Genomic DNA, 55,217 nt, shown 5'->3' with positions numbered 1-55,217 from the left:
TCAATTTTAGTGACAGCAGCACTTTTCTTGATACCAACAGTAAAATGAATTGTTGCTGCGAAGTTTGGTTTTGCTACATGCATTGAATTCCCCTTGTTATCGACTTATGCAGCGCCATAGCTGCTTGAAAGTGGCATTTGTATGATGCTTGCGATCAGTGAACCACTCTCTATATAAAACGCCTTCAGCCACACCTATGTTTCCTTGATTTCCCGCTAACCATGCTCGGTGCATTTCAGTTTTGGCAATCGCTCGCCTAAACTTTCGCGATAGAAAAAGCTGTTCATATCCAATGAAATAGAATTGTTCGCAGATCAACTTATATGTATAAGGCACACTTCATTTTCTCCTTTGGCCGAACTCTCTTTATTCACATTTATCTAAAATGCAAAGTTCTTCACGGTTATTCTGGTATAGGTTTAGCGTCAGTTCGTCGCCATGCTCTAAATGGAACGAGAAAGCTCTACTCGTGTTGTAAACCCCATCATCACTTAGAAGTAATACTGTTCTATTGAATAAAGAATACTTAGTAACAACGGTAACGGGTTTGCTTTGCACCAATTCATTAGGACTTGTTGCTATGCCGTACACAACCATACTGAGCATCATAATAGGCACCGTCAGAATACCAATCGCTAGTGTTATGCCCGTTTTCTTATCCATTGAATTCTGCTCTGAATTAACCATTTTCACCTCAATATCCATGTTGTATTTACTGCTTCAGCATTAACGATTCAATTTCCTTTATTTCCTCATTTGATACTGAATGCTCAATGAAAATACCGAGTGAACGACATGCCGCTTTTACATCCAAAATGACTACACGATTCGGTAACATTTCTCGTTCATTGCACCAGTCAGCTATCTTTTGTAACTCTATACTTTTAAACATTTCATCAGCCTTCTATGCATCGATGTTTGGTTCTGTCTTAGTCACGCAGGCTATCAATAAACTCGAACAGAATTTGGCATCCGTTCTTCTTAGGGCATTCTTTAGAGACTATCGATTCCTGCAGAGCTAAATACTCATGTTTATCGTCACCTAATCCAAAATACCCTTCTAAGCCCAATACTCGACCACCGATGTATTGCGACATCCTTTGTATGTAGTCCATCTCCACCGTCGTATATTCAAGAATAATCTTGTCATCTCGGTCAAAAAAATAGTGAATCGACGTCACGATGCTAGGTTCTCCGGCAACATTTGAAACCAACTGTTCATGAGTAATTGGAGCCCACTGAGAATCACACATTCCTGCAACTGTTCCATAGCAAGCGACTGAATTCGACGGGAGCTTTAGCGTCGTTTTACTATCTGAATTATCAGCGAATGTCATCGAAGCGACCGTCATCAAACTCAACAACACAATCGTCTTTTTCATTAACTGCCTCGGCTACTCTAAGAAAGATTTAGACTCTGGCTGTCAGTTATACACGTCTAATCACTTGAATTTACGAATTAGCGAGGCCATTTATGCCCCTTATTTGACAATGGAACTCGATTCCATCACATCATGAGGCATCGTCTTAAACGAGAGGAGGTCACTTTTTTCTATTCAAATCGAGGGAAACACTGAAAATCGTTCCACTAATTTCATTTCGGCATGACTGTCTATGCCATATTTCTGATATTGGGTTGTCTTGATGAATAGAATTGGAAAACGTTATGGAAATGAATACTAAGTGTGTCCCTGTCAGAACCGCAGCGTGCTTAATTGTCGCCTTCGCGTGTTTGGCCGTTTATATGCTCACACCCAGCCGTACCGATTACTTAGATGCACGAGTAAACTTGCTGTTTTCTCAATGCAGCTCAAGTCTTTTGGAAGATGAGTTCAAAATGGAACCATGTGAAGATCTCTATCGAACCTACGCAAATATATCGCGCAGTACTGCTTATCACTACATATCGGATAACGTGATGTTCAAGCTTCATGGCGAGATTTCGAAGCTGGGCTACTCATTGGACATCAACCAGATCACCGATGGTTTCATGCAAAAGCTCCCTTCAGGCAAATACCACACGACACGACGTAATAACATAATCGATGCATTGATTAGCACTCCAACAGAGTCCGTCGATTTTGATTATGATGGAGGAATCGACGCCTCACTTTAGTAATTTAGGGAAGCCCGAAATCAAATCGTTTGATTGTTGCGATTTAACCCACTCCTTTTTAAAATTTTGGGTTTCCCTACCACCTCCCCCACTCAATTATCTAAATTCCCTGCAAAAAGTTGTATCAACTATGTCCTAGTATCCGATGGGCATGACGATGTTAAAGTTTAATTTATACCACCCTGTGATTAACCTCATCCTCTCCTGCGATGGCGTTATTGACGAACTCGATCTAGAAACCAACGTTGTCAGTGATACAGCGACACGGGTACTCATCGAAACATGCTTCCAATTGCACGCAGATAAGCAATCAGTCGATTTAAACACGATCAAAGCGCGAGTGTACGCGGCCTACGGGCAAGAGGGAGTTGACGCAATCACTACCGTTGCAATGGAGTCACTAGCGCAACCAGCAAACATAAATGCTCTTTCTGACTACGTTTCGCAAATTAACGACACCAACAACAAACGAACACTTCAGGTTGAGCTTCAAAAGCTATTAACACAATGTTCGTCGAACAAGATGACAGATGAAATCATATGTTCCATGCACTCTGTTATTGAGTCTTATGACGAAGTAGAAAAGAATAATGAGAGTGGTCCAATTTCATTGAAAGATGCCTTTGTCGCAACGCTGGACAACATGGAACGTAGAAACAAAGGCGAATTTAATGTATTTAAATCTGGGTTCGCATGTTTTGAAGCGCTTGGTGGATTTCGACCTGCAGATTTCATCATACTTGCAGGCCGTCCATCTCACGGAAAAACGACCCTTCTCTTAAACGTTATAAAAAACTCAAGTTATCAGAACGAAGCACCATTTCTATTTTTCTCCATTGAAATGAGCTCAGACTCAATTGGTGAAAATTTGTTATCCAACTTAGCAAGCGTACCTCTTAGCAACATTCGAAACGCCAGCATGAGTGATACTCAATGGTCTGATTGTTCTTCTGCGCTAGGTAGATCCAGTGATTACAATATTGAGATTGACGACGATTCAATGACCGTCGAGGAGCTGTGTCGTCGCGCACGTCGCTTTTATCGACAGCATAATGGAAAGATTTCAGGGATTGGTGTTGATTACATCCAGCTGCTTACCAGTGAAAAATACAAAACTGACAATAGAAACTTGGAAGTCTCTGAAATATCACGACAGCTCAAAGGGCTCGGGAAAGAATTAGGAGTACCAGTAATCGCACTATCCCAACTGTCTAGGGATATTGAGAAGCGTGCTGATAAACGTCCAGTGAACTCCGACTTAAGAGAGTCAGGCTCTCTGGAGCAAGACGCCGATATCATCTGCTTCATTTATCGACCGGAAATGTATGATCCTCAAAATGAACCTGGTATCGCTCATTTGATTATTAGCAAAGCTCGTAAAGCCGCTATAGGTTCTGCAAAAACGACCTTCATTGGTAAATACGCGCAGATTAAAGATTCTTTCAATTACACGCAAAGCGCACCACCAGCTGCGACTCCAATTGCTGATCAATACCAAGGTACAGACCACAAAAAGCAGAATACCGAAACTAACGGTACTCTGCCGAACAATAATGCCAATGGGAGTGGGATAGAGTTCATTAACTAAGCCAGCGCACGTTCCCACGACTTAGAAAGTGACTTGTGTGCGCCGAGCTTTTGTAAGGCGCTTGTCTTGACTTGAGTGTATCGTGATGACGAAAAGCCTAAAGATACAACCAAATCATTACGATTGAGTGTACCGGCTACCAACCCCATCTCATTCATTATCACAATTTTCTCATTCGAATTGAGCGTCTTCAATTGAGCGATTAAGTGTTGTCTCAATTTATGATGAGTCATGTCCGACACCACGTTGTCACTAAAAGCACTTGTAACACCGTATCGATTATCATTAGAACCTTGTTCAAAATCGTAAACGGGTTTTGGTAGGTACGATGAAGCACTAGAATCCGGAGTGAGCTTGTTATTGGTTTTCTCAGAATTAATTTCAATCGCTTTTGAATAAGCTCCCGCGATATCTCTATCGGACACTTTCACCATCAGGGTGTGGTGAAGCTCTTTTCGAGACACCACGGTTTTAACACGAGCACTCGCATAAGTATCAAAACTGGCCACTCCCGTATGCTTATAACAACGAGCAGCACGTATTGTTTCTAGCGCAGCCTCTTGTACTCGATCTGACAAATAATCAATATCGTAGTTATGGCGGCGTAACAACTTACGGAAGCTGTTTAATGACTTCAAGGTAACGTTCTGAATGGCGGTATCCAAATCTTTCAACAGATTTGGTTTAGGGCAACCACGATCCACCATTTCGTAAACCACAAACGCTGTCACTCGCAATTCATTGACGACGGCTGTGTCTGTTAACTGAGACTCAAGAAGCTCTACGGGTGTTTGTCTGTTCGACACAACATGGCCAACATAATTGGTGCAGGTAGCGTCATTGGCTATTTCCGTGAGCATCTGCCTCCAGTTTGGTGTGGTGTGTGTGATTTCTTCAAACACTTTCGCCGTTGTCGACGCCAAGGTTTCAAGTACTTCTGACTGTGATGCTTTTACAGAATTAAAACTTTCTGTAATGAGGGAATTCATTCTACTGATCGGGTCCATGATAACGCTCCATACAATTTTTACATAAAGGGGTTGGGTAACTTCATTATGGTTTTCCCCGATCATCGCGTCAATTTTCTCCCCCCGTTTCAATCTATCGCCCAAAAAAGTTCTCTTAATTGAAAAACGAACGGTGTACATCGCGCAAAATGTTATGACCACTCAAATTGAGGAATCTTACAATGACACCTTTGTTCAAGAAGACAGCGACGACTTTATTCACATTATTGGCAATTGGTTCAACGGCCACAACATCGGCTTCCGAGGTTGAAATGTCACAGCAACAATTCAACTCGATGCTTATGAAAGCGTTCGAATCAAATCCCGAACTCTTAATTGCAGGAGTGGAATCCGTGAGGACATACCAAACAATGAAACACAAACAAATGTTTTCAAAATCTTTGTATTATGATGAAGATACGCCGGTTCTTAATGAAGCTGGAGAGATCACTGTGGTGGAGTTTTTTGACTACGCATGTGGAGTATGTAAAAGGGGTGCAACGGAGTTGGCTCCCCTTTTAGGTAAAGACAAACGCATCCGATTCGTGTATAAAGATGTGTCGATTTTAGGTGCTAATTCCACTGAATTAGCAAAGATAGCCATTGCTGTAAATCAGATCTCTCCCAATGCGTATCCAGCATTCCACAAAGAGCTTCTTTCAATGCAGCAGTCCGTCCCGCAAAAGGCATATGAGCTTGCTGAACTGATGGGATTAGACAGCTCGATCATCAAAAAGGCAGCGAATTCGTCACAAGTTAGTGCTATTTTAAATAAAAATAATAAACTTTTTAGAGATCTGAAACTTACTGGAACTCCGACTTTTTATATTGGTGAAAAAAAGTTCGGGGGGTTAATCAGTCGTCAACAGATGCTTGAAGAAGTGAACCTTCAATATAGCCAACTAGTAAATCAGACTAATAGGCAGGCAGTTAGTAAGTAGGAAGCATCGTGCATTGGTGTGGAGGTATTTACTCGTATGGCCCTGCAAAGTCACTCCAAGGAGGGAGTGGAGCAGACTAACTATAAGTAGTAAGGCATAACTACGAAATCACCACACATACTCCCCCGTTCTTCGGGGGTTTTTTTTACTTATAGTGCCACAAGCCAACCACCAGCGGCTCCACCAAGTTCAAAGTTAAGCCAGCCGGTTTGCATATAAACTATACAAAACCACACACCATTATTATAATTACTTCAGTTCTCAAAATCTTCTAAGTTCTCTGCCACTATCCGGTAGTTCCCTTATTAGTCGGGTGATATGTCCCGTTGATCATACCAGTCCTCGACTGAATTTATTGAAAATGTATTTTTCACTGATCCCTCATCGCGTGTAGCAACCGTCACACAGCACACCTAAGCAGATTGTCTCAGTCTTCTTTGGCGTGCTGTGTGGTGACAGGTACGTGTGGTGAAAAGTCGGATAACCTGGGGATAGGCTTCGACTTAACAATAATAAAAGTTGCCCTGCATTGGAGCGGGGCCTTTTTTTTTCCTAAAAAGACACTTTACCCTTGGCATTTTCAGTTTCCTAACTTGAACAACTCTTTTATTTTCATTTTCATTCATTGAAATGGTCGTTGATGTATACATAAGAAATCACCAAGAGATCAAAACAAAGGTTATCTACCATGAGAAAAGTCACGTTGTACTTACTTCCGCGAGGGAACGCACTTCATAGCGGCCCCGACTTCTATAAGTTCATCGATTCAACGTACAAAAAAGGAATTGGAACTCCCTTCTGAACTGATTCAAAAAGGGGTGATTCTAGCGTTCGGTGATGGCGGAGATTCGTACCATGTGTATATCCAAGAAATTCACTATCAAGTGAATGAAGCAATAACTGAGGTGCTGTGTAGCTACTGCAACAATGATTTTCATGAAATGGGTATCTTCGGTAAAAAAGAATTCTTCGATGCCTTTCTAACGCGGCTGGTGGCTGATAAATGGGTGATTTCAGCTGACGAACCAGAGTAGTGCAGATTGCTTCTCTTGAACGAAAAAAAGAACCCGATCAATAAGGATTCTTTTTTAATGCCAATAGATGTCAATTTGGAACTGCGCTTGATTCTAGAGAAAAGCAATACATGAAGATCTGTGGCCATGTGTTCTAACTTCTAATATTATCTACACTCTATATTAATAACTATTAATATCTATTATTAGTATTGGAACTATTGGATCTATAATAACTATGAAGTGTCGTAAGCAATTGTTTATAAAGAACTTTTAGCGGTTTCAGTTACACATTACCCGTATGTTTGATCTCATTTTCCGAACATATGATCATCTTACCCGAACTTATGATCTTTCTATCCGATTCTTTGATCTGTATATCCTTGTTTATTGATCATTTAGCTCTCTTCAAACACACACTTTATCCGTGTTTTCACCATGTTGACACTGAATAGATTTTTAGCACAGTTTTGAGCTGTGCATAAGTTAATTAAGCCTCTGTTTTTATTAGTAATTATCATCAACAGATAGGCTGTTAATTTCGTTAAGGAAGCTTTCAATTGATTGAGCCATTTCCACACGTTGTTCTTCTTCTTTTTCACGACGCTTGATAGCTACGTTTATCTTGCTTGCTCTGTCTTGTTCGCCTATTGACGTATAACAGTGTGAAAGGTTCTTTAGCTCATCAGTAGTGAGCTCACTTCCCCCGACACGCTTCATTTCTAATGAAGAGATTATCCGCTTTATATCTTCAATGTTGAGCTTTTGAACTGGGCCTTTCTTCTCAACCCAACGGTACAAGAATTTGATCTTTGATATCTTACGACCTTCACGGTAGACCTCATAGCCATGGGTTCTGCCATCTTCAGAGTCGTAGAACATGATCTCTTGATTTGTTTCTGAGTCTTCTTCTATACCTTTAATGCTGGCTTTGATGCAACGATCAATAAATACGCTGTTATTGGAAAAAGAACGTTTTCCTGATTTGATCTTCCCTGCAGGGTCATGGAGTCCAAATAAGCCCTTTAAGTCTTCAATATCAAAGGTTTGTAGGTAAGTCCCACCGCCTTTGAAACGACTAAGTATTTCATAGAGACGTTTGGCATACTCTTTTTTAAGGCTAAGAAAGCTCTGTGTAGTAATAAGAGCGTAGCTATTATTATACTCGATGTAGGCATCTTTGAGCTCTTCATTCGGCTTCATTGTCAGGCGTCTATCTTTGTATGTCACTCGTTTGAAAATTGAGATGAAGTCGAACTCTTGGATATCCTTGGTATCATCTTCAACTAACACACCAATATTTTTCTTAGTCAGTCTATCTGCAACAGGTCGGAGTGTCTTTGCTAGTTCCTTTGGATCAATGTTTAGCCATCGCGAAAGCTGAGTTGATGTGAATTGATAGGTTGGCGTGTTATTATTCTCCCAATCTTCAGGCTTCATGTGCGCTATCATTAAGGCAAACAGGTCTGCCTCACGCTGTGTGAGGTCTTGCTGGGAGAATACAAGCTTATGCGCTTTTTTAAACTGTTTTGGAAGTGTATGCTTCTTCGAGGTATTGACCATATCCATGCCTAATCTCAACTGTATTTTCTACTATCTGGATAGTATAACACTTTATCCGTGTTAGCATCACAGCTTTTCCGTTATTAACTCTAGAAATCCGTGTATTTCTACAAAAACTCTCCGCATGCATTGAAAGTTCGCTGGTGGCATCTTCGTCATCGGTTATAACGCTTTCAACTTCTTGATTATTAATCGCACATTCATACCTTTAAACACGTCCAATAACGATAGTATCAATGTCTAAACCAAACTATTTATCTCGTATGTGATCAGTTTATCCGTGTAACACTACAGATATTCCGTGTACGTTTACACTGTAAGATATCACTTCATTGAATTCGCTATGATATTGTTTTATATAGTTTTATATGTAGGGTAGTTGCCATAACTATAGGTTTTATACTCACGCTCATAGATTCTATTTGGTTGAAATGCATCCAATCATAGTGAATTCTTGATCTATTTATCCGTGTTTTGTGCCAAGACACACCTAAGCCCTGTTCATTTAGATCAGTTTGTCCGTGTCACATGACAGGCGTGGGGGCAAATACCGGTCTTTAATGATCAGTTTATCCGTGTAGTATTACTCTTAATCCGTGTTTATACAGCTGACATGACAATTCTACTGCTTTCAATGATCAGTTTATCCGCGTATTAATACATTTAATCCGTGTTTTTTAACGACGAACCTAATCAAGAGGTTTGATGATCAGTTTATCCGTGTAAATGTACATATTATCCGTGTTTCGCTAACTTGGTGAGTGTCTAGTTTGTGATAAAACCGTTCTTCTCCCAGTTCTCCGTAACAGTCATCAATACATTACATATTTTCCGTTTAAGCTAACAAACAGGAAGTACTGTTGTTTTGATGGTTTTATGCTCGGTAAATGTACACTCTTCACGCTATTTGGTCTTATCTTGCTTATGTTTCCTATTCATAACCCCCTTGTTGATCATTTTATCCGTGTATACACATGCTTTTTCGATTAATCACACATTATATCCGTGTTTTTAGTGGTTATTAGATATGGTCACACATATTTTCCGTGCTTCCATCACATATAACCCGTAACTTATTACAGGTTTTCCGTGTTGTTTTGTTTTTCACACACAAAATCCGCGTTTCACACGGGTTTTATGTGATATTGATCCTATCCAATGTACTTTCTTAACCAGTATCCATAGCTGAACCACAGGTTGGACTTATCTCAATGCAACCCAACTCGCCAATGCGACACATCCAAGTGTTGTGACAGCCTCAAAGAAGCCGTTACTGGCTGGCGTCAGTGGCACTCGATATCGAGTGCTTATCGGCCAAAAGAAATTGACTCCCGATTTCGTACAGGCATCTCCTACCAGGTGAGCTATATAGCCAAAAGTCAGAGAATATGCCCAAGGAAACTCATACGTCGCACACAAGAACCACAGCCCAAACGCAGCAAGTAAACTGTGTAACGCTCCTCGATGCCCAAGAATGCCTTCAATCGGTATACTCAAGAACGGTACAATGCGCCCTACCCTGCTATGTCTCGTGTCAATGTCAGGCAGTAATGCTCCTAACATTGCGAAACCCATACCTGCAAATGACATCCAATAGAATGTGTCTTGCATGGTATTCATGCAGATGTAATAGGCGCTTGCTGTTGTGATTTGATGATTGATTGCCTTCATGCAGCACCACCCTACTCACCCGCGTTGCCGTTCGTTGCTTTATCCACGCGACGCTCTAAGTCTTTAAAGGCAATGTCGCTTGAGGCTCGCACATCACGGAATAAATCATCATTACCATCGTTGTTCGAATCGTATGGCATGAATGACAGCAAATAGACGCGGTACTGAGTACCTTCTCGAATAACTTCAGTATCCGATACGTCGTAATCAGACAGTTGTGCATTGGCCACCAGCTTATCGATCGTTTTTTCAGTCAACGATACGACTTTGCTTTCCGTTGTTGCCGAATTGGTTGTTTCCGATGTGTAGGCACGTTCACTACCAGACACGATTTGGCGATATTTTTTAGCCAGTTCAAATTCAGCGTTAATCTTTGCTTTTGTTACCGCCATGTCTAAGTCAGAACTCATTCCTGTTCCGGCTGCAAAAAAGCCCTCACCGTTCGACTTGGGTGGTTTCATGTACCAAGATGGAATGTTACTCAGCGTTTCATCCACGCGGTCAACCGTTGCGTCATGTTTCGCTTTCTCTACTTCCAGTTTGGACATTTCGTTAGAAGCACACCCTACCGTCATGATTGATAGAATGATTGCGGCTAGAGTTTTCGTTTGAGTCATTTTCATTGGTCTAGTCTCTTTTTAATGAATTAACGCTTTTGTTATACATACGCGAACTCATAGTTGAGAAAAAATATTGAAGTAACGTTATCGCCACGGGAGCCGTTGCGATGATTGCCCCTACACTCATCAAGTTTGCCATCTCTTCTAGATAGACATTGACACTGCTCAGAACGGAAGTGGTGTGTGAAGCTGCATAGATTAGACCGACATAGGTAAACACCCCAATCCACAGAGAGCCTGTGATTGCGATCTTGATGTCAGTCAGTGATGGAAGCATGTGCAATGTAATTGAAGATAAAACCCAAATAAGAACCCATTGTTGCCACCCAGCTTTGTTCATGAACAACGCTAGGTCTATCGAGCTGTTATTAAAAAGATACGGTGTCACTTGTGGGGAGAGAAAATACAGTGCGATGATGCCCGAAAAGATTGGGCCAATACTGACCATTACTTTACGTATTGAGCCTGAGATTGAAGTTGGATATTCGTAGTTAACGTAACCGAGAACGGGATTGTCTTGAGTCGGCATTTGAAAAAGCTTTACTTCGGTCACCTTAAACCCAACCAACTTACACATCAGGTAATGTCCAAGTTCATGTAGAGGTACGCCAACTATTCCCGTGATAAACACGAGTGCTCTGCTCTGTTGGAAACGTTCCATAAGATACTTGAGTACCCAGATGGCGACTGCAATAGTTAGGAAGTGGATCATAAAGTTACCGATAAACGTAAAGACGGTAATAAGGTAACGGTTTCTATCTGCCCTTTTTTCAATTAAGGAAGCTATTTTGACGCGTTAATTGACAACCCCTTTATTGCTTATGTCTTGCATCGAGTCTTCGAACGTTTATTTGATACAACTCACACCAATGAAGTACCTGTTGGAGTCTTTCCGGTTTTGTAGATTCATCAATCAAAAGCGCAGCCGCATTAGAAAGCTGTAGCTGTTCAAAATTCAGCAGTCTCCCAGCTGCACGACCATCGTTGTCATAATCAGCGTTCAATATCTTGGTTTGATATTGGCACCTTGGAAATTTGGCATAGGGGGAATCAGACAGTATTGCGGTTTCACCAGATTGGTTAGTGAGCAGCAGGCTCACTTTTTCAGTAAGGCATATCTCACATTTCTGTCCACGCAGGTCGATGACCGAAAGGACAAACGGTGACTCGGGGACAAGCGTTTTTGCCCACACACCATTTAACTTCACATTGGATGGGAGAGAATGTCTTGCAAAGATGTTGAGAAATAGCTCATCGGGTACTGCCTTTGGTCCTAAGTTCAACCGGGTGATAATAAATTTCCGTTGTATATTACCGATCTCCGCCAACGTGTTCGTGAGCATTGATTCCATTTCGGCTTCTTTCAACCACACCCCGCCTTGCTTTATCGGTAAGTTAAAGCAATCGCCACACAGTCCTTCACCACTCGCGAGTCCTTTAGATTTCAAAATCAAAGGCACACCTGCACCGCTTCCTGTATTAGTTCTGTGTTTTGCATATGGAATTACGTAGTTCATGCCTAGCATATTCGGTGTCCATCTTTGAGGTTGTCATCATTGGTTATACATCGAATCTGAACGCATTTAGAGGTTTTGGATTTCTCTCAAAGACATTGATATATAAGGGCTCAAGGCGATTTTACTAATTTTAAAAGTGGGGGGAGATTACTACTAAAAAATCGAATTCGTGATGTATATTCATAACATCACAAACAAGTTTAATAAGGCACATTATGATTACTGAAATGATTAGCTCGCTAACAAATTCGGTTACTCCATTCAAATTTGATGGCAGTACTTGTGATGTGCTTAAGGCATACAACAAAGATGGGTCACCGAGTTGGCTTGATGACAATGGTGAACTCATTGAGGGAATTTATATTGGTATGGAGAACGAGGTTTACCATGCCCTACCCGCGTATTCATCTTCTCAGTTAAAGCTGCTTGTAAAGAAATCCCCTGCTCACTTTTACAGAAAATACATCAGCGATATTGACCGTGGGAGAACGGTATCGAAATCGCTGCAACGTACCTATGATGCAGGCACATATGGCCATGAGTTGATCCTGGAGCCTCATGGGTTCTATGACCGCTATTACCGCGATATTGTGCCAGCTGACTACCCTAACGCCATTAGAACAGTCGCAGAAATGCATGCGCTAGTTGAAAAGCTTAACATTCCTGATGTACCGAAGAGTGCGAAGAAAGACCGATTGATGACTGAGTTATTGGCCGTGGAGCCGACCTTGCAGTTCTGGGATACGGTTTTAGAAGAGCACAATGATAAGACTGCGCATAAAGGTAAAACCGCGATTGATGCCATTGTTTGGGACGATGCACACCGTGTACATGAAACTTGCCGAGACAACCTTGATGCTGATGCATTGATTCAAGATGGTCTACCCGAGATATCGTTTATCGCTCGCTGCCCTGAAACCGGTCTGTGGTTAAAGTGTCGATTCGACTGGTTACGCTTTGACTGTATTGCTGTCGATGTAAAAACAACCTTGAGTACGGACCCAGATGCCTTTGCCAAGCAAGCGGGTAATTTGGGGTATCACATTCAAGAAGCATTCTATACCTACGTAGCGAGTTTGCTTGAGGTGAACTTGGGCGCGTTCATATTTGCATGCATTGAGTATGTCGATGCTGATTTATGTGAGGTCTACGATTTAGAAAGAAAGGATGAATCGATGATTAAGTTCAAAGAAGGACTGCATACATTAGCGACTTGCCTGTCTACGGGTGTATGGACAAAACGTGTGAACCTATCCGGTATCACTTCTATTACTATTCCTAAGTACTGCCGTTAATTGGAGGGCGCTCTCATGACAAATCAATCACTAGTATTACAAGCAGTCGAGGCTGCACGTCCTCAATTTGCGACTATCGTTGCCGAGAACCAATCGGGTCTAGATACGGACTTAGAGTTGGAATATGTGGCCTATATTCTGGAGAGTTTTGGTGAGTCGATTACCTCTAACATGGACGCCAATTCGGTATATTGGAGCATACTCAATCAGGCCACCATCGGTTTGTCTGTTGAGGAGGGGTTAAATCACGGCACCTTTTTATATCGTCACGATTATGTGTCCAATTTCTTCGTATTGGAATTCATGCCGACATACCATGGGCTAATTCATTTAGCGTTCGAGTCGGGGGAGATGGCGCAGGTCAGTGCTGATCAAGTGTTTAGTCATGACCAGTTTATCTATCATGGTTCACGTTCGCTGCCTGAGCATACCTCTCAAGGGGCTTACGCGAGTGGGGATTTATTGTGTGCTTATGCTGTTGGAGAGACGTTAGCAGGTCACGTCTATTGTGAAGCCCTTTCACGCGAAGAGTTAGATGAGATTGAGCTGATGGCGGCTATGAGCTTCAGTTCTAATCAATCGGTTTGGAATACTGCTTTTGTCGGTCAGATGCGTAAGAAATCTGCGATTCGTAGAATGATGCGTTTGCTGTTCAATCAACTCGGTTTCGACAAACCTTACTACCGCAGTCGTATAAAAACGCTTATGAGCGTGGAAGATAATATGTGGACGAATATGAAATCCTCCATGGATCATGAAATCGCTCGTGCAAAGAAAGAGAAAGAATTGTTAGGTACGAGTAAAGACAGCGTTCCGGTCAACACTTTTGGGCAACCTATTAAGAATACGAATACAGTATGTACTTCAAAAGTCGTGTCACATACAGGTATGTCTGCTGCCGACTTAATTAAGCGTGCAGGTTCTACTGACGGACCTACCTTGGACTTTGTTCCTACGGCTGAAGATGAAACAGAACAACCGCCAACTGAAAACCCATCGACATCCACACTTGGTTCAGATGGCTTTATGGGCGGGTGGGGGTACTAATGACAATCACAGAAACGCGCAATGAGCCCGAGCGATTACGAACGGCGAGTATCATTACACTAGGCAAACAGAAGAATGTGTTTCTTACTCATTCGGTAGTAAATCAGAGCTCCAATAAACTGATCTACCAAACCAAGCGCAGCGATACAGGTTCTCTCAAAGAAGTTCAGTGTACGCAAGAGCAGGCCGATGTGTATATCCACCAGCAAGTGGTGAAGAGTTTACAAGCTCATACCGATGATATTAACCTGCCACACATGTCACTTTTAGAACTTCCAAAGGAGTATAGAACGGTTCGAGAAAGAGATGTGTTAGTCCGTTTTCGAGTGCCAGAAGCATCGATGTCTTGGATTGATAGTGACATTCACTTCGCTGATACCACGGATACCTTTGGCTCCGACTGCCGGTTCTATCCGACCCGTGGCACTGAAAACTTTACTTTGGCCGTACTCACCATTTACCCCGAGGATTCTGGCTACTTCGCTACTTTGAAAACCGAACACGGGTATACCGGCCTTCCTATGAGTCATTGGATGTCGTTAGTACCCATTTGGCGCAAAACTAAAGTAAAAACCGAAATTGCGGTATTGATTGATAGTGAGGCTCAATCTACGTTGCCAGGTCTTGGAAAGATGGCGAACAAACGTGGTTACACTTGTCTTGGTGTTATATCGGGTTTCTTTGATAGAGCAGATGGGGCTGGTGACGCTTATTTCAAAGAACTATCTACCCGTCAGCTCTTTGTTGATGCCCGTCTTCCGGCTGAACCAACAGTGGATTGCGAGTATGGTTTTGCTTTCTCTATGTCTCATCACGCTCTCTACCGGTTCGATGCACGTCGTTCAATCTTATTGACCATCATCGACTTTGATTCAAGTTCAAATTCTTGGGTCTTGGGTTTTACCGACACTGGCGAACGAGTGACACAAATTCCCTATTCGTATGATGACTTCTTTTCGAAGGGTTACCAAATTGCGCTGGTGGCCACCGTTCGAGAACAAAAGCTAATGAAAATCTTCAGCTATCAATTTCATTCCAGTTGCTTTGATGAGGAGTCTTCCTCAACACAACTTGAATCATAAGTTCGAATAACACCGGCATCTTCAATTCCCGATTTCCCCCCGTTTTGCTTTCTCTCCCTCTCGTGATAAGGCCCCAGTTACAATGTGGGGGGAGGGCGGTTTATGTCCAAGTACTCTGTATTCATCAAAGACAATAAGGTGATGGATAATGAATACTACTAAAGTGCCGAGCACTCACTCTGATCACGACACGCAACCTGTACCCTGTAAGATAATAGAATCGATGGAAGGATTTGAATTTGATTCGATGACAGATGCACAGGTAGAAACCGCTTTTGAATACCTAATGGAGCAAGTGTCGTAGAGTATAACTCCGGCATTTTACCCGTGTTCTAATCTGTCATCATGACAGAATAGTAAGAGATTTTGATTGTTTGGTTGTGACTAGCTTCATTTGGTTTGCCTTCAATATGTTGGCTAAACCACATTCTCAATACACCTGTTTGGTCACTACAACAGCAAAGTTTCTTTCTCATACATTGAAGCCTAACATTTACCCAGTTCTTAAGTGAGTTACCTCTAAGAGCTGGGTTTGGCGTGTTAGTCGTGGCTTCAAACAAACACTTCGCTGCAATCATCCGTAGATGAACCCCACAATTAGGTCACTAAATCGATATAGTAGGACGCGTCCTACTATTTTAAGTTATTGATTTTATTGGTTATTAAATTTTCACTTTTTGTTCCCCTATCGCTTATCGAAAAACCTATCATTAGCTCAAAACTGTATCGTAAGTCGAATTTTAATGAATTTATTAAAAATTGACTTATTATACCTTTTCTTACTTTTAATATTGGTTCATACTAGCTTTCAAACAGGCCACTGGTGGATATTGCTATGGGAACAATGACAGAGAAACAGCTCAAGACGCTTGAATTAGTTGACGAACTTGGGGACGGAGGCGCTAAATTCTTGGAATTACGCCGCGAAACAAATGAAAAGCAACCTCGTTCTTTCACTCAAGCAGAGGCATTGAAGTACCTCGAATGTTCTCAAAAGGTATTGACGGACTTAACGAAAGCGTTAGGCATCGATCCAAAACGTTATGCCGAGGTTGGTATCCAGTACTACCTAACTCTTGAAGAGCTGTACTTAATCCGCGATAACATGCCGAATACGACCGTTCTTAAGAAAAGACACAAGCCATTTCAAAGAACAGCAAAACAAAAGACGCAGAATATTGCCGTTCAAAACCAAAAGGGCGGGGTATCTAAAACGTCACTGGCCAATGCAATAGCAACAGGTTTGGCGATTAACTACCATGTTGGTTACAAGATCTGTCTTATAGACATGGATGGCCAGTCAACTCTGACAAGCTTCTACCCTCCAGTTCATAAACACGAAACCAAACACATTGAGCGAAATGGAGCTAAGTATATTTCTGACGCTCGCACCAGCATTGGCGACTTGATGACTCTTGATCCTAATACAGAGACGTTTCAAGACGAAGTGCGCAACGCCGTTTCAGATACGCTCATCCCCAATCTGAAAATTATCCCTGCGTCCCAGTCTGATAGAGACACGGAATCTTTGAGTACCAGCGACGATTTGAAGAAGCAGAATGTTGACCCTACAACCCGTTTGAAAAACATCTTAGATGCACTCGATGGTGAGTTTGACATTATATTGATTGATACTCCGCCTTCATTGGGTTTTGCAACGTTGAACAGTTACTTCGCTGCGACTAGCGTGTTGATTCCGTGTAAGGCGGAACATAACGATACCGATGCAACTTGTGCGTACTTTCAATACCTTGACAGCATCATCGGCAACTTCATTGCTAAAGGTCATCAAGGCTATGATTTCGCAAAGATCGTCATTTCCAACTGGAAGGGCAGTGACTCTGAACTGGACATCTTCAATGCGCTAGTCAGTCAGTTTGGCGACGCGGTATTGTCGACCAAAATGAAACACAGTGAAGCCGTGAAACGTTGTGCGTCCGAGCATAGCAGTGTATTCGAATTTTCTAGGTCAATGGACAGTAAGAAAGGTAAAGCGTTGGAAGCGGCGCAGGCGAACTGTAAAGAAGTGGTGGCCGACATTCATAAGCTGATCACGGACGTTTGGAAACAACAGGACAAAGGTGAGGAGCAATAATCATGGCCAATGACCGTCTAAAAAAAATCGCCCAACTCAATGCTGCTAAGGCAGTTGAAGAATCGCCTTCAACTACTGAACCTGCATTAGAGAGTACGTCGAGCTCACAACGCAAACCCCAAGCCTTCATGGATGGGAATGAGCGCCAAACCACCATGACTTTAGCGCAAGGTAAGTTGGCCTCCATTGAAGCTTCGTTAAAGGAAGGTGGCATCAGTCTCCAAGAGTTCTTAACGGAAACAAAGAAGCTGGACTTTACGCAAACAGGTCGTGAGATTAAATCCATAGATGGCACAAGTTATCGTGCTATCCAACGTACCTTGTCATACGAAGAGATTATGGCTTTGGTAAGGATCGACGTGGACAACGTTCGTGAGCAGTCGAGCCGAAATACGATTCAACTCAACAAGATGAGTGATGAAATCGAGTTCGGTATGCAAATTTCTCCTGTCCTTGCCTACCAAGGTGAAGATGGCCTGATTTATGTCGTGGATGGCTCATGTCGTACTGATATTGCCATTGATAAGAAAGTGGGATTGGACTTTGAAATCTTAGACCAAATTCCTACGCCAGAAACCATTACTTGGCTGGTGGCGTCATCTGACATCAAAACGTCTTTCAACTACTACGAAAAGGGCAAGCTCTACTCTCGTTTGATGGAAGTAAATGATTGGTCGGCGTACAAATTAGAAAAAGAACGTCTTTACGAGAAATCAGACATTTCATTATCTATTGCCATTTACTCGATGCCGGACAATCTTAAGAGCCTGTTTTCCAATTATGCCTTTAGTAGCCGCGATGCGAAGTTCATTCGTAAGCTGGTCGGTACAATTTCAGAGAGTGAAGCGACGCAAAGTGCCTTTTCGAAATGGATCGATGAAAACAGCCGAGACTTCGAAACCATGAATGCAGATGAAGTGAACAAAGAACTCATTGCACGATTGAAAGACTGGAGTCCTGTCTCTCCTAAAATGGCTGGCATTAACAAAGAACCTCAAACATGGGCGACGAATGGGAAGATATCGGTATCATTCCAAGTGGTGAGTAAAGCAAAGTCGAAGATTGAACTGAACAATGCAACGCCTGAGCAGATCGAAAAATTAGAAGAGTTCACCAAAACTTTGTTTGGTTAGGTCGGTTTTTGAATAGTAGGACGCGTCCTACTATAAACTCAGTGGCATAACCCTCTGTTGATGCTGGTGGCCGAGCAGCCATGTAATGAAAGCCCGTGCTCTAACACGATACTGACTTTCCCTGCGCTCTATTGTCGAACCAAAAAAAAAGCTCCCAAGGGGAGCTTTGTCGTTAGTGTGAGGTGATTATTTCGTAAGCGTCTCTTTCAGTTGCCCGAGAATGAACTGTCTTTGTTCTTCATCCTCTGAACGTAAGTAGCTCATGAACTTATTACCTTCTAGAATTTCCACCAGCTTGTGTGTATCTAAAGCAGGTCCAAGTGTATGCAATATCTGATGCAGCATCTCAACTTGACAGTCAGGACCGTATCCTCGACCGATTTCAAAAGAGTGGTCGATGATGTAGTCGGTGAATGTGTCATTTACTGTGTCCATTTATGACTCCATAGTGAGTTGTTCTACTGTGCAGTAAGCTTGAGTAGAGGGTTTAGTGTGGTTACTTATTTTCGGTAACTACAATGTCAGTGCCTGAAAACGAAACAGTAAACGTCAGGTTGTTGAGGTTGCGCTTCATACCAGAGTCCCTGAATGCTTCATCAAGCATTTTTTGAATCAACACTTCAGGGCTTGACGCTCTGAGTTTGTTGTACAATTTCTCAAGCAGATAATTGTCGCGGTCTTTGTCACTTTCACTAAAACATCCCCATTCATCGTCGTAGTTGGCATAGATTCCTAGTGCGGTTGATAAATGTTCTCTTTCTGGAATAACTAACGTTCCATAATCAAATTCATCACCAGACACAACTACGGCATCCGTTTCTACGACTACCTGACCATATTCTCCTTTCAGCGTGTATTGGTCGCACAGAACGATAGGTATGGAATACAAGCCATTGAGTGTGGCCGTCGAAGTAGGGTTAACTAATTCGATAGTGACATCGAGTTCACTCACTTCACGGATTTCACACTTGTGGATCCAGTGGTCTGCATGAAGGCCGCACACGTTGACAAACAACGCATTTCTTAAGTGCTTCAGGTAGTTGATGTTGATGGTATCTTCTTCACTTTCATGCTCTGGGAGCGCAAAGAGTAAAGAGGATTCCACTTCAGCGCGAGAAATCGGCTGTTCAAGTTGGCTATGTTCTACGCCATCATATCCAGCGAGTCCGAGCTCGTAACTTTTGGTTTCCCCAATCTCAGACTTCGTTAAAAAATCAACGTTGTTGAGAACTTGAGGGGCATAGCTAACGGCGTTTCTCCATAGTAAATGGTTGAATGAAAATGACTCGCAACCAAGACGTTTCAGTTCTTTTTGGAGGAACTGCATCATTAGGAATTGAACATTGGTTCGAATTGATTGCTTGACGGTTTCTGCATCTAATAATTCAGCTCGATCAGGCATTCTTGCTTTTACATCGTCGTTCAAGTGAACGATATGATGAGGGTTCAACTGGTTTGAACTGGTTACCGGGTTGGCGCTAGAAATCAGTGCGCCTTGGAGGTATGCCAGCCAAGATAAACCGTTGTGGTTAGTGTCAAAATAGATACTCCCGTATTCGAATTTGTGCTCGATGTAATTGCTAGAAGCATTTAAAGTCATTCTTGAGTGGTGTTTAAACATCAGTACTCCATTAAGAACGACGTCAATGTCATAGCCCTCACCAATTCGATCAACCTCACGGTTATAGTTGGTAGAAGTCAAATAGCTAAATAAAGCCTCGGAAATGCCTTCCATTTCAATCAATGTACCGTTCGCTCGCAGGCTATCTTGTATCTCGATAGATTCACCCGAAATGATGCCTTCAGTATTTGATGAAAGCATTTGATGCTGACTTTGGATTTTGATGTGTTCGCACGCGAAGAGAGTGCTTAAAAAACCCATTCCGTATGGATTACATTTGTCTACATCGCTTGACCAGCCTGACTCCGCGATAGAAAGAAGCTTTTGCATGTCTGCGATACCCGAACCATCGTCCAGAATCGTTAAGCAGGCACGGCCATTTTCGACTGATGTGGTAAACGATATGGTCGTAGCTTTGGCGCGGGAAGCGTTTTGAATCAATTCATTGATCACTTTTCCGGTATTGGAAAAAATCGCACCAAGGTTCGAAAGAAAATTGTTTTCATTAATTTTGATTTGAACTGAGTTGTTTGAGTTAGTCATAGTCTTATCCTCGATATAGGGTAGGTAATGAATCTGCGAAGCGCTGGGTGAGCACATCACAAGGGGTTACAAGCCGGTTATAAGCGCATTCAACGAGACATAAATGCCTGAAGGGGAACGATTGACCGGGAAGTTTCATCCGATTGGATGAGGTTCGTTGTCATTGCTGGACAATGAGGTTTGTTAAGTGCTGGTGGAAGTACCAGGTTCTAACAGGGGGTTAAACTCTGTGTTTGTGAATCGTAAATGTTAGCCAAAGTGTTATGCCTGCCAAAGCCCAAGAGAGTAGGGTGATCAACAAAACATGACGCCATGTTTCACAGAATTCGACCACATTATGGAATGCAGAAGGGAAGTCTGTGCTACGAACGACAAGAACAGGGTGAATACAGAAATAAACCGTCGTTAAACCAAATAGTATGGTGAACAAAGTGCTTAATTTCATGGGTAGTTCCTCACGGTAGGTGATATCGCAGGTACGACAAAGACACCGAAGAGGTGTGCAGTTGAACCATTGATTGGGGTTAATTACAGGTAGTAATGCGAGTGGGTGACTCTTGTTGATGTCAAAGTGCATTGACAGTAAGGGACATGCATAGCATGGGAGAATTGGAAGCTCTCCAGCTTGGAGAAAACGATCACTAATAATAGTGATGATGTTTTCGGATTGAACCTTCTTAACTTACCTCATGAATCTGATTTGATTGGCAAATAAGGAGTCCAAGAATCTTGTTTCGAAGATGCCGATTCAGATTCATACGCAAGTGGGGGGAGATTACTAGGTCGGCTATAAGAAACATCGTATATTTAATTCAACGAATCGCCGGGGAAATGCAATGAACAGGGGATCCAAAGAGGTGAAATGGTACGGCCATGGTTATCGAGAGATCATTGAGTTGATGCGTTTGATGTCTTTGAATGATGTTCGATACCTTTGTGATCAGCCAAGTGCTGTCACCACTGAATTTATCGATGAGTTTGCGCATTCGAGATGTTACGTCCTGTGCGAAGGATTAATGATTGCAGGGAATCGTAGTCGGTTTCCTATCCGTGGTGTGATCATTTCAGAGTATGGTATTGACCTTCATTACTTGAATGCCTTTGAGATCGAAGGGCAAACCTTCTATATCGATGCATACGGCTTGTTCGATAATATTTTGGATGTATCACGGCGTTACCATATAGACGAAACGTGTATGTCGATTCACGAGTTTGATTTCGACGGGCTTCGGTGCCGAACCGCAGAGACACCGGTTACTGTCTTACATGAATTGTTGGATGCCCTTCGACGAGAAATAGGCACCCCAATGGATTATGTGCGATTTCGAGACAATGCTTGTCGTCACCTGTTGTCCAATATCCACAATGCAATGAACTAGGAGACAAATATGTTATCTCAATATTTTGATAGAATTGATGAAAGCATTGACGCACTGTTGGCGACGGATTTATCCGAAGCGCAGAAATTGGCAATCATGGCGTTGGTGAAAGACTCTAGTGAAGAAGTGCTGGCTTCACATAACAGGGCGGTCAGAGCAGAAACGAAGGCCGATGTGATGAAGACCAAGTTTGACTCGATTTGTCTGAACTCGATGGATGCTGCAGACGGCGTGCATTAAAAAAGGCCACTATTAAAGTGGCCAAGCTGTGTTGTTTGCTTATTTTATTGGTTTGTTACTCTGACTGTTGCGAGGCCAGCCTGTTCATTTCATCGACGGACATGAGCTTAACAACGAGAGAATCTGGTAACTTGCCATGCACACTAGCTGCAGGCAGTACCACCTTCCCTTCAGAGTTCAGTATCTGGATCATGTTGTTGTTATATTTTTCTATAGCAGCAAATTCATAACCCTGAGATTTGAGTGTTGAAAAGGCTTTACCAAATGGATAAAACACGATGGGATGCTGATTTAACGACGCTTGCGTATCCTTATCGATTACCATCATGGCGTAAGCCATAGCCCCTGACAGGAGCGTTAACCACAATACGATGACCACTTTAAAAGCACCGGCTGTTTTATTCGGCGTGCTTTCCTTTGGCGTTGCGGTTGATTCAATTACAGCCTCTTCAGCTTCCTCCGTCTTTGGTTCAGTAGATTGGTGGATAAGTTGTTCAAGTTCCTGACTTGAATTTGACGCCTCTGTCTTTTGTTCATTGTTCTTTTCTTTGTCGGAACTGGCCATATTAGATCTCCTTAAAGGTCAGTTTGAGAGGAGCTTGCAACAGGAATGTCACTTCTTGCATTGCAGGAACGTCGACTGTTGGCCAGATTTCTTCCAGCATTTTCACATAGTATTCAGAAATTCTGTCCAGAGATGAGGCTCCACCTTGTAGTACCGCAGAGGTGCCGAGCGTGCCTATGTCGGGTGTTTGGAAGCCCGTTCCATCAGAGTTAATGTCGACACCTGGTACTCTTGAAGGCGCGATACCTTGTGCAAGTCCAGAAAAGAAACCTGCCCACATAGACCCTTTCAATACTTCTCCGTTTCGAGCAACTAAGGTGCCCGGAATCCCTGCCTGACCATCAGCACCAGTGGCGAAACCTTGTGCCGCTGCTTCTGCTGTCAGCCCATCTTCATCAATACAAACCACTTTCTCCAACCTCATATAAGCGCGACGGTCTGAAAGCTGCCCGATTCCTGATAACAGAGCCTGACAATCCCTTAAGTCGGCACGGTAACCATTGGGTAATAGTGCGTCTGTTTTTATTCGCATGACCGCTGGCAACGGTTCTCTCGCTGACCCGATACTGGTTGGAGCCTGCATACCCGATAGCAAGGTGCCGGTTAAGAGGCTGGTGGTTGGTAATGAAATTGAATATCCATTTTGCTCAGGCTTCTGTTGATAGCCCTTTAAAGCTGCCGCTAACTCCATCTCTTTCTGTTTCAATGCCTCACGTTTTTGCGCTTCTGACATTTCATCTTCATCGACCAGTTGATTTGCTTCCACTAAGGTTTTGACGCGTCCGTCTTGCAACAAGATTGAGTCGTTTCCGTCATCGACGCTTCGAATACCTGCAAGCGCAGGGGGAGGGGAGGTGCGCAGTTGGTTGGCTTGCGGGTTTGGTTGGCCGTTTGGATCAACGATAACTTCCGTTGAGTTTCCATGTCGGTCCACAACAACCTGTCGGCCTTGTCGAATTTGGTTTGGATCGTAATTGGTTCGTTCCAATTGTCGTCTACCTGACTTCCACTCGGCAATCTCAGCATCTTGGTCCGCCATTTGTTGACGAAGACCGGCCACCTCATCTTTTAATTGGTCGTATTGATAATTGTCATTACGTGCCGTCGACTTCTTATCGATTGCGGAAATTTCGACTAAGGCAGTACGAACGCCGTCAACGTCTTCTCTTTCTAGCTGTGTACGAGTGCTGGAAGGCATGAACACTTTTTCGATTTTGTTTGCACTTGCATCAGGTCGCTCTATTTTGCCCGGATGTATGAATTTCATAGCGACAAAGGCCGCAGGGACAATACAGATGCCTATTACGGCATATCGGAAATTTTTGTTTGATTCCCAAAGTTCTTTAAAATTAATACTCATGGTTCACCTCAATTAATCTAGAAGCGATGGGCGTTCATTGCGAGAATGCATACGCTGGTAGTACAGTCGGTCGCGCAAAACGTAGACTTCTGTTTTATCTGACGGCTTTAAAGTTGCTTTATTCAAAATACCCGTGGCAATCACGTCGTCGTCAACCCAACAATCTTGTTCACGCAGAACCACATTTCGATTCGTCACATTTTTCACCAAGACGACATCGACGATTCGACGCGATGAAATTAATCGCTGTTTGGTTTCTGCATACGTTCCAAATCGACAAGGACGTAATGCATCACTTGGGATATTGGTTTGTAAGTCGAACCCTTTTGGGGTCCCTTTACCTGCGGTTTCAGCAAACAACTTGTTGATGCGATGCACGTAATCCGAGGACGTTATCTCGGGGTCGCTGGCGATGGCTAACTCAGATTCCATATCTTGAATGCGCTTTTCTTGGTCTATTTGATCGCGTTTCTTCGAAGCCAAGGTGCGGTCGACTTTCGCTTGTAATGCTTTGTCGTATCTAACGTCTACTTGCACCATTGCTGGCATGACATCGAGCGGCCAAATGGTCAAATTGACTTGGGTTTCAGGCACACCTTTTTCGAATATAATGATGTTAAATGGTGCGTCGTTGTTCGACGTAAAATAGATAAAGCTGCCATCGACTTTCATCACGACGTTTGGATCTGAGCTTCGAATGTTGATTTCTTTGAAAGACGTTCGAATACTGTTGAGAATGTACTTAGCTGCAGGCAACGTAATATTGTCAGATGGACGCAGTTTGTATTTCTGAACGGGTTTGAATTTTTTAGCCATTTGTCGCTGCATTCGTTCGAAGGCCGTCAGTGACGGCTTTGTTGCTTGAGCACTTGGAGGGGTAGCAACAATAACGTTTTGGTTTTTTTGAGTCGAAACTCGACCAAACTCATCAACCGCCGTCGAGCTGATTACAGGTTGCTTGGCAGCTGGATCATCCACAGGTGTGAATTTACTCAACGATTCCTGTTTATCAGTCGGTAAGGATTTAACCACTTGGTCAACCATAGCCGCTACTGCAGCCTTATTTTCTGGTTGCGCGGTTTGGGCTTGTCGCTCTACCTTCGAACCGACTGGCTCAATAGGGATGACATTTTGGTTTGCAAATGCACCAGATGACAATGAGGCGCAAAGCAAGGCCGTAAATTTAAATAGTTGGTGTGAATTTTTCATAACGTGACCTACTTGTCTTGCTTGCGTTCGATACGATTGCGTTCAATCTGCGGAGCACCTTCGTATTGATCAATGGACCTCATCTTCGGACTGCCGTTTGCATTGGCAATCTTGAGCTCGTATGTCCAGCGTACAGCGCGGCGTTCGTCGCTTTTATTGCTGCGTTTTTTGCGCTCTGTTAGCTTTCGTTCACCGTAAATAATTACTTTGTCGTACTTGTTGTCGTAGAACACATCTAATACGTTGAACTCTTGAACCTGATCCCTGATATCCAATGCTTTCACATGACCAATGACCTGCTCATTCAATGCGTCGTAATCTCGAATGGAGAGCATTGGTTTGAGCGTGTCTAAGACAATATCCACGTTACGGACATTCACGTTACCGAGCATGCTGGCAATGAATATACCCCATTGCTTTTTGAAGCCCGAGTTGGCTTTGTTGCCGATTAAACGAATTTCTTCTGAGAAATTTGGAGGGGTAACAATAATGATGGGTTTGGCTGTCATTACCTTAAAGGCTAGAAAGGCGCAGACGATAACGGACAATCCCATCATCTTTGTCATTTTGTTACTGTGGTCGATGGCTGCTTGCCAAGAACGTTGGACATTCGAATCTGAATCATGCTCCAGCTCGGACTCGTTTTGTCCCTTTTTTTTGCGGTTAAATATATTCATAGCAAACCTCAAAATTTTGCTAAACAACACAAAGAATTAATAAACAATACGCCACAAAGAGTTAGCGAAAATATGTACGATTAAATGCTTCTGGAAACGATTTACGTGATTTGAAGTTGATTATTCCAGCCCACCACATCATGTGTTTGAGCCGACCTTTTGGGTAGGTGTCTTTCACCCATGCATAAGCTAAAGCGAGGAGAATGGCGCTACCCCCTACCAGCATTAGACTTTTGCTGATGTGTCCGATTGCTACTCCGATTACCAATATTCCAAAGGTGTCTGACTCCATACCGAGAACAGATTGTTTGTCGTTAACTCTCAGTGGAACATAGGTTTGATTGTTCGGCAGTTGAGGACGAGCATCATTGTTGATGTCTAACTTACTCATATAACCCCCTGATAGTTTTCTGGGCCTACCTCGTAGAGCCCAGAAATCTTTTTATGCGTTAAACCGGAAGACCGGCTGTAAGCATGGTTGTGATAATGGTTTGCAGTTGCGCCAATACCACCATGATGATGACCGATACACCTAAGCCGATAAGGTTTGGACGTACCATTGAAAAGATGATGATCCCTGCGAAAGAACAGAACGCAATAATTTGACCAGGGACACCTTCAGCAAAACTTACTAACTCATCGAATAAGCCTTGGAATGCGTCACCACCCGAACCCGCAATGGCTGACACGGTAAAAAATAAAAGTGCGAATGTAATTAAGCCCATGTATGTCGCTTTGGAATCTAGCTTGTTTGTTTCATTGACGTTGATTAGGTTTTGCATAGAAATATCTCCAATAATTCCGGTAAATACCCTTTAAGTAGGCATTTGAATCATTGCAGGGATCGTGATTTTGAATTTCAAATAGCGAAGCTTTTTTTTAGGTTTATTTGTTTTTCCTATTAACTTGCTGTTTTTGCAGCGTATTTGTTTGGTGGAAAACCTTGATTTTCAAAAAAATGATGATTGACAATCAATATGCATCATTGATACGAAACAGAATTGCGGGTTCATGCTTGTTTGTTTGTGACCGACTTTCGACTCAAAATTCAGAGCTGCAGCCAGAATAGAAAGGGTTTCGATGGCGATTTACTTGTCCACCAGCGCAGTAAACGGGGGGAGTTTTCTAGGTACTATTTCGCTTGAACGTTACTATCAATAGACATCGTTATTGGTGAGAGAGTTTGCATATGAATGAACGATATTTGGCATTCAGAAAGTGGTGTCCAACTGGCACTAATTGGGAGTACATGGCGTTTATCACGAATCGTAAAGTCGAATTTACTGGCCAGCCAGCCTGTTTCGGACATATTAATGATCAGGAAGCATTCTCGATGTACATCCATGACTGGGTAACCGAGAACACCACCAGCAGGCTTTCTTAATTATGTCCCTGTTAATGTGTCTCTTCGTGTGCATGCGGTTTGTAGATTTCTGCTAGAGACTTGGGGCCTTTCTTCTTTTTTGTTTTTTTGGTTGCTGAGAGGGAGTGATTGTCGGTTTCTTGAATGGCTTTTTCGTGCTCTTTTGCAGCGTCCGAAAATGCATTGCTTTTCATTGCGGTTTTTCGAAGCTTGTTCAATCGGTCGAGTTTTTCTTCAAATTCAGGCGTCATACTATATCTCGCTAGTTATGCACTAACTCTGTTATACGACGAAACCCATGACGGTTTAGCAATTTACCAGTCCATTTTCATGTGTTAGGTAATTTCGCCTTTTTCACTCGCTATTTGTCAATCTGTAAACTCATTTAGATACAATGATGATGGTATGGAACAATCGTCGAGGGTAAACATGGATCGTGGTATTCAAGAGCAAATCCAACAATGTGCATTCACACTATTTCCTATTCTGGCCAGAACACCACTCAAGCCATTGGCAATTGGGGCTGGTACTTCTTTACACAAAACACTCTGCCAATCGTTCGAACAGGCAGATGTCTCTGTATATCTGGATAGGTTTTTCTCCAGTAGGGAGTACAAGCTGGCGTTAATCAATTGCTATCGAGCTTCCTACACTCGGTACAACCTTGATGGTTCGCCATCTTCAACGACAGTGAATGAACATGAGTTATTAGGACTCGCAAGGCACGGCATTTTTAAAAATAAAAAAGGACTTACTGAAAAGGCTGCTCAATTGGTTAGTGAACAAAAGCGGTACGTCTCTGATCGGAAAAAGCAGTTGAAGGACAAGGTTATGCGATTGAAGCAGTCTGGTTTTAGTGATCAGTTCTTGTTACACCGATTGGGGAAGCGCATCGAGCCGTACCTGAAGGTCAATTCCATCGGCGTCCAATTTTATTCAGAGAACATGATTAACGAAGCGCGAATGATGAAGGAGCGCACTTCTTCTATGACATTGAAAGAAATCAAAGTGTTTCAGAAAGCGCTCTATGACCAAGGTGTTCCGGTGTATCTGATCCTTATGTCCACGAACTATTATGAACCTTTGCTCTATGAGTTGGTCCGAGATGGCGAACCGGATAGCAAGTACTCACAAGTCGCGTAATATAAAAAGAGCACTCAGGTGCTCTTTTTTATGTGGGTATATTTTTACTAATGAAAGGTTGGCATTGCTTCTGCACGCATGTTCAGTAGTCTGAGAACCAATTTGTCGATCGCTCGTTTTTTCGTAAAACTGAGTTTTTCATACGGCTCAGTGTCAAACAAATCGCACATTAGACCGGATTGTCCGTTTTGGTTTACATCGTGTGTTTCGGTGACAAAGCCAGAGCCATCTTCTTTTCTTTGAATCGGCCAGAATGTGCATGTCTCGTTTACACGGTCATTGATCAAAAACACCATATACTCTTGTCGTGTAGGCGACATCGAAGGTTTGATGTCTGGGTTGGTACTCATCCAAGCTTCTAGAACGAACGTGTATTTGAGCACGTTGAGTTTACCCATAAGAACGCGCAGCGCCATGGTCATCTTTTCTTTGCTGTCTTGGTCTGAGATTGGGAACGAATAAATGCGTACTTTGCCATCAGCACATTCCAATACAATTGATGGATCAGCAGTACTTCTTGCCTTGAGTAGATCGTTAGCGACGATTTTTTGATTATTCATGTCCATATTAGCCTCTCTTTGGGTCTTAAGGAGTAGGTGTGATTTGTATCAGTCGTAAGTGATCTCGTAGTCACTGCCGTCTTGCCATGGCGTTTGAGTAATGATGTAGGCAATTCGATTAACCTGATGGCATCCATTGACAATCACCCATTTACTGTCGATAGGCTCCCCCAGCTCATCCTCTTCTTCATCAACGTCAATCTCAATGATCGTCCAAACTCGACTGGCGTCGGTTTTTTTGATGGTTTTTAGGTCGTTGCCATAGGTTTCGAATGAGATGCATTGTTCATCAAGGAAGATGGCGCTACCCCCATTCTCATTGATGATTGGTTTAAAGGATTCCACCCAAGTTTCAAAAGTAAGGTTGTTCATGCTGCATCTCCGTGATTGCGGTTTAGAGATACTTTAGTGGATGAATGTAAGGGCTCCCCCCACATTGGCTCGCACGGTAGATAGCGATTGACTTGCCACAGTGAGTGGGGGGAGGGGAGATAGGTCGAATCTATTCTTTGGCTGTCATCACACACAACAGATTGGAGAAATCTCATGGCAATGTTTTGGGGCAACAGCTGGTATCAAGTCATTCATGATGAGCTCGCATATTGCGGCATTCTAATGCTATCGAAGTACCCAAGTGCTCATGGTGGCTACGACAGTCAAGGCAACGAGATTGTAGAAGTGATCATGCCTTCGTTACCTGAAAATTCAGGCTTTTCCTTCATTGAGCATAAAGACCAACGATCAGCGATGCTGGCCTGCAAAAGTCATATCTTAGATAAATCGAGATTGGATTTGCTTGCTCACTTATGGGTGGTCAATGACGCTCAATGTGATCTTGAAGAATATAAGGTTCAGCTGAAATCCGATCCTACCGAACTTCAGTATTGGGAATCGAAAATTGCCTCCAGCAAGGAAACCATTGAAGACTTTCAACTTAAAGCCAAGAACTTGAAGCAAATTCGTAAAAGTAAAATCAAGGAATTCCTCGAAAGCGAAATTGTGGACATCGCGACAAAGCAAGCTCAAGAGGTGGCATTAGCTGACTAAAACGGGACGTAATGGTGTCCCCAGTCCCCCGAACTTTTTTAATTTGGAGATAGACATGAAGCAATTATTTTTAGTCGTTACACACGCAGAAGGCGGCGAACCTGAATCATACCTTGTGCATGCCACGGACGAAGACATGGCATGGGATAGGCTCCTTCATTGGCTTGAAACCAACCAGTTACTTGATGGTACGACCGAGCAATACCTAGACCATTGCAAGCTCTTGGATGACATGCAAAGAGCAGCAGTTGAAGCGCCGGATGAGGTATGTCAGTTCGATGCTACTTATGAGGCGTTGGATTTCGAGTTCCTTGAAGTATTCGCTCGTGAGTCTCTGCCTGATGTGGAAGCCGCTGTCTTGTCGTCGCTGATGGAAAAGCTCAAAGCCGCTCATGAAGCTCGCTATTGCTAAATGACACCTTGTTCGATTCTTTCTCTTAACACCTTGGAGATCATGACATGAAAGTTGATGTGTATCTGAACTTACATCGCTCCACTGATACGACGCGTGTGTATTCTATTCGGTCACGAGAGAAAGAGTCTTATGGGAAGGTGATTGGCTACAGTCCTTCATTGTCATTGATGGACTGCGAGTTTGTCGTAAGCGAGAAGGGGCAAGCAAAGGTTAAACGTGAGCAATCAAAACTGGTGCATGCCGTTATCCGAGGTACGCTAATTGATTTTGAGCCCATTGAAACGACCGCTGCGTCGTATGTAGGCTATTGTCCCTATCAATCACAAACACCCCACTTTTATTGCATTGAAACCGCGAAATTCAGCGCTTCAGAAAACAATAAGCCGATCCATCGTGCTTTACGTGTTAACTGTTTGCCAAACTATGTGTTAGCCATTCAGTAACCACTGATGTTGCTGGTGGTTTGCATTGAACGACTTGGATTAGCGGAAGTTGGATTAGCGGAAGTTTAAGATCAGGAAATTATGATGAAAAAATTACATGAAGAATGCCATTTGACAGACCATCAGCGAGCAGAAGCTGATGTGAAAACCATCTATCCTAATGCGGTTAAGGCTGAAAAAGACAAACTGGAGGTAGGACACATCCTATGCAATGGATCTCGTGTTCCTTGCTTGATTGTTACCGAGGAGATGCTGTCTAGGGCAGAGCTGAACATCGACTTCTTTTTTATCGTTGGACACACCCATGCTTCATACATTTACAACGGTTTAGTTTGATTTTGCTAAAGGCAGGGAATTGATACGCTCATTATTTGTGGCCGAATAACGATTTGAAAGTCGTTGAAGGCGCTCGGGGCTGGTGGCTCATACCTGGAGTGGATGTCGAGCGTTGATTCGATGGCAGGCTGTGAGTCTTAAACTCTCTCTGTTGGCCAAGACTCACTTTATTTCTTCCACCAGCATGCATCACGGCTACGTAATAGAGTTGATTTTCGCACGAAACGGGGAGCACTTGAGAGATTAGATAGCCATTCAGATCTCCTGAATCTTACCTCGATAACACTCGATATCATCCATATCTTCGATACAAATGGCCGCAAATCTGTCCAGATTCAGGTGGGTATAAAGTTCAGTGTCCTTTGTGATTGGGTGCATGACGAAGACCTTTGCCCCAAGAGGTACGATCAATTCACTGTTGTAGATAGTATGATATACCCCTTTTTTTGTTTCTATCGTATATATTTTTCGTTCGAAGGAATCTAACGCTGGTGAAAATTTTTGAGCGTACAATCGTTCGTCTGTGTTCGATTTACTGCTTTGATTAATCAAGGTGTCAACTTGTTCAATGTATTTGTCACTGATATCAGACAGTCCTTTATCCATCCACTTGATACCTCCTAAGAAAGAACAAAAGACGATGATGGCTAGTAGAGCTGGAAGGTATAGGTTTACAGCGAGTTTTTTGTTAACAAATTGGTTCTTCATAGAGTAAATCCTAATAGACTTTTTTCGATGTTCAAAAAGCAACAATGCAACGAGAAGAGAATTTTTTACAAGTACAAAGCTATATCTTATCGTTGCCAATCTTTTATACATTACCGGACAATTACTATTAGCAATTAGTGACCCAAATTAGGAATATTAATTACCGAATGCAGTCACTTTGATGTGTATAAAAGATCTACATTCAGAAAGGGGGGCTCACCGTCTTAGACGGACATTGGCTCAATACGTATTTGCTGGTGGACGCCCCCATCCGTCATCACGACAACGAAATAGAATGCTCTTTGATGCAATACGAAGCCGTGGTCAGGCTTTCATTCTCCATTTCAAAATACCAATCACAATAGTTCTCCTGCTGATCTTGGCTCGCTTCGTCGAGCATTACTTTTAGCTCATCGCAGTTCATCGACGGACGTTCAAGCTGCTCTTCAACAAAGAGGTCCGGGCAAGAATGGATGATGCGCTGTTTCACGTAATCGAATATGTAACCCAAAGCGTCGGCGTAATTATTGGAGATGTACGGTTCCAGATCGTTGCTCGATACGCCATCAGACTTGCTTCCGTGATGGTAGTTCGATGAATACACGGTAATGGTTTGGCTCATGATCTTCTCCCTGTTCTCGAATGACGGATTATGTAGCTGAACTTTTATTCTATGGCTGCTAAATAAATCTCCCCCCTTCTTAACGATGTGAGTAGGGCATATATCACTGCAAAAACCAAATGGGGGGAGAGGGGAGACGAGGTTGCATACTGTAGGTATCTAACGAACTAAGTGAGATATCACATGCAAACATTTAAAGCGGAACTGCACTCGGCATTCACATCAAAGACCGTTGAATTTAAAACGGACAAAACAGGTCTAGCTCTAGTGAGGCTTGCTAAAAAAGAGCTCAATTGTACTGGCTATAAGCTTCAACTTGTTGTTCATTCCGGTGACTTCAAGCAATGGGTGGCACCTGATTTCAGTATGACGTTAACCCCCATTCATTGATTTGGTGGTCAAGGTCGCGTCGCGTTAATACAGAGCGCATCCAGAATATAAGGGCTTTACGATGAGCAAGAAAGAGTGGGCTATCTTCAAGACGTGCCGGAAGCGTGATCAAGGTATTCGCGGTTCAGGTAAACCTGAGTTTGTGAATGTCATTGAAAGAGATTTGGGTATCCATGTCAGTCGTGATGCGGCGGTGCGTGCCTTGGTTGTCAACTACTACCCGGAACTCAACGACTCGGATATCGAGCACATTAAGAGGGTATCAAAAGAATTTCTAAGAGGGACAATGGGACATTACAAGATCATGACCTGTTAGATTGATGTCATTGATTGTCACTGAGGTGATACTGTCTGTGTGAGATGGCACTGCGCTCTCTAAACTCGGCATGCTAACAACGCTCACTCCCCCCAACTCCCCCCGTAAATGCCTCTGAAACCCTAAATTGTTGGCCATCGTCTCGTTCTGGGGGGAAGGCATATTTCATTACGCATAATGAACCTGTCCTCAACCAATAACAGGTTCATATCATGTCAATTAATACAGCAACGAATACAGAAGAAAACACAGCAACGATTTATGAAGTCCTTGATAAAGCCAATCAGTTCACAGGCTTCGGCGTAAGACTGAACGGTCATGCGGCAGATGTGTTCGGTATTGATACCGATGAAAGCTTTGGCCATTCAGAAGAGGCTCATGACTTTGCAGAGCAATGCAAATATGAAGCGGGAGCAACCATTGTTTGGGCCTGCAACAAACCGTGGTGGGCATAGTATGAGTATTCAAGCGAGTCCAGAAATGGCGAAAATGATCTGCGTTAATCCTGAACACATGGAGGGGGTCACGGTGACTGACCTTCCTGATGACAAATTGGCCGTCATAGAGCAAGTAACAATTCCAACATTTTGTTACGACAACAGCGCTCTGGCTTTAAATTTACTGAATGCAGACTCTGTGGTTTACGGGGTTGCAATGGTCAATTTTGGCGGTACTTGGCTACCGATAGAACACTGCTGGCTCAAACTGGCTGATGGCGACTATGTAGACCCTACCTATCAAGTCTTGGCGAAGCTGAACTCGCAAAAGCAAGAAGTTATCTATTATAAACTCTTTGAAATAACATCAGATTTGATGAGTGAAATGAAACAGGCTTATGGTGAACTGAGTCGCTTTGTTGGCGTAGAGATGATGTGGTTCCGACGCTCGACGGCGTATCGACAATATTTTCTAGGTTGATAGTTGGTGTCAGGGCTTTTTAGTGTGAATCATTATGCAGCTATATTCATTCGCTTGATTGTCATTCAGAGGATTTGGGGGTATAACCCCCGTGTATTTTTTAACCAAATCGGTGTCTAAGAAATCCAATTGCATAAACTGTGCATATTTTAACCTGCTATTTCAGATCGATTATTTTCTTCTTAAATTTGTTTTCCTGACAATTTGCCAAAACCACGGGGCAATTGGCATTTGCTAGGCTTTCTACTCAATTGCATGATCCACGATGTTCTGTAAGTGCCAACCGGATTGGGCGATGTTTCAAATATGCCACGATCTAGGTCTGATACTGGTATTTTTTTATCACGATATTTTCCCTCTACTTGTCTCGATTGTCGAAATAATTTCCTGCATCACAAGCGACTTGTTCAGCTTGTAACCCGTTGTCATGCTCAATAATCGTTACATGGCAAAGCTTGTCCACTATAACCACATCGACCACTTTCTTGCCATCTACATCTCGAATATCTTTGACGTAACTCAGTGCCATAACCGCGACTTGCTGACCAAACTGAGCAACATTGAACTTTTGTTCTACCTTCTTTAGTTCAGCAGCAGGAATTGTATAGGGTTCTTTTTCTTCAGTAGCTACCACGTTCGATGCCGACATGATTAAAAGTGCTGCCGACAGTATTAAAAGTGCTGATACAAGTAGCTTTTTCATCGTCTTTTCCCTCGATTTATGCTGCTCGCTGACTAGCGGCTGTTGGGTCATGCGGGAATGGATGTGCTGGTCTTTCGAAGTACCTATGAAATTCGTCCATGATAACGATTGGCTTTCCCGCACGTTTGTTCTTAAAGAAGGCACCTCGGGGGAGTTGGTCATTTGGGTGGAGTTTGTGCTGCCACTCTTTAAACGCTGCCGTTTTTAATCGATACGCTTTGTCTTGTTCGGCTTTTGCAATGATATGTTTTAGTTGTGCCGCAGTTGGGCTTGTTTGTGTATGTAACATGGCAAGCTCCTTATCGTTAGTTTGTTAGTGAGTCGTCCAGCAATGACAATGGCCAAGCATACGACTCGATTTGTTGGACGGCGACTTCAATGTTGTTATGCAGCTCTTCTAGCCCCATCGATTTCGCACAGCGCTCTTTGGTGACAAGGAAATCTTCTAGTTTGGCCTCTGCAAAGGATTGTTCGAGGTTATCTCTGGTAACCTGTTTGCCATGATTTAAGCAATGCTCTCGATACTCGGCCACCAGCACGATATCAGCTGGGTGAGAGGTGATCCAATTTTCAATGACTGACATTTCAAGGTGGGTTTTACTCGCCATGAGTTGACCTATTTGACCGAATGATACGAGGATTATCGTTACAGAGAACGCGAGGACTGATTTTAGGGTAAAGCTCGTAATTTTCTTTAGCATTGTGATGTCTCCAATTTCTGACGATATCCATTTATAACAAGAAGGGCTCGGTGAAATTTCAATTAGCCGAAGAGATTCCGGCCTTTATTTGCATTAAAGTTCGGTGACTTGTGCATCCTCGATGTCTTCCCAGGATCTTGAAACGGGTTTGGGCTCGGATAGGATATCGTAGGTGCCATCGTAACGTTGCTTGGCGGCGTAACCGATGTAGGGCTCACCGATACGTGGTTTGCTATGTGATTCACTGTATGGATTGACTGGCTTGTAAGGTCGGTTGTTGAACGGCATACCCAAAATATCTCCGTCTTGATCGATGAGTCCGAGAAATTGATTGTTATCGTAGTGGACAGATACCACTGAAACGGCCATTAAGCTTGTCGAGATTTTGATTTCGCATTGAAGCTGTGTTGCCATGTGAACTCCGTATGTCCGTGATGGTGTTACATTGTTTTGGCTTTCGGTGACTAGCGACCAACTAGGCCGCTAGTTCATGGGTACTGGAGACGACGGTACTAAGCGGCTATTGGTAAAGCGTAGTTCATTGGTATGTGCTTGATATTGGCCGAAACCAATGCTTTTGCCACGGGAGGACAAACAGAATTACCACAGCGTGCGACCTGTTTGGCTTTGCTGATTTTCTTTCCATTTTGGTCAAATTGAAATTGATAGTCTTTTGGAAAGCCTTGAGCCAAGAAGAGTTCATGGGGCTCTAGCATTCTCATACCGATATCGATCACTCGATAGATAGCACCGTGCATCTTAACCATCACTTCGCCCCGCACGACAACGAGCCCAAAGCGCTCTTTGGTGGTTAACGTGTGAACTGGCGTCGTGATGTCAGTGCCGAAATTTGAACCAAAATACTTAATGAGAAAGCTGTTGACGATCCCTAAGTGATTGCCACCAGCGCTCACTGTATGAGCCGGTTCACTCACGGTATGCCCAAGATTGGTGCCTCTCATCTTAATAACGTGACTGGTAGTAACTGTGTCCACGTCTTCACCAAACAGGCGTTCATATTCAGCGCGTGTCCCTCCCCATCTTTCAGTAGATTGAATCCATTCTTCATAGGTGGGAATAATCGATTTTTCGACGTTCGCTGTCACTAATGCGTTGTGGTCGACGCCTGTGATCGTCGCTAACGGATCATTGATATCGGCACCAGCACATCCTGAAAAATGTTTGGCCATGAACGCTAACAGCTCTTGGTTGTTGTCCTTGACCGATGGCGAGTCATTATTTTGCTCATTGGGGAATGCTTGCTCTAAATCTGCTGACACAACAGCAAAATGCCCCCCTTTCACCTGAGCGCAAATGGTTCTTAACGGCTCATCGATTGGCATATTGCGTTGACTGCTCGCATTGGCGTGTTCGGTAATGAATGGTCGTTGGTTTTTGTGTTCGACGATATAAGGCGCATCAGAATCAAAAACGAATTTTTGTAAGCCCTTGGCGATACGAGCCATGGTTTTCTCTACCAATGGCTTTTTACGATTGAATATGGATTTTACAGGGATAGTCCAATCAATCACGTCGGCAGCAACCTTTTGTGGGGCTAATTGATTATTGATTGCTGGATCACCGTGAGTGACTTCTGGCCATTCAATCGGTTGTCCGTCATTTCTCATGACCATAAACAAACGCTTTCTAATCGTTGGTGCGCCGTAGTCACTTGCCACTAGTTCACGGAAATCAACATCGTACTGGAGCCCTTTGAACAGTTTGAGCTTCTGCTTAATGTCGTATTGAATCCCACAAGCAAGTACGCATTCTTTCCACGACGGGTCACGAGGGGATAACCCTGCCGTCAGCGCTTTGGTGAAATCTTTGAATGTCTCTCCCTTACGATCAGGATCTGGTCGCCAGTCGCCGTGCTCATCTTGTAATAAGGGACCCCAAGTGCTGAATTCTTTAACGTTCTCAAGAAAATTAACGCGAATTGGGACCCGTAGCGCCCACTTGATGACAACCCAAGCTAACCCACGTATTGCTTGATTGACGGGCGTACCTCCTTTCGCAATCGAGAAATGGGTGCAATCGGGTGACCACCAAGCCAATCCGATAGAATCACCTCCACTGCGAAGTAAGGCTTCTTCAGGGTCAACATCCCAGATGTTTTCACAGTAATGCTGCGCGTTAGGATGGTTCATTTTGTGCATGTTGATCGCGTCCAAATTGTGATTAATCGCGATGTCGACTGAGCACTCTAACGCTTGTTCGATACCGGTACTGGCACCTCCGCCTCCCGCAAATGAATCAAGTACCACTTCTCCCTTTAATAACCCAAAGGCTTTACCCATACTTTTTGTTATCTGGTTGTTGTTCATTAGGGTTCCCATGGTTGACCTCCTAGTTGGACATTATTATTCGGCTGATATTGAGCACAGTCAGCTGCTGAATGAACAATTTAGCTCGCCATAGTGAGCTATCCCCCCATTTCTTTGTTCGCTGGGGATTGGATAATGGCTTGTGCGATTTTAGGGGGGAGGTGAGGGTCATAGTTCAGTATCTGCACTACTCAGTGTGGTGTACTCATTCTTAAAGCCGTACTGTCAACTGGCTATGGCCGTAGGCGGTTTTGCGGGAGGCAAGAGGTAGGGGTCACATTGCAAATCCTGAACGCAGCCCTGAGTTCTAATCGATCGTGAAAAAGCGATATTTATAGTGGGAACGCATGCGCGGGTAGTGCGACCCCACTATAAATACATCAATCGCTGTGCTCACAACGCCGTATGTCAAAATACTTCAACACTGCCACTCTTTACTAGACGATGAACGTCAGTTCGGTTTCAGTGATTTTCACTTTAAGATTCTTCCAAGAGTTGTCAGCTAAGGTCTTCTCAATCGTGCCTAAAGGGAGGTGTTCGCCAAAATCGTCGCCACCTGCGATGTCCCTTGAATTATCCCACCACTCATCATCATCCAACTTAGGATCACACCCGTTGGCATATTGAATGTTGTTCTCAAAGTCATTGTTTTTTTGACTGCCAACGGTTTGACCAATGTACAAGCCTTGGTCTTTGGCAAGGAAAAACTGGGTTTTATTGTGCTTCTTACAGAATTGGACAAGTTCTTCCACTTGCTTACGAGTAAAGATTGCGATTCCCATAATGAGTCCCTTTTTTTTGTGGATGCCCTATCAAACTACGCGAGCAAATTGGGGGGAGCAAATCAGCACCAGGCGGAAACGGGGGGAGAAATGAACCGAGCAGAAATTATGTGGGGAAACAGTTGGCACCATAAATAGCCTTATTCATTCGTATTGCCATTAAATCAACTTCGTTAATTATCTCTCCCCCGTTTCATTCACTATCCATTGTCATGATTGCCCTGCCAGCCAGTTCGGGGGGAGTGGCATTCAGCTCTCCCTATGATGGGCCATACCTTATGTACCCACATCACTTGGAGATTGACCATGACAGACACAATTCAAATGCAAGATATCGACGTGACTCCACAGACCCAAGATCTATTAACACTCGGTGAGCTTAAGGAATTCATCGACCAGTCACTGGCGAACGGAAGTACAGAGGAATCCATTGTTTACAACACAGGCATTCAAGGTGTTTCAGTGAGGCTCAATGACGCTGGTGGTCTGTGCCTCGACGAATACGGGTATGAGCCCGAATAAAACCGAGGTGGTTTATGAGCATTATTTTGTTTAGCAGCATTAGTCATGGGGTCTTGCGTACCTCATTGTCGAAACAGAGCTACCGAAGTCGTGCAATTTACATGAGCATCGATGGCAAGCCACCTCGGTTTGTCATCAATCACAACGTGTCGTTGGACAACGGTCGTGTCATCCCTATCGATAACCTTGAAGCTGTGAAGCGAATGACTCAACAGTTAGTCGAGACACAAGGGAGGTTCTTCGCGATACATGGCCAGTTCGATGATCCGTTTGCACTGTTAGCGTATATGGATAAGTACCAACTTAGTTTCTCTGAAGATTCCAGACATCTCAAGGTGTCGGTGTCGAGTGAAGGGTTTACCGACATTCGTGGCAACTTAGAGCAGCAGTCTTGTGCATTCAGTTTTCGTTTTTATTGCGATGATGCGCTTGGAGAGTGGCTAGACGCGGCGCTGTGCGTTGACCCAAATACGATGAAATATTGGGAGAGAACCGCATGAGTAAGGATCTGAAGAACCAATTGAATAATGTCATTGAAAGTATGCGGTATCAATTTGGGACCCATTCATTTCTCGATATGTTCATCGACTATTGGTGTTTCTTACATACCGAGATGTACCCACCGAGCGAGACGGTTATTGAACAGTTGTCCGTCCCTGATATCCAGAAGGATTGTCAGCTGATGACGCACTTGATATGCAAGTTGGCCATAGAAGAAGGCGAGACGGATGTTCTTGGGGACTTGTTATCCAAATACTCCAGCTTGGCGCACACCAACGATTTTTTCCCAACACCAATCGCGCTGGCAAAGCTCTTAGCTGGCTTGAATCGCGCAGGTATGAATGAAGATAGTGGGGCAATATCGTTATATGAACCTTGTGTGGGTTCTGGGGCTGTCACCCTGTCGTTCATCGAAAATGAATACTTTGATCACCTCGATAAATCGAGCCCTTTGGGCCACTTAACGGTATGTGTCGAAGAGATATCTGAACTGTTATGCAAGGCATTTTTAATTCAATTGCTTTTGAAGTTACAGCATCTTGAGTATGTAGGGGGAAAACCTGCGCTTCCGGCCAGCGTCGTCATTCAGCAGATCGATGTCATTTCAAGAAAACAAAGAAAGGTCTGTTTTAATATGGAATCACCGGAGGGTTAGAAAGAAACCATGTATATGACATGAAATCGGGTAGGGACAGGCAAAGAAAAAGCCCAAATATCGGTGAGATGTTTGGGCTTTTACGCGTTCAGTCAATGCAGCGTGACCAATTGGTTAGATTCCGTTGGCGCGTATTTCATTAACCAATTCTTGTAAATGAAGTAAGAAGAAACGGTCGACACATATTCGTCGTTCTTTGACGCCCATTCTTGATACGTTAAGTTTAAAGAAGCGGTTTTCTTTGCCGCACAATACTCTGCTTTCAAAAAGGATTTCAACGACTCAAAACTGAAATCGAGGATCTGATAATGTTCCAAAAACATAATGATGTTTTCATCAAATGTTTCAAATGGATTCGATGTGGTGTTTAACTCGTGCGTATGATGTAGTTGCATAATATTAACTTAGTATTCTTATCTTTAGTTAAACCAAACTTTCGAATGGCTATAAATGTTTAGGAAATGCGTAGACGTACACTCCTTTACTTTTGATATATCTACTGTTTGCAACGTTTGACGTAGTTAGTTTTTTCTTTTCTTAAAACCTTCGGTAAAACAAGGCTTTAAAACAACCACATTCGCTATAAAAATGTGAGTGCTCTTATTATTATTTTTTGTTATCAAATTATAGCATTTTTTAGTTTTTGGACTTGTTGCTACTGTCGTACAGTGTCCGTCCATGTAAAACAGTATGCAGATGAGTGTGGTACAATATGTCAATTAACGGAAAGAATTTTAAGACTTAGTATTAAAATTTGAATAAAGGTAACAATCTATTAGGCCATTAAAGTTTCCGTTAACCCGAAACCAATCCGTTTTACTTCTTTATAACGCCTTACTAAGCGGTGACGGTCATGCACTCAATTGCATTAATATCTGTTTACCAAGAAAGTCTGAATTCTTCAATAATATTTGGTATGTTTTGGGTTGATTCTCATAATGGAGACTTTATTGCATTTTCATTTGGAATCTTCATTCAAGTAAATTGTGCAACGGTGAAATCTAATGAGTCATGATTCATGGCTTTTTGACTTGAACGGGTTTCTATTTTACCCCCCGTTTACCCACTGAACCCTTTTGAACTATCGGACGATTCTACTATCGGGGGGATACGAATAAACGGACTTACATAATACTCCCATCCCAATAATGAGAGAGATAATTATGGAACGTTTAAATGTTATGGATTCAGTTGTAGCATCATTAAATGACGGTGAGGCAACGTTCATCATGACGGCAAGCCCAATGGGTCAAGAATATGTGTACTCCGTTGGCGTATCGGTCAGCACAAATAACCCATTCGAGATCGCCATTACCGGCTTAAGTCCAGAACAAATGCACTTCTTCGGAAACCATTTTGCTCAACACATCAAAGAACGCGTGATTGAGTTAGATGAACCTATCACTTATGTTGAAGAGGTATTCAATGTGCCGGTTGCATTGGTTAAAGTATCTCAAGAGTATATGCATGATGGTACGTTCACCGTTGCTGAAACCACGCTGGACATGACCGACAAGCAAATTCCGATGTTTCAACTGGTTTTACCCGACCCAAATGGCCGCTTTCCGTGGCAAGAGCACGTCGACTCAAAATGGAAAAAGTATCAAAGCATCTTCTTTGATGTGCAACAGATCGAAAACTTATACAACTAGATAGAAGAACATCCATTTCTCCATATTACGACTGTTATTTGACCAAGGATGGACAATTTCAACCCATGAATAGCTATGTATTTCCATGCAGTAAACGGGCGGGATCTTACTTTGTTCGGATCCCGACTGTTTGGTCTGAAAAGGCCACTGACAGTGAGTATTTCTCTACCTCTCGTTATCAATCCCCTAAAGCCAGTGCAGAAACATACGTTAAAGCGCAACTCGCGTTCATTTATGGCGACACGCGAGCTGCATTAATTCTCGCGTACCCACAATGGGTAAAGAAGCTTAAGTATGGGTGCCAAGTGTCAGTGAGAGAAACACAACGAGTCAGTAGAGGAAAGCCATACCCAGTATTCAACGTATCTTGGACTGAGTTTACATCTGATGAATTTGGAGTAAGGACGTCGAAGCGGAAGAGAACATCACGGTCTTATAATGTCGAGAATAAAGCAGAAGTTGCACACAACGTAACTTTATTTGTGGCCAGTCTTCGCGCAAAGACAACGGCCAGTGTCCTACACCACTCAGCTCTGAACTTTGAATACGACCTGAGTGAGTTAACGCGCTCTTAGATTAACGAAGATAGGGGATGGGTATTTACATACGCTGACGATGAACAGTCTCATCAGCTCATGGTTATTGCTCATCTCGGTTATCGTCTACGCAAAAGAACCCTGCTCTTAACTGCGAACACGCTTCCAAGAAAGATTCTGTCTCTTGTCGACTGACATTGTAATCCAGTATATGGAGCGCCTTGAAGTGGATCTCGCTAATCACATCACAATGCTTAAGAACCCAATCGGGTAACTTGTATTTAATCGAACGCTTCATTGTACTAATACCACCACCCTTTGCGCCGAGTTCTTTCATGCGACTTTCTAGGTATTTACCTTCTGCAACAATCGCAAGAATCCGATCATTGAGTGTGTCAATTGGGTACTCAGGCGGTGAGGCATTCGGCTGGTGGTTTGATGATTGGCACTGAGCGCTACATAAAAGCTCATCTTCTGCTTGGCCTTCTAAATAGCGCTGCATCTCCACTTCAGGAGAAAAATCCACGATTTGCTTATGATGCTCAGTTAAGTCACCGCTAATGATCCCTCTTGACGCATAGAGGTGCGTCAATTTATCCGCTACCTTCTTGCAGCATTCAGCGTCAAATTTATTGGTTTCATGCTCAGAACATGACATTTTGTGGAAAATCGCATTTACTTCGTCGCGAACATCATTACCGTTAGGTGTAGGAAGCAGATGCGTCAAATTGAGTTCATCAGTGCTTGCTTTGTTGTCACGTCCCTGTTTTTTGTTACTCATAAGCCACCTAACTGCAATAAGATTGAAGTGATAATTTTCTAATAGTTTTGAACATAGTAATTAAGGGATCTGCTATTGGCAAATAGGCATCTTTAATAAACGTCTTACCGGATCATATGCATAATCCCTTGTAATGAAAGGGCTTGAAGCTATCTAATGAGTGAATACTTTTATTTATAGAGATATCAATGGCTTAAGCAATTGCTCTAGCCAAGTTGATGATTTCATTGACTCAAATCATTCGTTGGTTTGAATCCGGTCACATTTATTGGCACAAGATCAATCTTTGTAGCATTTGCCATTGCGAATAAAAGAAACACAACATACATCACACCCTTCGATTACGTGCTTGTTGGTACTCCACGAACTGAAACGCATCCAGTATATGAAGATACTTTTGTTACCCTGCTCAAACATTGGTCACCAATAACACATTATGTTATCGCATACAGGGGCAAGGCTTCTTTGCCATCACTCCACCACCTGCGTGAATATTGTCTTTGAACGACATTGAAAGCACGCGCTTCGCAATCATGTCATCCATTTCACTTGAGATTCAGGGAGAGTGGCATCACTGAAGCAATCCTGATGTCACTCTCCCTAACAAGTGCCAGTTCTTAACCAGCATGACGTCTATTTCAATTCCAGCTCGGTATCTGCACGCAGCTTGATGGCGGTTTTAACCAGAACTTCTGCCCAAAAGTCCGAGCTCAGAATCTTCATCATGCTGAATTTAGCTTTGGTGTAGTTCTGTATGTCCGTGACTTGGTATTCATCTCTTAGTCCTTCACGGATCTCGAAATGCGTTTTTACTTCGTCAGCAAAGCCAATGTCGACAGCTTCAGCCCCGGTCCAGATGTAACCGGTAAAGATGTCCGGGTTATCCGTCATCAATTTCTCGCCTCTACCTTCAATCAAGGCATCTTTAAACTCTTCGAACAGCGGCTGGAGGACATGCGTCTCAATGTGCTTGGTTGCTTCTGGGTTTTCAGGTAAAAATGGGTCCAAAAGCGCTTTGTTTCTACCCGCCGTGTACGTTCGTCTTTGAACTTGAAGTTGTTCAATGAGTTTGTCGAACCCCCATGTATCCATTCGTACCCCGACACTGCCAATCAATGAATTTCTATGTGCATACACCTTGTCAGCAGAAGAGCTGATGTATAAACACGCAGAAGCACACATTTCTCCTATCGAAAAATAGACCGGCTTATTTGTCGTTTCTCTCATGGACATTAAGGTGCGATGTAAAATCTCTGCCTGCACGGGACTCCCACCAGGTGAATTGGCTTCGATTAAAATCGCGTGTGCGAGAGGGTCTTTCATTGCTTTCCTGATGCTTTCTGAAAGTATGGTGCCGTCAGCGGTAGGGCTGCCTCTTTCTACCGCTCCCTCTAATTGAATTAAGGCGATATGTGGCACTGGCATATTGAAGTAATGGCTTCTATATATGGTTTGACCAACTGCAAACAGTACACCAAAGACAATGAAACCGACTTTGATTCGATTCAGATTGTGGTTAGAACGATATCGGTCTGAGAAATCTTTGAGGCTTTCTCTCAATGACTTCGGTTGTTGTTCTTTTTTCTTAAATATCCGCATGTTATTGATTACCTATCTCTGATTAAAAGCGTTGGAATTCACGCATGATGGTGGTGGTTAAGATGATGCACAGGCCAATGAAGAACAGTGGCAGATACCTCCAGAACCCTCCGTCGATGATTGGCACAACGAGAAATATCCATAAGGAAAAGAGAACGATAAAGATCATTCGAAATGCCATGGCCGCCAGTTTTACGTTGTGCTGATTGAAGGCATAGATACGCTTGCGATACTCATAGTAAGAATCACTCATGAAAGCGAAGATGAGAACGGCCCCTAAAAATAACCATTCCAACAAAACGTTCACTCGCAATATGCTCCGATACCACCACATCTTTGTGTTATCCACCAGCCGCTCTGAGATGCCAGCAATGAATACCCCGGACCCATTCGATTTTTCAGGCTTGATATAAAATCTATCAATGACACCGGAGATACCCGTATTGACCATCGTGGTCTGATAAAGATTGTTGACTCGCTCAAAGACGATTTCGGATTGTTCTTCTGTCATGGCCGACTGAACGATGGAAACCTCGTTAATGACATCGGTTCGGAATTGTTCCGCCGACATGCCAAACCAGCAATAGAGTAAAGAAAAGAACCAGATCATAAATCCAAGTCGAACCCATGGGTTCAGTATGGTGATTCCTTCCCCGAGTAAGGCTTTGTTGCCTTCGTCGATAAAAGATTGGGTGTCATGCGCCATGAGTTACCTCCAATATCTTTTCAGGTTTGAGTAACAGGTCTAACAAATTAACCGAACGAGGATCTTCGAATGCGTATGGTGCGATGCCCATCGTATTGAGTTCTGGACGACCGAAAAGTTGAGGAAGCAATAACAGGCTCAGTTGGCGACAGTGCTTTTCGCTTTCTGGTGTTAGTTTTCTATCAATGACTTCCATAGCGCAGACACGGCTGGTTGTAGCGAAGTCGGAAAAAGAGCATCGAATTGGGTCCCAGATTAGGTCGCACTCAGCTTTGGTATCTTCCGACGTCACCATGACTTTGAATAGATCGGAGGTGCGGTCGAACACTTTAAGAAAGACATGTTTGAACGCCACCTCTTTACCGTGTTGTTCATACTGTTCGTCCCAAATATCCGCCATCTCCTTTAGCACGACGTCCAGTAGGGTTTGATCTTCACCCTCATTGAAAGACGCAGGTACGACGTCGCCAAACAGCCTGACTACTCGCATTTGAACATCCCCAAGAGATGGCCAGATAAACGCCTGATAACTTAACCTTTCGCTCAACTCTTTATCGATGGTGCGATTAAGATAAACGCTTGCAGTAATTTTTTTGAATTTGGTCGATACTTTCATAATCTTTCCTTATCGTGGCTCTACAGGCAGGCGAAGTAGTGTTTTATTACCATTTGAAAAGCTGCATATGGCTTGCAAGTTGGGTAAGGCCGATACCATGAACGGTGGAAATAAACTGCGCTCTTCTGATGACTCACGGACACCAGAACCTGAATTGAATGAAGAGACGGAATCTTGTGTTGAGGCGCTGTTCGAGATCATCTTTTGATGCTTTCTCAGGTCGGCAGCCCCCATCTTTTCTGATACATATTCACGCGTTACTTTGCCTTCACATCGCATGGCTATGGTATTGGCACATAGCTCGGTTATCCTATCTGCCGTCGCTTGCGAGGTTTTTTCTACGATGTCGGGCATGGACTGTGTACTTAAGTACAATTCGTATTTGGATTGTCGACCGACGGCCAGCAAGTTTAGGATAGGGTCGTTGAGGGCGTTGTGGGCTTCATCCACCATAAAGCAGACTTCTGGCTCTTCTCCTGTGCCGAAGTTATATCGTTCAGCTGATGAGGCTGCCGCTGCTGCTGACACCAGCTTCGATAGGGTGCCTGCAATCATCGGGTCAGTTAAGCCGTCCGTTGCGCAATACAAAACCCCGCCGGTATTCGATAACTCGCGTAAATTGACGACGTTCGGTTGGTTGTCCGACAAATTATTTAAGTCAGGGGATAACAAGGTGTCTAGAGGAGCCGAGCAGAGCTGTTCCAAAATGGCGTTCAATGAACCTGTCTTGGTGCTCACTTCTGATGACTTTTTATGGAAGGCATCAATGATTCCTGAAAGTTGAGAGCACGGTTTGTCTTTGGCCATCACCTCGGAATAGTACATCACCATATTCTCCAGCCAGTCTTGCGAGCCCATGGCTTTAATTCGACCGTTCATCTGTGCCTTCCATTCGACGCCGACTTCTTGGCTGAAGTAAGTGTTGCAAGTGTTTTCGACCAGTCGAACTAGACCTTCACGTAGGTAATAGTGAAGGGTGCGAAGGGTGAGTCGTTCACCGTTGTATTCGGCGGCTTGGGCGATTTGGTTTACCCGTTCCCAACAGAACTGTTTGAAGACCTCACCAGAGGAGCCGCCCGTTGGGATACATTCAACGACACGGGTCGCAATTTCCACGGTACGGTTATAGTTGGCGAGGCAATCTACCACGACGGACTCTGATGGTCGTGCGGGGGCGAAATAGTAAAATTGATCGCCTTTACCCTGTCGTTCCATCTCGGCTTTCAACCCATTTCGCATTTCTGGCGTATTTTTCGGGTCGATGATGATGAGCAAACATTTTCGCTTGGACCACAGTTTGTTTAAGGCGATCAACTTCAATAGCGTTGTTTTTCCTGAACCGGGTACACCGTAGATGAGCGTGTGTGCTCGGCCTACATCGTTGTGAACGGTAACTGGTTTCTCCTTACCCAAAGCCATAAGAAATGGCTCCCCGCCTAATGCTTCGTTCAGCTCAGGGTTGTAGGGAATAAACTTCCTTAAGTACAACGGCACTTTTTGATCGCGGCGTGAAGAGGGAAGGGCGTTAATTTTATACATATTGATGGCGTGCTCAGGCCCCCAATTGAAGCCGGTCCCTAAATACATGCGGTCTTCGTACTTTTCTGACTTCTTTCGTGTTTCATGCAATGACTCTATAGCCAGTCTGTTTGAGCATAATTGGGCCTGCATCTTTAGAATTGGCCATGCTTCTGAAGACCGTTTGGCGGCCATCACAAAACTGGTTGCCATTCCTAGTCCTGTTAACATCACAGTATCGGGTGCAGGCGTATCGGTGAACAGGTTGTATAGAGCTTGATATCCGCCAGCGACACTGAAGAATGCACCGGACGCTAACCATGCTCGTGCTTGTTTTATCTCAAACACTTCACGGAAGTAATCTTGAATATCTCCATAAAGGGGCGTTTTCTTTGACTTAAACATCAGAAGCAACTCCATTAGTAATTAAATTCAGTTCTTTGGCGAGGTTAGAATCTAAAATTAACTTCTCCTGTTCGCCGCTAATGGTTAGCTTTCCTGCAAAGTATTCAAGGTTATCCATGCGTTCTGGCCTGCCATAATCATTGAAATTTTTAATTTGGTCTAAAAACAGTTTTTCACCGATACCGAACATCTCAGCAAACGCCTTCAGACAATCGGCGTTCAAAGTAATGTGCTCGCTTGCCTCGATGCCTAAGATCACTCCCGTTTCAACGGTGTCCCCTAAGCGATCGAAAAAGTTGGTGGTATTGAACTCTTCATTGGTTTGCTCTATGAGACAGATAACCCACGTTTTATTGGCATACAACGCTTTCCTAGAGCTGTAACTGACGATGGAGTTTCCATCTGTTTTTCCGTTTGATATCGCGTTGGCCATCACGTAACACAGAGTTCTTAGATCGCTGTTTTTCACATTTTTCATAAGCGACGCTCTTTGCGGTGGCTTTTGATTTTGTTCAGGACGACGCGTATCGACGGGCTTTGTTTTGTTCGCTGGTGGCACAGGGGCTGCTGACTGAATTGGTTTACTATTTGATGCATTGATGTTCATGCCATCCCATACGCTAGGCGGAGTGTCGCTCGGCTCAACAACCCCACCTGTGTCATTCTCAAAAACGATGGTGGAAGGTTGTGGGCTGTTCGTTGAATTCGGCTTAGTTGATTGGGCTGCAGGTTTCTTCGCTGGCGATTTCTTGGTTGTCGTTTTCTTCGTCGCAGGTTTGTTTGCTGCAGGTTTGTTCTGAGTTGGCTTCGCTTGTACGGGCTTTGTTGTACTGGCTGCATTGGGTGTTGAAGGCGCAGCACTCGGTGTCGATGATTGATTTTCATTCGACTGCATCAGCTCATCAGGCTGTTTTGGTAAGCCTGGTAAATTCAGTGAGCGTACTTTGTTACGGTTTACTTGCGACCCGTGCTCAGGGTCTAAGTTGTAAAGTGTCTGGAACGGGTTGTCTTTTGGCTCGGTATAATCCAACCCACCTTTTTCGTCGATTGATAATCTCTCGCCCATGCTAGAGAACTCGATATAACAATCTTTGAGGTTAGGTGGACGTAATTCCCCTTCAAAGACCAAATCTGGATAACTGATGCGAATAATGTCTACCTGTCGCATCTTTCCTTGTTTAGCCGTGAAGGTAAGTCTTACGAAGTCAGATTCCTCATGCATTGGCTCTATGATGCCCAGTTCTTCCATCTCTTGAACCACAATGCCTATGTTCGATTCGATTCTGGCCAACTGTCCCGCATTTAAAGAATCTGAGTTCATATGATTTATGATGTCTTGAACGCCATTACGATAGTCGAGATATACCTCACCATCGATCACGTACATACGTGCGCCGATTTCATTGACTTTATTCCATCGGTTCTTCCGCAAATCGCGTATGGCCGAAATGATACCGTGGCTCTTACCCGCTTTACGCTGACCGATGAGCTTGTGGAATTGAGTTCGACGATCTCTTTCTGCACTGAGCGCATCAGCGCGGCGTAAGGGTTTTTCGATATACCCTTCTTTCCGTGCGTAGTTCTGTAAAGCGTCAATGATTGGACCCGAGAGGTTATCGCTCGATTGATACAACCAGCGTTTCGCAGTTTCACTTAATACTCGGTCTAAGAGAAGAACTGACAACTTTTCGTGGTAATGGTTTGCTCGACGTGGGTTCCAGCTGACGGTGTAACGCTCAATACCGTATCTTTCACTGAACTCGTAAATGGTTTCGATTTGTGGGTTCCACGTTGTGTCTAATTCCTTACCTGTCACCCTCATATCAGAAATGACTTTTCCGGCATCGTGCAGTAAACCGGTTAACCAAGCCGCAAATCGCCACCTTGGTTCACGCAATAACTCTTCATCTTGAAACCCAATCGCTAAGGGTCTGGAACCTTTCGCCATTCTTAGCGTCATTAATGCAACATCCAAGGAATGGCGGAGTAGGCCACCCACTTCGTTATGATGGTGATATTCACTAGCCGGAAGTAGATGAAAAAAGGAAATGACACTTTTAATCGCGTGCATGTATGTATTCATAAAGCACGGCGTTAAACTCTTATCAGTACCTTCGAGCATACCTACAGCAAGGTATGTCTCTTTAATGATGCCTCTGTAGGCGAATAGGATGTCCCCCTCAGTTAAGACAGGGACTCCATCTGGCGTCGGCGGGTATTTGATCATGCTTGCGACTTCTTTCTGTAAGCGTGTGATCTCCTGCTGTTGCTTCAAAATAGTTTCACTGGCAAATTCCTCGTGCAACTCACCAGTTTTAAGGCGCAATTTCTCTTTTACGATAATTGCACTTTGTGTCAATTTTGATCGGACGCCATTGAACATTCGCATTACGCTGATTCCTGTAGTGACTCATCGGGTTTTTGAGCAATTACGGTTTGTATGTCCTCCGCACTCAGTGGGTCTGCGTCTTCGCCTAGTATCTCAGCGCCACCAGCATGAATATCCACCGGCTCTGATTCAGGCTCAGTTTCAACTTCATTCAATGGAGCTGTCGATTCTTCTGGTTGCTCATCGACGACATCTTCAACCGGCTGAAGCTTTTTGTTTATCTGTTGGTTCACGCGTTGTTGTGTTGAACCACGACCTGTATCAAGGGAGCGAAGTTGGTTCGTAGTACGGAACACATCGTTCGAGAAACGAGATAGGGTAGAAGAGAGTTTGATTTTCGCGTATTTGTAACGCTCCTCATCAACATCACCTAACATCCACAGTACTTCCATGACTGCCATCGAGTTATCGAATTTTCGAATGACATGCAGCACGCGTTGGAAGACAGGGTGGGTGACATCGACAATGAATTTGTGGTTCTCCGGTACTTCTATTTCTGGAAATGGCACATCTCGATTTTGTTTACGATGCTTACGTTTGACTGCATCAGCTTGTCTTGCAAACTCTCGCTGTCCTTCTTCCATGTTTTCGAAGTTTGTGCCAAAAATCGAAACAACCGCGTCACGGTTTACATCATTGTCTTCGGTTGACTCGTATAGAGTTGCGATTCGTTGAGTTGCCCCAACCAGTTGCCCCCCCTTTTGACCTAAGTAGCGGTACATTGTCTCGCTTCGACAGATGATAGAAACGGGGATGTGGCGTCTCATTTGCTTAAATTCAGCCATGTTGATACTCCTTAGAGATTGATGATATCTGGGTAATGGTCAGCAATGACACTTTCAAGTTCTTTAGTTGTTCGGTTGTATTCCCTGTCCAGAGGCAGGTTTCTTTCTGCTACAAAAAGACTTAGTAAAACGCGTCGTTCTTCTCTTAGGGCTTTGTAGCGATCCCTTAAGCCAACGTAACGGCGCATGCATGGACCGACGATTTTCTTAAACTCAATGAAGAGAGCCAATTCCCAATCTTTCATATATCTTTTGCACAGTGCTTTTGAGAAAGGATGACTACGAACTTTGTAAGGGATTTCGTGTTCGGCTTTTTTGTGCCACTTGGTATCTAACTTTGGAATTTCGTAGTATTTCTCTTTCCCCCAACTTTTTTTATCGGGATCAAACTGGAAAGCATTCTTTTTCTTATCTTTGTTCAATCGGCTCATATCACGCATACGTAGTTCAAAACACATCACCATGTCCCACCCGTCACGGTCGGTGGTGTAATATTTGGTCCCTATCAGCACATGACCTGTTTTGAAGAAGGTACTTCTACGGTGATAAGAATTGTCAGAAATGATTTTATGGTTTTTATCGAGTTGTGGTTTTCGATAGTACTTGTCTGCCAAGTCTTCCATTTCTTTTATGAGCTCACCTGCTTCGGCAAAGATTGCTTTAAACTCCATGTCATTTTTAGCAAGAGTATTGATGAACTGGTTCTTTTTTAAATCTGCGTGGTCATCATCTTTTTTCACGGGAGCAACAAGCACTTCTTCTTCTGCTGCAATCATAAATCTGAGTCCTTCCAAATGATGTATTGGTTGATACTGCAGGAATTAAAACGAGGTTTTTGCAATTAACAGACGAAATATCGCCAATAGATTTCAGAAATGGATTTTGTATAGGGGAGTGGAATGCCTGATTTTTTTGTGATCATAGGTTGTCTGTCGTAACCATAATCGTTGTTAGGCCATGAGTTTGTACAAGCATCACTAGCAGCATTTGAACTCTAATTTCAATATCGCTACCTGACACTGGGCGTTATGACTAGCCACCAGCACCCGATACTTTTGGCCGGTGACCATTAACAGTCTCGCGTCCTTGGAGATAGCTCCGATGTAGTGATTGGTTCTTTGTCTCGGATGGACAAGGGATGTGATGACCCGGCACCAGCTCCTCGGCTGGGAACCTGCTGGCCATTATTATCACCGGGGCCTCGCTGGTATCAGATACCCAAGCTCAAATTCTCTGACTGACACTGTATGTAATGACCCGGCACCAGCGCCGGTCTTCAGAAGAGAACCTGCTGGTTACGAGTATCACTGGGCGATGCTGGTATCCAAAACTTAAACTCAATGTCATTGCCTGACACTGGATGATGTGACCCGGCACCAGCGCCTCGGCTGGGAACCGGCGTTTGGCCAGCGCCCAGGTATTCGTTCCGGCGCAGATATCTATTCCCATGTCTCGCACTGACACGGGATGGCATAACCCGGCACCAGCGCCTGTCTTCAGAAGAGAACCGGCTGGTCACGCGTATCACCTGGGCTCGCTGGTATCAGATACCCAAGCTCAAATTCTTTGCCTGACATTGGATGTTATGACCAGCCACCAGCGCCGGTCTTCAGCTGGTCACCGGCGGGAGAGTATTCGATGTCTTGCACAGGCACTGGGAGATGAACATTTTAGGGCCGAATGTTCGCATGGTCATTTTGCTCAGACAACGAGCGGAATGATGCACACGTCTTAGGAATTGTCTCGTTGTATCTAGTTAACTCAAACAGAAATGAAGGATTAGTAAGATGACCGATAGCTCTATTTAAAGATCATTGTCCCTGACTGATATTGTTTGTTATGACCTGGCAATGCGTCGCCCAGGCATTCTGCTGGATACCGCTGGGTATGATGAGTTGATTCAAAGTCATTCATGGATATTGAATTCATACTGTTCAATATTGCATTTACCTGGGGAAGTGATGAGTGATTAACTGGGGTCCTCGTTCGTGCTGGGTTCCTTGTACCAGCCATCACTAGCTCAAACTCTCTGCCTGACACGGGATGGTGTGACCCGACACCAGCGCCGGTCTTCAGATGAAAACCGGCTGGGCTTGAACAATCGATTATTGCCCAGGCGACGCTGGTATCAAAAACTCAAATTCAATGTCATTGCCTGACACTGAATGATGTGACCCGGCACCAACTCCTCGGCTGGGACCCCGGCGGTTGGCCAGCACCCAGGTATTCGTTCCGGCGTAGATATCTATTCCCATGTCTCGCACTGACACGGGACGTTATGACTCGGCACCAGCGCCTGCCTTCAGAACAGAACCTGCTGGGCTTGAACAATCGATTATTGCCCAGGCGACGCTGGTATCAAAAACTGAAACTCAATGTCATTGCCTGACACGGGATGATGTGACCCGGCACCAGCTCCTCGGCTGGGACCCCGGCGGTTGGCCAGCACCCAGGTATTCGTTCCGGCGTAGATATCTATTCCCATGTCTCGCACTGACACGGGATGTAATGACTCGATACCAGCGCCGATTTTTCACCCGAGAGCCTGCTGGTCACGAATATCACCTGGGCTCGCTGGTATCAGATATCCAAGCTCAAACTCTTTGCCTGACATTGGATGTTATGACCAGCCACCAGCTCCTCTTGAATTTGTAACGCCGTCGTGTGTGCTCGTTGTCTTGCACAGGCTTTGGGAGATGAACACTCATGGGCATAGTGACCGAACGGACCTTTTGCTCGGGTAATACATCGAACTAAGCTTAGGACCTAACCTAAATCTGGCTAATCAAACTAAACCAAATCAATACGAATGATTTAAAAATTGTCCAATCATAAGAGTCTTGAATCAACTGGGTAAGACGGATTGCTAATGTCTAAGCTCAAACTCTCTGACCGACACCGGATGGCATAACCCGGCACCAGCGCCTGCCTTCAGACGAAAACCGGCTGGGCTTGAACAATCGATTATTGCCCAGGCGACGCTGGTATCAAATATCCAAGCTCAAACTCTCTGACCGACACCGGATGGCATAACCCGGCACCAGCGCCTGCCTTCAGAACAGAACCTGCTGGTCACGAGTATCACCTGGGCTCGCTGGTATCAGATATCCAAGCTCAAACTCTTTGCCTGACATTGGATACTGTGACCCGGCACCAGCTCCTCGGCTGGGAACCTGCTGGCCACCAGCACCGGCGATATGATGATGGTCAATACGTGATCTGAAAATCCGTCAAAGACAATTGGCTTGAACACCATTTTCTAGGTTGTTTAGTAATTAATTCATATTCATTGTCATCCACTGAAATTGAACCGTCTCGGGCAACGACCCAAGCTCGGGCAGTACCGTGTGGCCTGAGATGATTTTTGGTTATTTATATTTATTTTTTTGTTTTTAAAGGCGAGCAGTACCGCTAGGGATTCGATCGGGTTCTAGTGTCTCTGACAGATGTCTAAGTAACAGCTCAAGGTCAATGAGTGATGCTCGGGCAGGGACGA

General features: G+C 43.7%; 66 protein-coding genes (1 of these 66 running past the window's edge). 27 read left to right on the top strand and 39 right to left on the bottom strand.

Annotated elements, in window-relative coordinates:
* The 4 genes from BCT34_RS03290 to BCT34_RS03270 all read right to left on the bottom strand — a co-directional run.
* Positions 1 to 83: the beginning of a hypothetical protein gene (locus BCT34_RS03290; RefSeq protein ID WP_102305733.1), read on the bottom strand. Its footprint begins 199 nt before the window's first position; 83 of the gene's 282 nt are visible here — the first part of the coding sequence; the start codon lies at positions 81 to 83; its stop codon lies off the left edge, out of view.
* 283 nt (positions 84 to 366) lie between these two features.
* Positions 367 to 663 (bottom strand): hypothetical protein, encoded by a 297-nt coding sequence (locus BCT34_RS03280; protein WP_157936594.1) that lies wholly within the window; start codon positions 661 to 663, stop codon positions 367 to 369.
* Between the two features lie 49 nt (positions 664 to 712).
* Positions 713 to 892, bottom strand: coding sequence for a hypothetical protein (locus BCT34_RS03275; protein WP_102305730.1), 180 nt, complete (start codon positions 890 to 892; stop codon positions 713 to 715).
* Positions 893 to 929: 37 nt separating this feature from the next.
* Complete coding sequence (locus tag BCT34_RS03270) at positions 930 to 1,382, bottom strand: hypothetical protein (protein ID WP_102305729.1); 453 nt, start codon at positions 1,380 to 1,382, stop codon at positions 930 to 932.
* 284 nt (positions 1,383 to 1,666) lie between these two features.
* Here BCT34_RS03270 and BCT34_RS03265 point away from each other — a divergent pair, with 284 nt between their 5' ends.
* Positions 1,667 to 2,116: a hypothetical protein gene (locus tag BCT34_RS03265; protein ID WP_102305728.1), complete on the top strand. Its 450-nt coding sequence runs from the start codon at positions 1,667 to 1,669 to the stop codon at positions 2,114 to 2,116.
* A gap of 157 nt (positions 2,117 to 2,273) precedes the next feature.
* Positions 2,274 to 3,704 carry a DnaB-like helicase C-terminal domain-containing protein gene (locus tag BCT34_RS03260; protein ID WP_157936593.1) on the top strand — a complete coding sequence of 477 codons (1,431 nt, stop codon included), beginning with the start codon at positions 2,274 to 2,276 and terminating at the stop codon, positions 3,702 to 3,704.
* Here BCT34_RS03260 and BCT34_RS03255 read toward each other — a convergent pair.
* On the bottom strand, positions 3,701 to 4,711 hold the full coding sequence (locus BCT34_RS03255; protein ID WP_102305726.1) for a hypothetical protein: 1,011 nt from the start codon (positions 4,709 to 4,711) through the stop codon (positions 3,701 to 3,703). The genes BCT34_RS03260 and BCT34_RS03255 overlap by 4 nt on opposite strands.
* Before the next feature lie 182 nt (positions 4,712 to 4,893).
* Here BCT34_RS03255 and BCT34_RS03250 point away from each other — a divergent pair, with 182 nt between their 5' ends.
* Positions 4,894 to 5,652: a DsbA family protein gene (locus tag BCT34_RS03250; RefSeq protein ID WP_102305725.1), complete on the top strand. Its 759-nt coding sequence runs from the start codon at positions 4,894 to 4,896 to the stop codon at positions 5,650 to 5,652.
* Positions 5,653 to 6,437: 785 nt separating this feature from the next.
* Positions 6,438 to 6,686, top strand: coding sequence for a hypothetical protein (locus BCT34_RS03245; protein WP_102305724.1), 249 nt, complete (start codon positions 6,438 to 6,440; stop codon positions 6,684 to 6,686).
* 486 nt (positions 6,687 to 7,172) lie between these two features.
* Here BCT34_RS03245 and BCT34_RS03240 read toward each other — a convergent pair whose 3' ends face one another.
* The 5 genes from BCT34_RS03240 to BCT34_RS03220 all read right to left on the bottom strand — a co-directional run bounded on the left by BCT34_RS03240 (position 7,173) and on the right by BCT34_RS03220 (position 12,045).
* Positions 7,173 to 8,234, bottom strand: coding sequence for a replication initiation protein (locus tag BCT34_RS03240; protein WP_102305723.1), 1,062 nt, complete (start codon positions 8,232 to 8,234; stop codon positions 7,173 to 7,175).
* Between the two features lie 1,197 nt (positions 8,235 to 9,431).
* On the bottom strand, positions 9,432 to 9,899 hold the full coding sequence (locus BCT34_RS03235) for a metal-dependent hydrolase (protein WP_102305722.1): 468 nt from the start codon (positions 9,897 to 9,899) through the stop codon (positions 9,432 to 9,434).
* An 11-nt stretch (positions 9,900 to 9,910) separates the two neighbouring features.
* Positions 9,911 to 10,522, bottom strand: a complete 612-nt coding sequence (locus BCT34_RS03230; protein WP_102305721.1) for an LPP20 family lipoprotein — start codon at positions 10,520 to 10,522, stop codon at positions 9,911 to 9,913.
* 4 nt (positions 10,523 to 10,526) lie between these two features.
* Positions 10,527 to 11,231, bottom strand: coding sequence for a hypothetical protein (locus BCT34_RS03225; protein ID WP_102305720.1), 705 nt, complete (start codon positions 11,229 to 11,231; stop codon positions 10,527 to 10,529).
* 100 nt (positions 11,232 to 11,331) lie between these two features.
* A complete protein-coding gene (locus tag BCT34_RS03220; protein WP_102305719.1) occupies positions 11,332 to 12,045 on the bottom strand; it encodes a hypothetical protein in 714 nt (237 codons plus the stop codon).
* A gap of 206 nt (positions 12,046 to 12,251) precedes the next feature.
* Between BCT34_RS03220 and BCT34_RS03215 the strand changes: the two genes are divergently transcribed.
* From BCT34_RS03215 to BCT34_RS03195, 6 genes are all read left to right on the top strand, one after another.
* Positions 12,252 to 13,331 carry a PD-(D/E)XK nuclease-like domain-containing protein gene (locus tag BCT34_RS03215; protein ID WP_102305718.1) on the top strand — a complete coding sequence of 360 codons (1,080 nt, stop codon included), beginning with the start codon at positions 12,252 to 12,254 and terminating at the stop codon, positions 13,329 to 13,331.
* 15 nt (positions 13,332 to 13,346) lie between these two features.
* Complete coding sequence (locus BCT34_RS03210) at positions 13,347 to 14,378, top strand: recombinase RecT (RefSeq protein ID WP_102305717.1); 1,032 nt, start codon at positions 13,347 to 13,349, stop codon at positions 14,376 to 14,378.
* On the top strand, positions 14,378 to 15,460 hold the full coding sequence (locus tag BCT34_RS03205) for a hypothetical protein (RefSeq protein ID WP_102305716.1): 1,083 nt from the start codon (positions 14,378 to 14,380) through the stop codon (positions 15,458 to 15,460). Before BCT34_RS03210 ends, BCT34_RS03205 begins: the two co-directional genes overlap by 1 nt.
* Before the next feature lie 148 nt (positions 15,461 to 15,608).
* Positions 15,609 to 15,764 carry a hypothetical protein gene (locus BCT34_RS24280; RefSeq protein ID WP_157936592.1) on the top strand — a complete coding sequence of 52 codons (156 nt, stop codon included), beginning with the start codon at positions 15,609 to 15,611 and terminating at the stop codon, positions 15,762 to 15,764.
* 531 nt (positions 15,765 to 16,295) lie between these two features.
* Entirely contained in the window at positions 16,296 to 17,555 is a 1,260-nt protein-coding gene (locus BCT34_RS03200) for a ParA family protein (RefSeq protein ID WP_102305715.1), read from the top strand.
* Between the two features lie 2 nt (positions 17,556 to 17,557).
* Positions 17,558 to 18,688 (top strand): hypothetical protein, encoded by a 1,131-nt coding sequence (locus BCT34_RS03195; RefSeq protein ID WP_102305714.1) that lies wholly within the window; start codon positions 17,558 to 17,560, stop codon positions 18,686 to 18,688.
* Positions 18,689 to 18,874: 186 nt separating this feature from the next.
* On the opposite strand, the gene BCT34_RS03190 is transcribed toward BCT34_RS03195, so the two are convergent.
* From BCT34_RS03190 to BCT34_RS24180, 3 genes are all read right to left on the bottom strand, one after another.
* On the bottom strand, positions 18,875 to 19,123 hold the full coding sequence (locus BCT34_RS03190; RefSeq protein ID WP_102305713.1) for a hypothetical protein: 249 nt from the start codon (positions 19,121 to 19,123) through the stop codon (positions 18,875 to 18,877).
* A gap of 61 nt (positions 19,124 to 19,184) precedes the next feature.
* The gene (locus BCT34_RS03185; RefSeq protein WP_157936591.1) at positions 19,185 to 20,852 is read right to left on the bottom strand and encodes an ATP-binding protein; all 1,668 of its coding nucleotides are present in this window, start codon (positions 20,850 to 20,852) and stop codon (positions 19,185 to 19,187) included.
* A gap of 220 nt (positions 20,853 to 21,072) precedes the next feature.
* Complete coding sequence (locus tag BCT34_RS24180) at positions 21,073 to 21,297, bottom strand: hypothetical protein (RefSeq protein ID WP_133150982.1); 225 nt, start codon at positions 21,295 to 21,297, stop codon at positions 21,073 to 21,075.
* A 391-nt stretch (positions 21,298 to 21,688) separates the two neighbouring features.
* Here BCT34_RS24180 and BCT34_RS03180 point away from each other — a divergent pair, with 391 nt between their 5' ends.
* Together BCT34_RS03180 and BCT34_RS03175 are read left to right on the top strand one after the other, a co-directional pair.
* Positions 21,689 to 22,231 carry a hypothetical protein gene (locus tag BCT34_RS03180; RefSeq protein ID WP_102305711.1) on the top strand — a complete coding sequence of 181 codons (543 nt, stop codon included), beginning with the start codon at positions 21,689 to 21,691 and terminating at the stop codon, positions 22,229 to 22,231.
* A 9-nt stretch (positions 22,232 to 22,240) separates the two neighbouring features.
* Positions 22,241 to 22,471 carry a hypothetical protein gene (locus BCT34_RS03175; protein WP_102305710.1) on the top strand — a complete coding sequence of 77 codons (231 nt, stop codon included), beginning with the start codon at positions 22,241 to 22,243 and terminating at the stop codon, positions 22,469 to 22,471.
* A gap of 55 nt (positions 22,472 to 22,526) precedes the next feature.
* Here the strand turns inward: BCT34_RS03175 and BCT34_RS03170 are convergent, their stop codons facing one another.
* The 6 genes from BCT34_RS03170 to BCT34_RS03145 all read right to left on the bottom strand — a co-directional run bounded on the left by BCT34_RS03170 (position 22,527) and on the right by BCT34_RS03145 (position 27,064).
* A complete protein-coding gene (locus BCT34_RS03170) occupies positions 22,527 to 23,036 on the bottom strand; it encodes a hypothetical protein (protein ID WP_102305709.1) in 510 nt (169 codons plus the stop codon).
* A gap of 1 nt (position 23,037) precedes the next feature.
* Positions 23,038 to 24,396, bottom strand: a complete 1,359-nt coding sequence (locus BCT34_RS03165; RefSeq protein WP_102305708.1) for a TraB/VirB10 family protein — start codon at positions 24,394 to 24,396, stop codon at positions 23,038 to 23,040.
* 12 nt (positions 24,397 to 24,408) lie between these two features.
* Positions 24,409 to 25,605, bottom strand: coding sequence for a hypothetical protein (locus tag BCT34_RS03160; protein WP_102305707.1), 1,197 nt, complete (start codon positions 25,603 to 25,605; stop codon positions 24,409 to 24,411).
* 8 nt (positions 25,606 to 25,613) lie between these two features.
* Positions 25,614 to 26,282, bottom strand: coding sequence for a TraE/TraK family type IV conjugative transfer system protein (locus BCT34_RS03155; RefSeq protein ID WP_102305706.1), 669 nt, complete (start codon positions 26,280 to 26,282; stop codon positions 25,614 to 25,616).
* 61 nt (positions 26,283 to 26,343) lie between these two features.
* Positions 26,344 to 26,673, bottom strand: a complete 330-nt coding sequence (locus tag BCT34_RS03150; protein ID WP_102305705.1) for a type IV conjugative transfer system protein TraL — start codon at positions 26,671 to 26,673, stop codon at positions 26,344 to 26,346.
* A 58-nt stretch (positions 26,674 to 26,731) separates the two neighbouring features.
* Entirely contained in the window at positions 26,732 to 27,064 is a 333-nt protein-coding gene (locus tag BCT34_RS03145) for a hypothetical protein (RefSeq protein WP_102305704.1), read from the bottom strand.
* A gap of 407 nt (positions 27,065 to 27,471) precedes the next feature.
* Here BCT34_RS03145 and BCT34_RS24175 point away from each other — a divergent pair, with 407 nt between their 5' ends.
* Positions 27,472 to 27,666 (top strand): hypothetical protein, encoded by a 195-nt coding sequence (locus tag BCT34_RS24175; RefSeq protein WP_133150981.1) that lies wholly within the window; start codon positions 27,472 to 27,474, stop codon positions 27,664 to 27,666.
* A gap of 11 nt (positions 27,667 to 27,677) precedes the next feature.
* On the opposite strand, the gene BCT34_RS03140 is transcribed toward BCT34_RS24175, so the two are convergent.
* On the bottom strand, positions 27,678 to 27,896 hold the full coding sequence (locus tag BCT34_RS03140) for a hypothetical protein (RefSeq protein ID WP_102305703.1): 219 nt from the start codon (positions 27,894 to 27,896) through the stop codon (positions 27,678 to 27,680).
* A gap of 178 nt (positions 27,897 to 28,074) precedes the next feature.
* On the opposite strand from BCT34_RS03140, the gene BCT34_RS03135 reads away from it, so the two are divergent.
* A complete protein-coding gene (locus BCT34_RS03135; protein WP_133150980.1) occupies positions 28,075 to 28,788 on the top strand; it encodes a hypothetical protein in 714 nt (237 codons plus the stop codon).
* A 47-nt stretch (positions 28,789 to 28,835) separates the two neighbouring features.
* On the opposite strand, the gene BCT34_RS03130 is transcribed toward BCT34_RS03135, so the two are convergent.
* Together BCT34_RS03130 and BCT34_RS03125 are read right to left on the bottom strand one after the other, a co-directional pair.
* Positions 28,836 to 29,354 carry a hypothetical protein gene (locus tag BCT34_RS03130; protein ID WP_102305701.1) on the bottom strand — a complete coding sequence of 173 codons (519 nt, stop codon included), beginning with the start codon at positions 29,352 to 29,354 and terminating at the stop codon, positions 28,836 to 28,838.
* A gap of 42 nt (positions 29,355 to 29,396) precedes the next feature.
* Positions 29,397 to 29,720 (bottom strand): hypothetical protein, encoded by a 324-nt coding sequence (locus BCT34_RS03125; protein WP_102305700.1) that lies wholly within the window; start codon positions 29,718 to 29,720, stop codon positions 29,397 to 29,399.
* Between the two features lie 174 nt (positions 29,721 to 29,894).
* Here BCT34_RS03125 and BCT34_RS03120 point away from each other — a divergent pair, with 174 nt between their 5' ends.
* The 4 genes from BCT34_RS03120 (at position 29,895) to BCT34_RS03105 (ending at position 31,589) form a co-directional block, all read left to right on the top strand.
* Positions 29,895 to 30,395 (top strand): hypothetical protein, encoded by a 501-nt coding sequence (locus BCT34_RS03120; protein WP_102305699.1) that lies wholly within the window; start codon positions 29,895 to 29,897, stop codon positions 30,393 to 30,395.
* Between the two features lie 55 nt (positions 30,396 to 30,450).
* A complete protein-coding gene (locus BCT34_RS03115) occupies positions 30,451 to 30,807 on the top strand; it encodes a hypothetical protein (RefSeq protein ID WP_102305698.1) in 357 nt (118 codons plus the stop codon).
* 47 nt (positions 30,808 to 30,854) lie between these two features.
* Entirely contained in the window at positions 30,855 to 31,253 is a 399-nt protein-coding gene (locus tag BCT34_RS03110; RefSeq protein WP_102305697.1) for a hypothetical protein, read from the top strand.
* Positions 31,254 to 31,334: 81 nt separating this feature from the next.
* A complete protein-coding gene (locus BCT34_RS03105; protein ID WP_133151179.1) occupies positions 31,335 to 31,589 on the top strand; it encodes a hypothetical protein in 255 nt (84 codons plus the stop codon).
* A gap of 255 nt (positions 31,590 to 31,844) precedes the next feature.
* Here the strand turns inward: BCT34_RS03105 and BCT34_RS03100 are convergent, their stop codons facing one another.
* Positions 31,845 to 32,297, bottom strand: coding sequence for a hypothetical protein (locus BCT34_RS03100; protein WP_102305695.1), 453 nt, complete (start codon positions 32,295 to 32,297; stop codon positions 31,845 to 31,847).
* Between the two features lie 277 nt (positions 32,298 to 32,574).
* On the bottom strand, positions 32,575 to 32,919 hold the full coding sequence (locus BCT34_RS03095; RefSeq protein ID WP_102305694.1) for a hypothetical protein: 345 nt from the start codon (positions 32,917 to 32,919) through the stop codon (positions 32,575 to 32,577).
* 183 nt (positions 32,920 to 33,102) lie between these two features.
* Here BCT34_RS03095 and BCT34_RS03090 point away from each other — a divergent pair, with 183 nt between their 5' ends.
* The 4 genes from BCT34_RS03090 to BCT34_RS03075 all read left to right on the top strand — a co-directional run bounded on the left by BCT34_RS03090 (position 33,103) and on the right by BCT34_RS03075 (position 34,543).
* Positions 33,103 to 33,309, top strand: a complete 207-nt coding sequence (locus BCT34_RS03090) for a hypothetical protein (protein WP_081230226.1) — start codon at positions 33,103 to 33,105, stop codon at positions 33,307 to 33,309.
* Positions 33,310 to 33,370: 61 nt separating this feature from the next.
* Complete coding sequence (locus BCT34_RS03085; protein WP_102305693.1) at positions 33,371 to 33,625, top strand: hypothetical protein; 255 nt, start codon at positions 33,371 to 33,373, stop codon at positions 33,623 to 33,625.
* A 212-nt stretch (positions 33,626 to 33,837) separates the two neighbouring features.
* Positions 33,838 to 34,080: a hypothetical protein gene (locus BCT34_RS03080; protein ID WP_102305692.1), complete on the top strand. Its 243-nt coding sequence runs from the start codon at positions 33,838 to 33,840 to the stop codon at positions 34,078 to 34,080.
* Between the two features lies 1 nt (position 34,081).
* On the top strand, positions 34,082 to 34,543 hold the full coding sequence (locus BCT34_RS03075) for a hypothetical protein (RefSeq protein WP_102305691.1): 462 nt from the start codon (positions 34,082 to 34,084) through the stop codon (positions 34,541 to 34,543).
* Positions 34,544 to 34,901: 358 nt separating this feature from the next.
* Here the strand turns inward: BCT34_RS03075 and BCT34_RS03070 are convergent, their stop codons facing one another.
* From BCT34_RS03070 to BCT34_RS03045, 6 genes are all read right to left on the bottom strand, one after another.
* Complete coding sequence (locus BCT34_RS03070; protein ID WP_102305690.1) at positions 34,902 to 35,246, bottom strand: hypothetical protein; 345 nt, start codon at positions 35,244 to 35,246, stop codon at positions 34,902 to 34,904.
* Between the two features lie 16 nt (positions 35,247 to 35,262).
* Positions 35,263 to 35,535, bottom strand: coding sequence for a hypothetical protein (locus BCT34_RS03065; RefSeq protein ID WP_102305689.1), 273 nt, complete (start codon positions 35,533 to 35,535; stop codon positions 35,263 to 35,265).
* A 16-nt stretch (positions 35,536 to 35,551) separates the two neighbouring features.
* Positions 35,552 to 35,947 (bottom strand): hypothetical protein, encoded by a 396-nt coding sequence (locus BCT34_RS03060; protein ID WP_102305688.1) that lies wholly within the window; start codon positions 35,945 to 35,947, stop codon positions 35,552 to 35,554.
* A 93-nt stretch (positions 35,948 to 36,040) separates the two neighbouring features.
* Positions 36,041 to 36,361: a hypothetical protein gene (locus BCT34_RS03055; protein ID WP_102305687.1), complete on the bottom strand. Its 321-nt coding sequence runs from the start codon at positions 36,359 to 36,361 to the stop codon at positions 36,041 to 36,043.
* Positions 36,362 to 36,459: 98 nt separating this feature from the next.
* Positions 36,460 to 38,286 (bottom strand): DNA cytosine methyltransferase, encoded by a 1,827-nt coding sequence (locus tag BCT34_RS03050; protein ID WP_241906867.1) that lies wholly within the window; start codon positions 38,284 to 38,286, stop codon positions 36,460 to 36,462.
* 425 nt (positions 38,287 to 38,711) lie between these two features.
* The gene (locus BCT34_RS03045) at positions 38,712 to 39,056 is read right to left on the bottom strand and encodes a DUF3085 domain-containing protein (RefSeq protein WP_102305686.1); all 345 of its coding nucleotides are present in this window, start codon (positions 39,054 to 39,056) and stop codon (positions 38,712 to 38,714) included.
* A 306-nt stretch (positions 39,057 to 39,362) separates the two neighbouring features.
* Here BCT34_RS03045 and BCT34_RS03040 point away from each other — a divergent pair, with 306 nt between their 5' ends.
* Genes BCT34_RS03040 through BCT34_RS03030 form a run of 3 tightly spaced genes read left to right on the top strand, consistent with a single transcriptional unit; the run spans position 39,363 to position 40,734 of the window.
* On the top strand, positions 39,363 to 39,578 hold the full coding sequence (locus BCT34_RS03040) for a hypothetical protein (protein WP_102305685.1): 216 nt from the start codon (positions 39,363 to 39,365) through the stop codon (positions 39,576 to 39,578).
* Positions 39,579 to 39,592: 14 nt separating this feature from the next.
* Complete coding sequence (locus BCT34_RS03035; protein ID WP_102305684.1) at positions 39,593 to 40,078, top strand: hypothetical protein; 486 nt, start codon at positions 39,593 to 39,595, stop codon at positions 40,076 to 40,078.
* The gene (locus BCT34_RS03030) at positions 40,075 to 40,734 is read left to right on the top strand and encodes a hypothetical protein (protein WP_102305683.1); all 660 of its coding nucleotides are present in this window, start codon (positions 40,075 to 40,077) and stop codon (positions 40,732 to 40,734) included. Before BCT34_RS03035 ends, BCT34_RS03030 begins: the two co-directional genes overlap by 4 nt.
* 92 nt (positions 40,735 to 40,826) lie before the next feature.
* On the opposite strand, the gene BCT34_RS03025 is transcribed toward BCT34_RS03030, so the two are convergent.
* Positions 40,827 to 41,129 (bottom strand): hypothetical protein, encoded by a 303-nt coding sequence (locus BCT34_RS03025; RefSeq protein ID WP_102305682.1) that lies wholly within the window; start codon positions 41,127 to 41,129, stop codon positions 40,827 to 40,829.
* A gap of 768 nt (positions 41,130 to 41,897) precedes the next feature.
* On the opposite strand from BCT34_RS03025, the gene BCT34_RS03020 reads away from it, so the two are divergent.
* The gene (locus BCT34_RS03020) at positions 41,898 to 42,386 is read left to right on the top strand and encodes a DUF4262 domain-containing protein (protein ID WP_157936590.1); all 489 of its coding nucleotides are present in this window, start codon (positions 41,898 to 41,900) and stop codon (positions 42,384 to 42,386) included.
* 65 nt (positions 42,387 to 42,451) lie between these two features.
* A complete protein-coding gene (locus BCT34_RS03015; protein ID WP_102305680.1) occupies positions 42,452 to 42,961 on the top strand; it encodes a hypothetical protein in 510 nt (169 codons plus the stop codon).
* A gap of 64 nt (positions 42,962 to 43,025) precedes the next feature.
* On the opposite strand, the gene BCT34_RS03010 is transcribed toward BCT34_RS03015, so the two are convergent.
* From BCT34_RS03010 to BCT34_RS02975, 8 genes are all read right to left on the bottom strand, one after another.
* The gene (locus tag BCT34_RS03010) at positions 43,026 to 43,703 is read right to left on the bottom strand and encodes a hypothetical protein (protein ID WP_102305679.1); all 678 of its coding nucleotides are present in this window, start codon (positions 43,701 to 43,703) and stop codon (positions 43,026 to 43,028) included.
* 633 nt (positions 43,704 to 44,336) lie between these two features.
* Positions 44,337 to 45,302, bottom strand: a complete 966-nt coding sequence (locus BCT34_RS03005) for a S49 family peptidase (RefSeq protein WP_102305678.1) — start codon at positions 45,300 to 45,302, stop codon at positions 44,337 to 44,339.
* A gap of 22 nt (positions 45,303 to 45,324) precedes the next feature.
* Complete coding sequence (locus BCT34_RS03000) at positions 45,325 to 46,008, bottom strand: DUF4400 domain-containing protein (protein WP_102305677.1); 684 nt, start codon at positions 46,006 to 46,008, stop codon at positions 45,325 to 45,327.
* Positions 45,998 to 46,624: a hypothetical protein gene (locus tag BCT34_RS02995; RefSeq protein WP_102305676.1), complete on the bottom strand. Its 627-nt coding sequence runs from the start codon at positions 46,622 to 46,624 to the stop codon at positions 45,998 to 46,000. Before BCT34_RS02995 ends, BCT34_RS03000 begins: the two co-directional genes overlap by 11 nt.
* A gap of 9 nt (positions 46,625 to 46,633) precedes the next feature.
* A complete protein-coding gene (gene traD / locus BCT34_RS02990; protein WP_157936589.1) occupies positions 46,634 to 48,547 on the bottom strand; it encodes a conjugative transfer system coupling protein TraD in 1,914 nt (637 codons plus the stop codon).
* A complete protein-coding gene (gene mobH / locus BCT34_RS02985; RefSeq protein WP_206748116.1) occupies positions 48,540 to 50,873 on the bottom strand; it encodes a MobH family relaxase in 2,334 nt (777 codons plus the stop codon). The genes traD and mobH overlap by 8 nt, the downstream gene beginning before the upstream one ends.
* A gap of 62 nt (positions 50,874 to 50,935) precedes the next feature.
* Positions 50,936 to 51,721, bottom strand: a complete 786-nt coding sequence (locus tag BCT34_RS02980; RefSeq protein ID WP_102305673.1) for a hypothetical protein — start codon at positions 51,719 to 51,721, stop codon at positions 50,936 to 50,938.
* Positions 51,722 to 51,732: 11 nt separating this feature from the next.
* Complete coding sequence (locus BCT34_RS02975; protein ID WP_102305672.1) at positions 51,733 to 52,497, bottom strand: hypothetical protein; 765 nt, start codon at positions 52,495 to 52,497, stop codon at positions 51,733 to 51,735.
* Between the last annotated feature and the right edge of the window lie 2,720 nt (positions 52,498 to 55,217).

It is taken from the genome of Vibrio sp. 10N.261.45.E2 (assembly GCF_002875705.1).
In the GTDB taxonomy this organism is placed as follows: domain Bacteria; phylum Pseudomonadota; class Gammaproteobacteria; order Enterobacterales; family Vibrionaceae; genus Vibrio.
The sequence above is the reverse complement of the archived record's forward strand: the minus strand, read 5'-3'. Positions and strand labels throughout refer to the sequence as shown.

Bases quoted from the DNA above. Each gene is read 5' to 3' on its own strand.
- BCT34_RS03020 (WP_157936590.1), top strand. From the start codon at position 41,898: ATGGAACGTTTAAATGTTATGGATTCAGTTGTAGCATCATTAAATGAC.
- BCT34_RS03125 (WP_102305700.1), bottom strand. From the start codon at position 29,720: ATGAACAACCTTACTTTTGAAACTTGGGTGGAATCCTTTAAACCAATC.
- BCT34_RS03090 (WP_081230226.1), top strand. From the start codon at position 33,103: ATGCAAACATTTAAAGCGGAACTGCACTCGGCATTCACATCAAAGACC.
- BCT34_RS24280 (WP_157936592.1), top strand. From the start codon at position 15,609: ATGAATACTACTAAAGTGCCGAGCACTCACTCTGATCACGACACGCAA.
- BCT34_RS02995 (WP_102305676.1), bottom strand. From the start codon at position 46,624: ATGAAAGTATCGACCAAATTCAAAAAAATTACTGCAAGCGTTTATCTT.
- BCT34_RS03055 (WP_102305687.1), bottom strand. From the start codon at position 36,361: ATGGCAACACAGCTTCAATGCGAAATCAAAATCTCGACAAGCTTAATG.
- BCT34_RS03235 (WP_102305722.1), bottom strand. From the start codon at position 9,899: ATGAAGGCAATCAATCATCAAATCACAACAGCAAGCGCCTATTACATC.
- BCT34_RS03100 (WP_102305695.1), bottom strand. From the start codon at position 32,297: ATGAAGAACCAATTTGTTAACAAAAAACTCGCTGTAAACCTATACCTT.
- BCT34_RS03220 (WP_102305719.1), bottom strand. From the start codon at position 12,045: ATGCTAGGCATGAACTACGTAATTCCATATGCAAAACACAGAACTAAT.
- BCT34_RS03160 (WP_102305707.1), bottom strand. From the start codon at position 25,605: ATGAAAAATTCACACCAACTATTTAAATTTACGGCCTTGCTTTGCGCC.
- BCT34_RS03180 (WP_102305711.1), top strand. From the start codon at position 21,689: ATGAACAGGGGATCCAAAGAGGTGAAATGGTACGGCCATGGTTATCGA.
- BCT34_RS03095 (WP_102305694.1), bottom strand. From the start codon at position 32,919: ATGAGCCAAACCATTACCGTGTATTCATCGAACTACCATCACGGAAGC.
- BCT34_RS03065 (WP_102305689.1), bottom strand. From the start codon at position 35,535: ATGTTACATACACAAACAAGCCCAACTGCGGCACAACTAAAACATATC.
- BCT34_RS03075 (WP_102305691.1), top strand. From the start codon at position 34,082: ATGAGTATTCAAGCGAGTCCAGAAATGGCGAAAATGATCTGCGTTAAT.
- BCT34_RS03130 (WP_102305701.1), bottom strand. From the start codon at position 29,354: ATGGACATGAATAATCAAAAAATCGTCGCTAACGATCTACTCAAGGCA.
- BCT34_RS03040 (WP_102305685.1), top strand. From the start codon at position 39,363: ATGACAGACACAATTCAAATGCAAGATATCGACGTGACTCCACAGACC.
- BCT34_RS03230 (WP_102305721.1), bottom strand. From the start codon at position 10,522: ATGAAAATGACTCAAACGAAAACTCTAGCCGCAATCATTCTATCAATC.
- BCT34_RS03035 (WP_102305684.1), top strand. From the start codon at position 39,593: ATGAGCATTATTTTGTTTAGCAGCATTAGTCATGGGGTCTTGCGTACC.
- BCT34_RS03280 (WP_157936594.1), bottom strand. From the start codon at position 663: ATGGATAAGAAAACGGGCATAACACTAGCGATTGGTATTCTGACGGTG.
- BCT34_RS02975 (WP_102305672.1), bottom strand. From the start codon at position 52,497: ATGATTGCAGCAGAAGAAGAAGTGCTTGTTGCTCCCGTGAAAAAAGAT.
- BCT34_RS03155 (WP_102305706.1), bottom strand. From the start codon at position 26,282: ATGAATATATTTAACCGCAAAAAAAAGGGACAAAACGAGTCCGAGCTG.
- BCT34_RS24175 (WP_133150981.1), top strand. From the start codon at position 27,472: ATGAATGAACGATATTTGGCATTCAGAAAGTGGTGTCCAACTGGCACT.
- BCT34_RS03255 (WP_102305726.1), bottom strand. From the start codon at position 4,711: ATGGACCCGATCAGTAGAATGAATTCCCTCATTACAGAAAGTTTTAAT.
- BCT34_RS03115 (WP_102305698.1), top strand. From the start codon at position 30,451: ATGAAGCAATTATTTTTAGTCGTTACACACGCAGAAGGCGGCGAACCT.
- BCT34_RS03120 (WP_102305699.1), top strand. From the start codon at position 29,895: ATGGCAATGTTTTGGGGCAACAGCTGGTATCAAGTCATTCATGATGAG.
- BCT34_RS03200 (WP_102305715.1), top strand. From the start codon at position 16,296: ATGGGAACAATGACAGAGAAACAGCTCAAGACGCTTGAATTAGTTGAC.
- BCT34_RS03195 (WP_102305714.1), top strand. From the start codon at position 17,558: ATGGCCAATGACCGTCTAAAAAAAATCGCCCAACTCAATGCTGCTAAG.
- BCT34_RS03215 (WP_102305718.1), top strand. From the start codon at position 12,252: ATGATTACTGAAATGATTAGCTCGCTAACAAATTCGGTTACTCCATTC.
- BCT34_RS03110 (WP_102305697.1), top strand. From the start codon at position 30,855: ATGAAAGTTGATGTGTATCTGAACTTACATCGCTCCACTGATACGACG.
- BCT34_RS03210 (WP_102305717.1), top strand. From the start codon at position 13,347: ATGACAAATCAATCACTAGTATTACAAGCAGTCGAGGCTGCACGTCCT.
- BCT34_RS03140 (WP_102305703.1), bottom strand. From the start codon at position 27,896: ATGACGCCTGAATTTGAAGAAAAACTCGACCGATTGAACAAGCTTCGA.
- BCT34_RS03010 (WP_102305679.1), bottom strand. From the start codon at position 43,703: ATGAGTAACAAAAAACAGGGACGTGACAACAAAGCAAGCACTGATGAA.
- BCT34_RS03045 (WP_102305686.1), bottom strand. From the start codon at position 39,056: ATGGGAATCGCAATCTTTACTCGTAAGCAAGTGGAAGAACTTGTCCAA.
- BCT34_RS03260 (WP_157936593.1), top strand. From the start codon at position 2,274: ATGTTAAAGTTTAATTTATACCACCCTGTGATTAACCTCATCCTCTCC.
- traD (WP_157936589.1), bottom strand. From the start codon at position 48,547: ATGTTTAAGTCAAAGAAAACGCCCCTTTATGGAGATATTCAAGATTAC.
- BCT34_RS03185 (WP_157936591.1), bottom strand. From the start codon at position 20,852: ATGACTAACTCAAACAACTCAGTTCAAATCAAAATTAATGAAAACAAT.
- BCT34_RS03060 (WP_102305688.1), bottom strand. From the start codon at position 35,947: ATGCTAAAGAAAATTACGAGCTTTACCCTAAAATCAGTCCTCGCGTTC.
- BCT34_RS03050 (WP_241906867.1), bottom strand. From the start codon at position 38,286: ATGGGAACCCTAATGAACAACAACCAGATAACAAAAAGTATGGGTAAA.
- BCT34_RS03150 (WP_102305705.1), bottom strand. From the start codon at position 26,673: ATGAGTAAGTTAGACATCAACAATGATGCTCGTCCTCAACTGCCGAAC.
- BCT34_RS03240 (WP_102305723.1), bottom strand. From the start codon at position 8,234: ATGGATATGGTCAATACCTCGAAGAAGCATACACTTCCAAAACAGTTT.
- BCT34_RS03025 (WP_102305682.1), bottom strand. From the start codon at position 41,129: ATGCAACTACATCATACGCACGAGTTAAACACCACATCGAATCCATTT.
- BCT34_RS03165 (WP_102305708.1), bottom strand. From the start codon at position 24,396: ATGAGTATTAATTTTAAAGAACTTTGGGAATCAAACAAAAATTTCCGA.
- BCT34_RS03265 (WP_102305728.1), top strand. From the start codon at position 1,667: ATGGAAATGAATACTAAGTGTGTCCCTGTCAGAACCGCAGCGTGCTTA.
- BCT34_RS03170 (WP_102305709.1), bottom strand. From the start codon at position 23,036: ATGGCCAGTTCCGACAAAGAAAAGAACAATGAACAAAAGACAGAGGCG.
- BCT34_RS03250 (WP_102305725.1), top strand. From the start codon at position 4,894: ATGACACCTTTGTTCAAGAAGACAGCGACGACTTTATTCACATTATTG.
- BCT34_RS03015 (WP_102305680.1), top strand. From the start codon at position 42,452: ATGAATAGCTATGTATTTCCATGCAGTAAACGGGCGGGATCTTACTTT.
- BCT34_RS03070 (WP_102305690.1), bottom strand. From the start codon at position 35,246: ATGAAAAAGCTACTTGTATCAGCACTTTTAATACTGTCGGCAGCACTT.
- BCT34_RS03270 (WP_102305729.1), bottom strand. From the start codon at position 1,382: ATGAAAAAGACGATTGTGTTGTTGAGTTTGATGACGGTCGCTTCGATG.
- BCT34_RS03225 (WP_102305720.1), bottom strand. From the start codon at position 11,231: ATGATCCACTTCCTAACTATTGCAGTCGCCATCTGGGTACTCAAGTAT.
- BCT34_RS03145 (WP_102305704.1), bottom strand. From the start codon at position 27,064: ATGCAAAACCTAATCAACGTCAATGAAACAAACAAGCTAGATTCCAAA.
- BCT34_RS24180 (WP_133150982.1), bottom strand. From the start codon at position 21,297: ATGAAATTAAGCACTTTGTTCACCATACTATTTGGTTTAACGACGGTT.
- BCT34_RS03085 (WP_102305693.1), top strand. From the start codon at position 33,371: ATGAGCAAGAAAGAGTGGGCTATCTTCAAGACGTGCCGGAAGCGTGAT.
- BCT34_RS02980 (WP_102305673.1), bottom strand. From the start codon at position 51,721: ATGGCTGAATTTAAGCAAATGAGACGCCACATCCCCGTTTCTATCATC.
- BCT34_RS03030 (WP_102305683.1), top strand. From the start codon at position 40,075: ATGAGTAAGGATCTGAAGAACCAATTGAATAATGTCATTGAAAGTATG.
- BCT34_RS03205 (WP_102305716.1), top strand. From the start codon at position 14,378: ATGACAATCACAGAAACGCGCAATGAGCCCGAGCGATTACGAACGGCG.
- BCT34_RS03275 (WP_102305730.1), bottom strand. From the start codon at position 892: ATGTTTAAAAGTATAGAGTTACAAAAGATAGCTGACTGGTGCAATGAA.
- BCT34_RS03080 (WP_102305692.1), top strand. From the start codon at position 33,838: ATGTCAATTAATACAGCAACGAATACAGAAGAAAACACAGCAACGATT.
- BCT34_RS03135 (WP_133150980.1), top strand. From the start codon at position 28,075: ATGGATCGTGGTATTCAAGAGCAAATCCAACAATGTGCATTCACACTA.
- BCT34_RS03190 (WP_102305713.1), bottom strand. From the start codon at position 19,123: ATGGACACAGTAAATGACACATTCACCGACTACATCATCGACCACTCT.
- BCT34_RS03000 (WP_102305677.1), bottom strand. From the start codon at position 46,008: ATGGCGCATGACACCCAATCTTTTATCGACGAAGGCAACAAAGCCTTA.
- BCT34_RS03175 (WP_102305710.1), top strand. From the start codon at position 22,241: ATGTTATCTCAATATTTTGATAGAATTGATGAAAGCATTGACGCACTG.
- BCT34_RS03105 (WP_133151179.1), top strand. From the start codon at position 31,335: ATGATGAAAAAATTACATGAAGAATGCCATTTGACAGACCATCAGCGA.
- BCT34_RS03005 (WP_102305678.1), bottom strand. From the start codon at position 45,302: ATGCGGATATTTAAGAAAAAAGAACAACAACCGAAGTCATTGAGAGAA.